The 57,671-nt window shown below is 52.9% G+C and carries 56 protein-coding genes and 9 tRNA genes (2 of these 65 only partly in view); 30 read left to right on the forward strand and 35 right to left on the reverse strand.

Going from position 1 to position 57,671, the window contains the following annotated elements; translation table 11 throughout:
• From QKW35_RS05235 to QKW35_RS05270, 8 genes are all read right to left on the reverse strand, one after another.
• On the reverse strand, positions 1-305 hold the start of the coding sequence (locus QKW35_RS05235; RefSeq protein WP_282351265.1) for a c-type cytochrome. The gene continues 586 nt to the left of window position 1, outside the view; only the first 305 of its 891 coding nucleotides appear in the window; the start codon lies at positions 303-305; its stop codon lies off the left edge, out of view.
• Between the two features lie 14 nt (positions 306-319).
• Positions 320-895, reverse strand: a complete 576-nt coding sequence (locus QKW35_RS05240) for a c-type cytochrome (protein ID WP_282351267.1) — start codon at positions 893-895, stop codon at positions 320-322.
• A gap of 63 nt (positions 896-958) precedes the next feature.
• On the reverse strand, positions 959-1,339 hold the full coding sequence (locus QKW35_RS05245) for a hypothetical protein (RefSeq protein ID WP_282351269.1): 381 nt from the start codon (positions 1,337-1,339) through the stop codon (positions 959-961).
• Positions 1,340-1,481: 142 nt separating this feature from the next.
• A complete protein-coding gene (locus QKW35_RS05250) occupies positions 1,482-3,791 on the reverse strand; it encodes a heavy metal translocating P-type ATPase (RefSeq protein WP_282351271.1) in 2,310 nt (769 codons plus the stop codon).
• A 191-nt stretch (positions 3,792-3,982) separates the two neighbouring features.
• Positions 3,983-4,058: transfer RNA gene (locus tag QKW35_RS05255), tRNA-Lys, on the reverse strand.
• Between the two features lie 22 nt (positions 4,059-4,080).
• A tRNA-Lys gene (locus QKW35_RS05260) sits at positions 4,081-4,156 on the reverse strand.
• Between the two features lie 4 nt (positions 4,157-4,160).
• Positions 4,161-4,236, reverse strand: a tRNA-Asn gene (locus QKW35_RS05265).
• A 24-nt stretch (positions 4,237-4,260) separates the two neighbouring features.
• Positions 4,261-4,348: transfer RNA gene (locus QKW35_RS05270), tRNA-Ser, on the reverse strand.
• Positions 4,349-4,575: 227 nt separating this feature from the next.
• Here QKW35_RS05270 and QKW35_RS05275 point away from each other — a divergent pair.
• From QKW35_RS05275 to QKW35_RS05290, 4 genes are all read left to right on the forward strand, one after another.
• Complete coding sequence (locus tag QKW35_RS05275) at positions 4,576-5,226, forward strand: response regulator (RefSeq protein WP_282351273.1); 651 nt, start codon at positions 4,576-4,578, stop codon at positions 5,224-5,226.
• 1 nt (position 5,227) lies between these two features.
• The gene (locus QKW35_RS05280) at positions 5,228-6,640 is read left to right on the forward strand and encodes an ATP-binding protein (protein ID WP_282351274.1); all 1,413 of its coding nucleotides are present in this window, start codon (positions 5,228-5,230) and stop codon (positions 6,638-6,640) included.
• A 63-nt stretch (positions 6,641-6,703) separates the two neighbouring features.
• Positions 6,704-6,973, forward strand: a complete 270-nt coding sequence (locus QKW35_RS05285; RefSeq protein ID WP_282351275.1) for a PepSY domain-containing protein — start codon at positions 6,704-6,706, stop codon at positions 6,971-6,973.
• A 2-nt stretch (positions 6,974-6,975) separates the two neighbouring features.
• Entirely contained in the window at positions 6,976-7,506 is a 531-nt protein-coding gene (locus tag QKW35_RS05290; protein WP_282351276.1) for a cytochrome b/b6 domain-containing protein, read from the forward strand.
• A 62-nt stretch (positions 7,507-7,568) separates the two neighbouring features.
• On the opposite strand, the gene QKW35_RS05295 is transcribed toward QKW35_RS05290, so the two are convergent.
• Positions 7,569-10,235, reverse strand: a complete 2,667-nt coding sequence (locus tag QKW35_RS05295) for a bifunctional diguanylate cyclase/phosphodiesterase (protein WP_282351277.1) — start codon at positions 10,233-10,235, stop codon at positions 7,569-7,571.
• Between the two features lie 353 nt (positions 10,236-10,588).
• Here QKW35_RS05295 and luxS point away from each other — a divergent pair, with 353 nt between their 5' ends.
• Together luxS and QKW35_RS05305 are read left to right on the forward strand one after the other, a co-directional pair.
• Positions 10,589-11,101, forward strand: a complete 513-nt coding sequence (gene luxS, locus QKW35_RS05300) for an S-ribosylhomocysteine lyase (protein WP_282351279.1) — start codon at positions 10,589-10,591, stop codon at positions 11,099-11,101.
• Between the two features lie 407 nt (positions 11,102-11,508).
• Positions 11,509-11,841 (forward strand): helix-turn-helix domain-containing protein, encoded by a 333-nt coding sequence (locus tag QKW35_RS05305; protein ID WP_282351280.1) that lies wholly within the window; start codon positions 11,509-11,511, stop codon positions 11,839-11,841.
• Positions 11,842-11,845: 4 nt separating this feature from the next.
• On the opposite strand, the gene QKW35_RS05310 is transcribed toward QKW35_RS05305, so the two are convergent.
• Positions 11,846-12,511, reverse strand: coding sequence for a protein-L-isoaspartate(D-aspartate) O-methyltransferase (locus tag QKW35_RS05310; RefSeq protein ID WP_282351281.1), 666 nt, complete (start codon positions 12,509-12,511; stop codon positions 11,846-11,848).
• Between the two features lie 228 nt (positions 12,512-12,739).
• Here QKW35_RS05310 and QKW35_RS05315 point away from each other — a divergent pair, with 228 nt between their 5' ends.
• The gene (locus tag QKW35_RS05315; protein WP_282351282.1) at positions 12,740-13,819 is read left to right on the forward strand and encodes a hypothetical protein; all 1,080 of its coding nucleotides are present in this window, start codon (positions 12,740-12,742) and stop codon (positions 13,817-13,819) included.
• Here QKW35_RS05315 and QKW35_RS05320 read toward each other — a convergent pair whose 3' ends face one another.
• From QKW35_RS05320 to QKW35_RS05395, 16 genes are all read right to left on the reverse strand, one after another.
• Positions 13,820-14,872 (reverse strand): M14 family metallopeptidase, encoded by a 1,053-nt coding sequence (locus tag QKW35_RS05320; protein WP_282351284.1) that lies wholly within the window; start codon positions 14,870-14,872, stop codon positions 13,820-13,822.
• 20 nt (positions 14,873-14,892) lie between these two features.
• The gene (locus tag QKW35_RS05325) at positions 14,893-16,374 is read right to left on the reverse strand and encodes a glutamate-cysteine ligase family protein (RefSeq protein WP_282351285.1); all 1,482 of its coding nucleotides are present in this window, start codon (positions 16,372-16,374) and stop codon (positions 14,893-14,895) included.
• 274 nt (positions 16,375-16,648) lie between these two features.
• Complete coding sequence (locus tag QKW35_RS05330) at positions 16,649-17,731, reverse strand: tetratricopeptide repeat protein (protein ID WP_282351286.1); 1,083 nt, start codon at positions 17,729-17,731, stop codon at positions 16,649-16,651.
• Positions 17,732-17,757: 26 nt separating this feature from the next.
• Complete coding sequence (locus QKW35_RS05335; RefSeq protein ID WP_282351288.1) at positions 17,758-18,726, reverse strand: type II secretion system F family protein; 969 nt, start codon at positions 18,724-18,726, stop codon at positions 17,758-17,760.
• Positions 18,727-18,730: 4 nt separating this feature from the next.
• Complete coding sequence (locus QKW35_RS05340; protein ID WP_282351290.1) at positions 18,731-19,711, reverse strand: type II secretion system F family protein; 981 nt, start codon at positions 19,709-19,711, stop codon at positions 18,731-18,733.
• Positions 19,712-19,725: 14 nt separating this feature from the next.
• Entirely contained in the window at positions 19,726-21,129 is a 1,404-nt protein-coding gene (locus QKW35_RS05345) for a TadA family conjugal transfer-associated ATPase (protein ID WP_282351292.1), read from the reverse strand.
• 3 nt (positions 21,130-21,132) lie between these two features.
• Complete coding sequence (locus tag QKW35_RS05350) at positions 21,133-22,299, reverse strand: CpaE/TadZ family protein (RefSeq protein ID WP_282351293.1); 1,167 nt, start codon at positions 22,297-22,299, stop codon at positions 21,133-21,135.
• An 82-nt stretch (positions 22,300-22,381) separates the two neighbouring features.
• A complete protein-coding gene (locus QKW35_RS05355; RefSeq protein WP_282351295.1) occupies positions 22,382-22,867 on the reverse strand; it encodes a TadE/TadG family type IV pilus assembly protein in 486 nt (161 codons plus the stop codon).
• Positions 22,868-22,871: 4 nt separating this feature from the next.
• Positions 22,872-23,357 (reverse strand): TadE/TadG family type IV pilus assembly protein, encoded by a 486-nt coding sequence (locus tag QKW35_RS05360; protein ID WP_282351296.1) that lies wholly within the window; start codon positions 23,355-23,357, stop codon positions 22,872-22,874.
• Positions 23,354-24,673: a pilus assembly protein TadG-related protein gene (locus QKW35_RS05365; RefSeq protein ID WP_282351297.1), complete on the reverse strand. Its 1,320-nt coding sequence runs from the start codon at positions 24,671-24,673 to the stop codon at positions 23,354-23,356. Before QKW35_RS05365 ends, QKW35_RS05360 begins: the two co-directional genes overlap by 4 nt.
• A 152-nt stretch (positions 24,674-24,825) precedes the next feature.
• Entirely contained in the window at positions 24,826-25,101 is a 276-nt protein-coding gene (locus QKW35_RS05370; protein WP_282351299.1) for a hypothetical protein, read from the reverse strand.
• Between the two features lie 14 nt (positions 25,102-25,115).
• The gene (locus QKW35_RS05375; RefSeq protein WP_282351300.1) at positions 25,116-26,792 is read right to left on the reverse strand and encodes a type II and III secretion system protein family protein; all 1,677 of its coding nucleotides are present in this window, start codon (positions 26,790-26,792) and stop codon (positions 25,116-25,118) included.
• A gap of 88 nt (positions 26,793-26,880) precedes the next feature.
• Positions 26,881-27,663 (reverse strand): Flp pilus assembly protein CpaB, encoded by a 783-nt coding sequence (cpaB, locus tag QKW35_RS05380; RefSeq protein WP_282351301.1) that lies wholly within the window; start codon positions 27,661-27,663, stop codon positions 26,881-26,883.
• A gap of 22 nt (positions 27,664-27,685) precedes the next feature.
• Entirely contained in the window at positions 27,686-29,026 is a 1,341-nt protein-coding gene (locus tag QKW35_RS05385) for a P-loop NTPase family protein (RefSeq protein ID WP_282351303.1), read from the reverse strand.
• A gap of 15 nt (positions 29,027-29,041) precedes the next feature.
• A complete protein-coding gene (locus tag QKW35_RS05390; protein ID WP_282351305.1) occupies positions 29,042-29,623 on the reverse strand; it encodes an A24 family peptidase in 582 nt (193 codons plus the stop codon).
• A 43-nt stretch (positions 29,624-29,666) separates the two neighbouring features.
• Positions 29,667-29,873: a Flp family type IVb pilin gene (locus tag QKW35_RS05395; RefSeq protein ID WP_282351306.1), complete on the reverse strand. Its 207-nt coding sequence runs from the start codon at positions 29,871-29,873 to the stop codon at positions 29,667-29,669.
• A 331-nt stretch (positions 29,874-30,204) separates the two neighbouring features.
• Between QKW35_RS05395 and QKW35_RS05400 the strand changes: the two genes are divergently transcribed.
• Entirely contained in the window at positions 30,205-31,050 is an 846-nt protein-coding gene (locus QKW35_RS05400; protein WP_282351307.1) for a response regulator transcription factor, read from the forward strand.
• Positions 31,051-31,134: 84 nt separating this feature from the next.
• On the opposite strand, the gene QKW35_RS05405 is transcribed toward QKW35_RS05400, so the two are convergent.
• Positions 31,135-32,811, reverse strand: coding sequence for an AMP-binding protein (locus tag QKW35_RS05405; protein WP_282351308.1), 1,677 nt, complete (start codon positions 32,809-32,811; stop codon positions 31,135-31,137).
• 777 nt (positions 32,812-33,588) lie between these two features.
• Here QKW35_RS05405 and QKW35_RS05410 point away from each other — a divergent pair.
• From QKW35_RS05410 to QKW35_RS05440, 7 genes are all read left to right on the forward strand, one after another.
• Entirely contained in the window at positions 33,589-34,023 is a 435-nt protein-coding gene (locus QKW35_RS05410) for a VOC family protein (protein WP_282351309.1), read from the forward strand.
• A 70-nt stretch (positions 34,024-34,093) separates the two neighbouring features.
• A complete protein-coding gene (locus tag QKW35_RS05415) occupies positions 34,094-34,948 on the forward strand; it encodes a 3-hydroxybutyryl-CoA dehydrogenase (RefSeq protein WP_282351311.1) in 855 nt (284 codons plus the stop codon).
• Between the two features lie 107 nt (positions 34,949-35,055).
• Positions 35,056-35,559: a SixA phosphatase family protein gene (locus tag QKW35_RS05420; RefSeq protein ID WP_282351312.1), complete on the forward strand. Its 504-nt coding sequence runs from the start codon at positions 35,056-35,058 to the stop codon at positions 35,557-35,559.
• Positions 35,560-35,687: 128 nt separating this feature from the next.
• Positions 35,688-36,644 carry an AEC family transporter gene (locus QKW35_RS05425; RefSeq protein WP_282351313.1) on the forward strand — a complete coding sequence of 319 codons (957 nt, stop codon included), beginning with the start codon at positions 35,688-35,690 and terminating at the stop codon, positions 36,642-36,644.
• Between the two features lie 75 nt (positions 36,645-36,719).
• Positions 36,720-37,895 (forward strand): SO_0444 family Cu/Zn efflux transporter, encoded by a 1,176-nt coding sequence (locus QKW35_RS05430; RefSeq protein ID WP_282351314.1) that lies wholly within the window; start codon positions 36,720-36,722, stop codon positions 37,893-37,895.
• A gap of 6 nt (positions 37,896-37,901) precedes the next feature.
• On the forward strand, positions 37,902-38,498 hold the full coding sequence (locus tag QKW35_RS05435; RefSeq protein WP_282351315.1) for an ankyrin repeat domain-containing protein: 597 nt from the start codon (positions 37,902-37,904) through the stop codon (positions 38,496-38,498).
• Positions 38,499-38,661: 163 nt separating this feature from the next.
• Positions 38,662-38,847 carry a hypothetical protein gene (locus tag QKW35_RS05440; protein ID WP_282351316.1) on the forward strand — a complete coding sequence of 62 codons (186 nt, stop codon included), beginning with the start codon at positions 38,662-38,664 and terminating at the stop codon, positions 38,845-38,847.
• Positions 38,848-38,955: 108 nt separating this feature from the next.
• On the opposite strand, the gene QKW35_RS05445 is transcribed toward QKW35_RS05440, so the two are convergent.
• The gene (locus QKW35_RS05445) at positions 38,956-39,306 is read right to left on the reverse strand and encodes a RidA family protein (RefSeq protein WP_282351317.1); all 351 of its coding nucleotides are present in this window, start codon (positions 39,304-39,306) and stop codon (positions 38,956-38,958) included.
• Between the two features lie 372 nt (positions 39,307-39,678).
• Between QKW35_RS05445 and QKW35_RS05450 the strand changes: the two genes are divergently transcribed.
• Entirely contained in the window at positions 39,679-39,864 is a 186-nt protein-coding gene (locus tag QKW35_RS05450) for a hypothetical protein (RefSeq protein WP_282351318.1), read from the forward strand.
• A gap of 50 nt (positions 39,865-39,914) precedes the next feature.
• Positions 39,915-40,166, forward strand: coding sequence for a TIGR02647 family protein (locus QKW35_RS05455; protein ID WP_282351320.1), 252 nt, complete (start codon positions 39,915-39,917; stop codon positions 40,164-40,166).
• A 72-nt stretch (positions 40,167-40,238) separates the two neighbouring features.
• Here the strand turns inward: QKW35_RS05455 and QKW35_RS05460 are convergent, their stop codons facing one another.
• The 5 genes from QKW35_RS05460 to hemA form a co-directional block, all read right to left on the reverse strand.
• Positions 40,239-40,670, reverse strand: coding sequence for a CoA-binding protein (locus tag QKW35_RS05460; RefSeq protein WP_345774480.1), 432 nt, complete (start codon positions 40,668-40,670; stop codon positions 40,239-40,241).
• Complete coding sequence (locus tag QKW35_RS05465) at positions 40,663-41,424, reverse strand: molybdopterin-synthase adenylyltransferase MoeB (RefSeq protein WP_282351470.1); 762 nt, start codon at positions 41,422-41,424, stop codon at positions 40,663-40,665. The genes QKW35_RS05460 and QKW35_RS05465 overlap by 8 nt, the downstream gene beginning before the upstream one ends.
• On the reverse strand, positions 41,414-42,262 hold the full coding sequence (prmC, locus tag QKW35_RS05470) for a peptide chain release factor N(5)-glutamine methyltransferase (protein ID WP_282351321.1): 849 nt from the start codon (positions 42,260-42,262) through the stop codon (positions 41,414-41,416). The genes QKW35_RS05465 and prmC overlap by 11 nt, the downstream gene beginning before the upstream one ends.
• 157 nt (positions 42,263-42,419) lie before the next feature.
• Positions 42,420-43,505, reverse strand: coding sequence for a peptide chain release factor 1 (gene prfA / locus QKW35_RS05475; RefSeq protein WP_282351322.1), 1,086 nt, complete (start codon positions 43,503-43,505; stop codon positions 42,420-42,422).
• Positions 43,505-44,779, reverse strand: a complete 1,275-nt coding sequence (gene hemA / locus QKW35_RS05480; RefSeq protein WP_282351323.1) for a glutamyl-tRNA reductase — start codon at positions 44,777-44,779, stop codon at positions 43,505-43,507. The genes prfA and hemA overlap by 1 nt, the downstream gene beginning before the upstream one ends.
• A 273-nt stretch (positions 44,780-45,052) precedes the next feature.
• Here hemA and QKW35_RS05485 point away from each other — a divergent pair, with 273 nt between their 5' ends.
• The 12 genes from QKW35_RS05485 to QKW35_RS05540 all read left to right on the forward strand — a co-directional run bounded on the left by QKW35_RS05485 (position 45,053) and on the right by QKW35_RS05540 (position 53,885).
• Positions 45,053-46,747 carry a tetratricopeptide repeat protein gene (locus QKW35_RS05485; protein WP_282351325.1) on the forward strand — a complete coding sequence of 565 codons (1,695 nt, stop codon included), beginning with the start codon at positions 45,053-45,055 and terminating at the stop codon, positions 46,745-46,747.
• A gap of 2 nt (positions 46,748-46,749) precedes the next feature.
• The gene (gene lolB / locus QKW35_RS05490) at positions 46,750-47,349 is read left to right on the forward strand and encodes a lipoprotein insertase outer membrane protein LolB (protein ID WP_282351327.1); all 600 of its coding nucleotides are present in this window, start codon (positions 46,750-46,752) and stop codon (positions 47,347-47,349) included.
• Between the two features lie 87 nt (positions 47,350-47,436).
• Positions 47,437-47,511: transfer RNA gene (locus tag QKW35_RS05495), tRNA-Gln, on the forward strand.
• A gap of 64 nt (positions 47,512-47,575) precedes the next feature.
• Positions 47,576-48,517, forward strand: coding sequence for a ribose-phosphate pyrophosphokinase (locus QKW35_RS05500; protein ID WP_282351329.1), 942 nt, complete (start codon positions 47,576-47,578; stop codon positions 48,515-48,517).
• Between the two features lie 119 nt (positions 48,518-48,636).
• Entirely contained in the window at positions 48,637-49,236 is a 600-nt protein-coding gene (locus QKW35_RS05505) for a 50S ribosomal protein L25/general stress protein Ctc (RefSeq protein ID WP_282351331.1), read from the forward strand.
• 32 nt (positions 49,237-49,268) lie between these two features.
• Positions 49,269-49,856, forward strand: a complete 588-nt coding sequence (gene pth, locus QKW35_RS05510; protein WP_282351333.1) for an aminoacyl-tRNA hydrolase — start codon at positions 49,269-49,271, stop codon at positions 49,854-49,856.
• 14 nt (positions 49,857-49,870) lie between these two features.
• Positions 49,871-50,962, forward strand: a complete 1,092-nt coding sequence (gene ychF / locus QKW35_RS05515; protein ID WP_282351334.1) for a redox-regulated ATPase YchF — start codon at positions 49,871-49,873, stop codon at positions 50,960-50,962.
• Positions 50,963-51,191: 229 nt separating this feature from the next.
• Positions 51,192-51,268 (forward strand) — tRNA-Met (locus tag QKW35_RS05520).
• A gap of 17 nt (positions 51,269-51,285) precedes the next feature.
• Positions 51,286-51,360, forward strand: a tRNA-Gln gene (locus QKW35_RS05525).
• 8 nt (positions 51,361-51,368) lie between these two features.
• Positions 51,369-51,445 (forward strand) — tRNA-Met (locus QKW35_RS05530).
• A 48-nt stretch (positions 51,446-51,493) separates the two neighbouring features.
• Positions 51,494-51,568: transfer RNA gene (locus QKW35_RS05535), tRNA-Gln, on the forward strand.
• Between the two features lie 250 nt (positions 51,569-51,818).
• Positions 51,819-53,885 (forward strand): EAL domain-containing protein, encoded by a 2,067-nt coding sequence (locus QKW35_RS05540; protein ID WP_282351335.1) that lies wholly within the window; start codon positions 51,819-51,821, stop codon positions 53,883-53,885.
• Positions 53,886-53,992: 107 nt separating this feature from the next.
• Here the strand turns inward: QKW35_RS05540 and serB are convergent, their stop codons facing one another.
• The gene (gene serB, locus QKW35_RS05545) at positions 53,993-55,207 is read right to left on the reverse strand and encodes a phosphoserine phosphatase SerB (protein WP_282351336.1); all 1,215 of its coding nucleotides are present in this window, start codon (positions 55,205-55,207) and stop codon (positions 53,993-53,995) included.
• A 129-nt stretch (positions 55,208-55,336) separates the two neighbouring features.
• On the opposite strand from serB, the gene QKW35_RS05550 reads away from it, so the two are divergent.
• Entirely contained in the window at positions 55,337-56,695 is a 1,359-nt protein-coding gene (locus tag QKW35_RS05550) for a phosphatase PAP2 family protein (protein ID WP_282351339.1), read from the forward strand.
• On the opposite strand, the gene rnr is transcribed toward QKW35_RS05550, so the two are convergent.
• Positions 56,692-57,671 carry the 3' end of a ribonuclease R gene (gene rnr, locus QKW35_RS05555; RefSeq protein WP_282351341.1) on the reverse strand. It continues 1,672 nt past the right edge of the window, so only the last 980 of its 2,652 coding nucleotides appear in the window; its start codon lies off the right edge, out of view — the gene reads right to left on this strand; its stop codon occupies positions 56,692-56,694. The genes QKW35_RS05550 and rnr overlap by 4 nt on opposite strands.

Consider the following 57,671-nt stretch of genomic DNA (forward strand, 5'->3'; position numbering starts at 1 on the left):
ACAGCGAACTGTTCCTGCGTCCAGCCACCGATTCCATGCTCCACGTCGGTGGTCAGGTTAGGCGCATAGAAAGTGCCAAAGGGAGTTTCCAACCCGGACCCGCCCGCCAGCGGCGCACCACCGTCTTCGATACGGGTATGACAGGCTATACAGCCCGATGCCCGCGCTAAGTAGGCGCCCCTGGCCACATCGCCAGTCGTGGCATTTAATTGCTCAGGCCCCACGTTGGCCAACAGGGGCAGGCTGTTCCAGCCCACCACTGCTGCAGCCAATGTTACGCCCAGGGCTATTACCAGACGTTTCATCAGCCAACCTCCGTTTAATCCTCTACCCGATATCGGGTGTGGCAGGAAGAACAGTTGTCGGTCAGCATCTTAAACACCATGTTGGATGGCATCGCCGCATAATGCTCGGCAGAATCCATCTCACCGCCCATCATGTGACCGCCCCCCATCATACTTTTCTGTCCCATCATGCCGGCGCTGCCCATCATATGCCCATTGGCCTGAGCCGCTCCCTGCTGGTTCTCTGCCGCATCGTGCAACCCCTGGCTGATCACCTGCTGACGCTTAGCCAGCTTTTCAAAACGCTCCCACTCCTGCCAGATCAAAGGTTTTGCCTCCGACGGGCCGTGGATGCTATTTTTCGGGAAAAGCCTGGTCATCGCATCGCCGGAATGATTGCGGATCACCAGCGCGGCTTTTCGCACAATTTCAGCGTCGTAGGCTCGTTCCCCCTTATAGATTGCGGACAGGGTCTTTATCGCTCCCTTCATATCGTCCATCAGATCCATCCGTTCCTTGACGACGCCCTTGGCACCCCCGTGCGCCTGCACCATTGGAGCCGCGATCACTGCGGATGAGAGAACCAGTACTGTCAGTGTTTTACGTAACATTTTTTCTTACTCCTGAAGAATTCGAAAGATAACACGTGCAGCGACACGCGTATTGCTGATTATTCAGGCGTAATATTTCGGAGGCGGTAGCTCCAGGGAGGCTTCGTAGAACGGCAGTGCAGGCGCCGGATGTACCTGAACGCCGGAAAGATTCCTTTCCAGATTTGCACGCCACTCGATCAGGGTGCACAAGGTGTGAGCAGGATGGCATTCACCCGCGTGGACAGGCTCTTGACTCAGTTGGGAGATACTGGAGTCCATCGCTTGCGACTCCTCATCCTGCGCTGTGAAATGATGATGCTGGCTGCCATGGGAATGAAACAGCAGGCCCGGCATATGCCCCGCCTGCTCGGTAACGAGTACGATCGCGTGCACCTGGAGAGGTTGAATCTGCACCACCAGTATCAGTAGCACCGCGATCGTTCGAATCAGTACTGGTCTCATTCTGTATTTGTGTTGGCTAGCAGGAGTCTCTGTTTGAACATCTGTTACGGCCAAGATCAATCCCCGTCAGCCCGGTACAACCAAAACCACCAAACGATCCATGCAATCAGCGCCAGTCCGAGCAAATTAATCCAAATCACGATCAAACCTCCTCAACGTGGCTACGCCCCAATTTCAACAGGCGCAAGCGGTTGGCGTTGGTTACCACGGTCACAGACGAACACGCCATTGCAGCACCGGCGATTACCGGACTCAGCAACATGCCGGTCAGCGGATACAAAATGCCGGCGGCAATCGGAATGCCCGCCACATTGTAGATAAAGGCCCCAAACAGGTTCTGCCGGATATTCTTCAGGGTGGCGCGACTCACTGTCACCGCATCAGCCAGACCATGCAGGGACGCACGCATCAGCGTGATATCGGCACTTTCGATTGCCACATCGGTACCACTACCGATCGCAAAGCCAACATCCGCCTGCGCCAGTGCCGGCGCGTCGTTGATGCCGTCACCGGTCATGCCCACGATCTCGCCCCGTTGCTGTAACGCTTTGACCTGGCCCGCCTTGTCCTGCGGTAGTACTTCGGCAAAGAATTCATCCACCCCCACCTGCTGGGCTACCGCTTTTGCGGTGTTGTAGTTGTCGCCGGTCAGCATCACAACACGCATCCCTTTCGCCTGTAAACGGGCAATCGCCTCGCGGGAATCTTCACGCACCGGGTCGGAGATACCTATAATCGCGGCCAGCTGCTTATCCAATGCAACGAATACCGGGGTCTTACCCTCTGCAGCCATACGCGTTACCGTTGCGTCAGCCGAATCGATCTGAATCTGATGATCCAGCATCATCGCACGGTTACCCAACAGTACAGTGCGTCCGATGATTGTGCCTGATACACCCTTACCGGCCTCGGCGTGGAAATCACTCACCGGCTCGAGTTCCAGACTGCGACCACGCGCCGCTTCCAGAATGGCGTTCGCCAGCGGATGTTCGGAGCCAGTCTCCAAGCTTGCCGCAGCAGCCAGCATCTCGGCTTCGCTAAAACCGTTTAAAGGCGCAATCTCGGTGACCTGTGGCTCACCGGCGGTGATCGTGCCGGTTTTATCCAGCACCATGGTGGTTATCTTTGACGCGGTCTGCAGCGCTTCCCCATTACGGATCAGCACACCCGCTTCGGCGGCCTTACCTACCCCAACAATCACCGACATCGGCGTTGCCAGACCCAGCGCACACGGACACGCGATGATCAGCACCGTGGTTGCAGACACCAGCGCCAATGCGATCGCTTGCTCAGGCCCGAAGTTCAGCCAGGTCAGCGCCGTCAGTACCGCAACAATCATGATCGCAGGCACAAAATACGCCGACACCTGATCGGCCAACCGACTGATTGGCAACTTGGCGTTTTGCGCCTGTTTCACCATTCCGATGATCTGTGCCAGCATGGTCTGCTTGCCCACACGGGTGGCTTCCAACAGCACAGAACCGGTTTTGTTCAATGTGCCGGCAACCATCTCATCACCGCTGTTCTTCTCGACCGGGATCGGTTCGCCGGTCAGCATCGATTCGTCAACGGCGGTATAGCCCTCCAGCACAACACCATCCACCGGTACTTTTTCACCCGGACGGATACGTACGCGATCCCCCTTCAGGACATCGTCGATATCCACATCGATCTCCTGACCATCACGCAGGACACGTGCGGTTCGGGTCTGCAGGCCGATCAAGCGCTTGATCGCCTGGGAGGTGCGGCCACGCGCCCGCAACTCCAGGGCCAGCCCCAGATTGATCAGACCGATAATCATCGCGGTTGCTTCGAAGTACACATGGCGTGCCATCACAGGCACCAGGTCGGGTATCAACACGATCACCATGGAGTACAGCCAGGCGGTCCCGGTTCCCAAAGCAATCAGGGTATCCATATTGGCATTATGGTTACGCACCGACTTCCAGGCGCCCACGTAGAAATGACGGCCGGGAAACAACATAACCAGAAAGGTAATAACCCCTACCGCAAGCCAGCCAAGCTGCGATGCCCCCGCAGACACCATCATCTCGCCACCCAACACGCCATACAGCATCAGCGGTACACCGACACCCAGCGCAATCACCATATGGCTGATCAACTGTTTGTAACGGCGCTGCTCCGCCAGCTCTTTTTCAGCCAGCAGCTCCGCCTCCGCTTCACCCGAGGTGAGGCGTGCCTTGTAGCCTGCGTTTTCCACCGCAATAATCAGCGCCTCAGCGGTAACCGGCCCAGTCACACTCACCGTGCGCTGGGCAAAGTTCATCACCGCCGTATCCACACCGGGTACGGCATTGAGGGCTTTTTCTATTTTGCCGACACAACTGGCGCATCCGGCGCCTTCGATCAACAATTCCTGCTTGGATGGATGCTCGGTCTCAGAGACCAGCGCCTGACTGCTCGCAGCGAGATAATCCTGTGCAGATGCCATCTGCTATACCTCCGGAATGCCAATGCAGACACAAAAGACTGCACCGGAAATTTAAAACTCCACTGGAATATAGCCTAGACGTTCCAGCAACTGGAAGGTCAAGCAGCTTCTTGCAGGCGTTAACGCAACAGGAAACCGAGACAGCGCAAATTTGAGGCATAAAAAAACCGCCAGGTGGCGGAATTTTTAAGTGGTGGGTCGTATAGGATTCGAACCTATGACCAATTGGTTAAAAGCCAACTGCTCTACCAACTGAGCTAACGACCCGGTAGAGAAAGCGTGTAGAAAGTGGTGGGTCGTATAGGATTCGAACCTATGACCAATTGGTTAAAAGCCAACTGCTCTACCAACTGAGCTAACGACCCGTTATGGCTCCTCGAGCTGGACTCGAACCAGCGACCAATAGATTAACAGTCTACTGCTCTACCAACTGAGCTATCGAGGAACACACGCTCAAACTCCTTTCAAATGGCGGAGGGACAGGGATTCGAACCCTGGGGCCCTCTCGGACCGCTGGTTTTCAAGACCAGTGCTTTCGACCACTCAGCCATCCCTCCAAAGGAGTGGCGCGTATATTACCTTCCTCATTTTTTCTGTCAACAACCAGCACCGAACTTTTTTGAATTTTTCGAAGAATTTTTAAAAATCACTAAAAATCCTTAAAAAACAAGCAGAAGACAACTCAAAACTGTTTACTAAACAACCTACAGCAAGGCTTTATCTAAGTGCTTAAGTTTTATTTAATTTTCCGATGCAATACTGATTTAATTTTTGAGGCTGCGCTATGCGATTACTGTTGATCGAGGATGACCCGCTACTGGGCCAGGGAATCATGCTTGCACTGGAGTCCCGCTATTATCGGGTTGATTGGCAACAAACCGGCATGGAGGGTTTACATATGTTGCAGCACAGCGCCCCCAACCTGCTGATCCTCGACCTCAACCTGCCGGATTTAGATGGATTGGACGTTCTGCGCCAGGTACGGGCTCAGAATATTGATACCCCGGTGCTGATTCTTACCGCTCGGGATGCGATCGAAGAACGCATTGCCGGCCTTGACGCTGGCGCAGACGATTACCTCGTGAAACCTTTCGATCTAAACGAATTGGAAGCTCGTATTCGCGCGTTGCTACGCCGCGCATCAGGTCGGGATCAGGAGCAGATCATCCACGGCGACCTGGTGATCAACACCGCTGCCCGCGAGGTCAGTCTGCAAGGCAATCCCGTCTCCCTGGGGCGAAGAGAATATGATCTGCTTCTTAGTCTGCTTCACGCCAAAGGCCGGGTTCTGACGCGTCGCCAGATTGAAGAGGAGATCTACGAAGATGACCCTGAGAGCAACGCGCTGGAAGTACACATCCATGCCCTACGCAAAAAATTTGGCAAATCCTTGATACGCACAATCCGCGGCGTTGGTTATATGGTGGAAGGATAATATGCGCTCCATCCAAACCCGAATACTTATAATGCTCGCGGCGCTGTTCAGCGTCGCCGCGATCGCCGTGCTTGGCTGGACCTGGTCCATTACCAACCATGAAGTGGAAGAGATTTACGACGCCTCGCTGGTCCAGTTTGCCCGCCACTTCAGTAACCAGTTGGAAATCAGTCACGACCTCGACACGCTGGACGACCTGATCCGTGCGATGGAACATTCACCGGATATGCCTCTGCATCTGCGTAACAAGCCCTCCGAGGATAATGAAGATGACGAGGACTATCATGGGCGCTCGGTCCACGACCCGGGCCACTCGTACGAACAGCACCTGGGGTTACAGGTATGGAACCAGCAGAAACGCCTTCTGCTTTCCAGTCCACATGACCTGGATCTGCCGATACCCGAGGCCGTTGGCTTCGATAACCTGACATCCAATGGGGTTCAGGTCAGGTCCTACACCCTGTTTCTACCCAAAGAGAAACTGTGGGTGCGGGCGGTACACGCCCTGTCCATCCGTACGGAGATCGCCTCCGAGGTCGCGGAGCACATCCTGCTGCCCCTTGTCGTTGTTTTGGTGGTTTTGATCCTGGCGATTACCATCGCCATCAATCTTAATCTGCGGCCTCTGCATCAGCTCAGCACTGAACTTGATCAACGCCACAGTACCGACCTGTCCCCGATCGATGACACGGACCTGCCCCTGGAGCTGTTGAAACCGATCCAGTCGCTGAACGCGATGTTTCAGCGCGTCGCTGATACCTTGCAGCGGGAGCGGCGCTTTACCAGTGATGCAGCCCATGAACTGCGCACTCCCTTAGCCGCCTTGCGCATCCATGCCGAGTGCCTTTCCCTGCCGCAAGAATCTGCACAACCGCTCCTACAAGGCCTGAACCGGATGGAACGTGTTGTCATACAGCTATTGATGTTGGCACGACTGGAACCCCGGCGTAGCGACCAACTGGATAAACAGCTACACGATGCAGAGCGACTCGTCGCAACCCTGATCGCCGAACTGGTTCCCACTGCATTGCGTTCAGGGGTGCAGATAGAACTGCATACGCAGCCTGAGGCCCTCATCTTCGGTGAAAAGACCCTGCTGGAGATACTGTTACGCAATCTGATCGAAAATGCGGTGCGGTACACCCACTCCGGCGACACCGTTCTGGTTACACTCAGCGCCGATCAGGATCACTGTCTGATCACCGTGACCGACCATGGCCCCGGCCTCAGCGATGATTTGAAAACCAAGGTACTCCAACGCTTTTATCGCGAAAACAAAGGCAGTACAGAAGGAGCCGGACTGGGCTTTTCGATCGTCGATCAGATCATCAGCTTGCACAAAGGCAGCCTCACTCTGTGCGACACGCCGGAGACCGGAGGTTTAACCGTACAGGTAAAACTGCCGATGGCTTAAGACTGACTTAAGCTTGAGTTGTGAAGATAACCTCACATAAACAACTGAACGAGGTTTGTCCCAATGAAGGCACTGCTCACAAGCGCAACCATTCTTATGCTGAGCGCAACGCAGGTACAGGCAGGTCCGCGCTGCACCGACGGCAACCAGGAAAGCTGGATCCCTGCAGACCAGATGCAGCAGCAGATCAAGGATCAGGGGTATACAATCAAGAAGTTTAAAGTTACCCGTGGTGGTTGCTACGAGATCTACGGTTGGGACAAGGCGGAAAACAAGGTCGAGGTGTATTTCCATCCGGTATCCGGTGACGTCGTCAAGAGCAAGGTGGAGTAACCATGAGTGCTCAGCCATCCGACAAGGTTAAAGTCTGGGACCCGCTTATCCGCGTCTTCCACTGGTCCCTCGCTGCAAGTTTTTTGCTGAACTATACCGTTCTGGAAGAGGGTGAAACGCTTCACGAATGGGTGGGATACTATGTCCTGGTGCTGATCGCAGTTCGCTGTGTTTGGGGCTTTGTTGGTCCACAGAACGCTCGCTTCAGCGACTTCTGGCCTACACCTGCCCGGGTCAAAGCCCATCTGCGAGATCACCTACACGGTCACGCGCCATCCCCTGACAGGCATAATCCAGTGGGAGGCCTGATGATTCTGGGTCTGTTGGCAGGCATGCTTATTACCGGTTTCACCGGATGGCTGAGCACCACGGATATGTTCTGGGGAGATGAGGTAATTGAAGAGCTCCATGAAGGCGCTGCCAGTATGGTGATGGGACTTGTTTGTCTGCATGTTGCAGCAATTGTGTGGTTTAGCCGCAAAGGACCGCACAATCTGGCACGTATCATGTGGACAGGGTACCGGACCAAGTAACCACAAACCAGACAACTCAGCCCCAGCCAGCTTGAGAAACCTCTTCTGGCTGGCTTTTCCTCTTAGAGCAACGCTAACCTGTTGTCCTGTTCCGGTGCGATGATCCGCTCTTCAAACAAGATTGGATCGATCGGCTTACTCAGGTAATAGCCCTGCACCGAATAACATCCCGCATCCCGCAGGAAGTGAAGTTGCTGGGCGGTCTCTACCCCCTCTGCCACCACTTTAAGTCCCAGTGCTTTGGCCATCTCAATCGCCGCAACGATAAGCTGCTGATCGCTGGTATCCACGGCCAGGTCACGGATAAAGCTGCGGTCGATCTTAATCACATCGAACGGGAACATCTTCAGATACGCCAGCGAGGAATACCCCGTACCGAAGTCATCCATCGACAGCATCACCCCCAGGGCTTTCAGGTCATTCAGCACCTGAGCGGTACCTGAATCTTTCTTCACAAGAAGGCCTTCGGTCAGCTCCAGCACCAGTGCCTGGGGTGGAAACCCGGTTTCATCCAGCACGGATTTCAACAACAGCGGGAAGTCCTGATGGCGTAGCTGTCGAGGTGAGATATTCACCGCCAGATAGAAATCATCCAGCCCACTGTCCAACCACTTACGCCCCTGTTCACAGGCGGTTTTCAGGATCCAGTGACCGATTTCAACGATCAGACCGGTTTGTTCCGCCAGCGGGATAAAGTTGTCAGGGCCCACAAAACCCAACTCCTGGCTGCGCCAGCGCACCAGTACTTCAGCCCCCAGCAGGCGACGGTCATCGGCGCCAAAGATCGGTTGGTAGTTGAGATAGAGTTCGTGTTTTTGGATAGCCGAGCGCAGACAGCGCTCCATCTGAACCCGCCCGGCCACATCTTCGTTCATGCTGGACTGGTAGAAACCGTAACTGTTGCCGCTGTTCTCCACCTTGCAGCGATGCATGGCAATGTCCGCATGCTGCAGCAGACTGACTTCATCAGTGCCATCGTCAGGGAGGATGGCGATACCGATCGAACCGGAGATGTAGAAGCGGTGTTCCTCAATCTCAAACTCCTGCTCCAACTCCTGCAACACCTGCTGCGCCAGACGGGTCACATCCGTCTCGGATTCAACTTCATCCAGCAGCATGACAAACTCATCAGCACCATAACGTGCCAGCGTGTCGCCGATTCGGGTCACCGACAGCAGGCGCTGTGCCACCGCAATCAGTAGCTGATCTCCGGCACCATGGCCCATACCATCATTGATCTTCTTGAAGTCGTCCAGGTCGATGTAGAGCACCGCGACCTGATTGTCATTTTCCGCCGCATGCTCGATTGCCCGTTTCAGACGCTCGGTCAGCAGTTGTTTGTTCGGCAGGTCGGTCAGGAGGTCAAACTGGGCCTGATAGCGGATGGTCGCTTCCTGCTGCTTGAACTCGGTGATGTCACGCAGACACGCCACACGCACCGGCTCGCCCTCCAGCTCGGCGTTCTTGGCGAACACCTCCATGGGGAATTCACGTCCGTCCTTACGCAACGCCTGGACTTCATATGGCAATTCCAACCCTGTGTGTACGTTGTGGAAACCAACCGCGATACTTTCCGGCGCCAGCAGATCCCAAACCTCCATGTTGGCCAGTTCTTCCCGACTGTAACCAAACATACGTTCGACGACCGCATTGATATCCACAATTTTGCCGCGACTGTGGATCAGAATGCCTTCATTCGAGATATCCCCTAACTGATACAGGCGCGCTTCGGTTTTCACCCGCTTGCGCTCATCGTCCGCTTCCCGTTTCAGCCGGCGGTGTATGCGAACAGATTGCGTCAGGAATAGAATGGTCAGGAGCAGAAACACGGGCCCCATAATCCCACTGTACTGCTTGATCAGCGCATACTGCGCGACGGGTTCACCTTCTCGCAGATAATACACCTGCCAGCCGTTCAGATTATCCAGCGGTGCCTTTTCAAGCACAAAGTGTCGCTCTGCAATCTTTATCCGGCCTTCATCGTCCAGTTTTTCGAAGCCCAGGCTTTCAATGCGGGTATCACCAAACTGTCGGGTCGATAAAATCTGTTTCTGTTGAGATTCAGTCAGGGGCCAGAGGCTTTTGAGAATCCAGTCGCTATTAGTCGCCGCAAAAACCACCCCTCGGGAATCCACCAGCATCAAGTTACGCTGTTCCTTTCTTAGCTCTTCATCGATCCGATCGGCGGACAGCTTGATCACCATCACCCCAAGCGCTTCATCCAGGTCCTCCGCCATCAAGCGGCTGAAATAGATGCCTCTCTTACGGGTGGTTACACCGTATGCGGCGTAGATTTCGCTGTTACGAATGAGAGCATTCTGAAAGTACGGGCGGAAGGCGTAGTTTTTGCCTTTGAGCGGTATCGGGCCGATTTCGGAGTTATGAATAACAACGGTACCCTCAGGGTCCAGGGCATAACAGATTGAGGCCTGCTGGGTGCGACACACCAGATCCAGCAGGTGACGTCCCTCTGTCTCCAGTTCCCGAGAGGGTTCATGCAGGTATTGGTGTAGGCTAGGCAGGCCCGCGACGGTATTTACCAGACGTTGCTGATTTTCAAGAAATACATCCAGCTTACTGGCCACGACCTGTGCGTCCCGCTGACCTTCCTTACGTTCGGCCTGGTCTTCCAACAGCAACGTGGAGTAATGGTAGTGGAGATAGAAACTGATGATGGTAGCGAAGGCACCTACGACCGTTAGCGCAAATAAAATGCCTTTTCTGTTCATATACAACCCAAAACCCGAAATCCATCTCGATGAATACCACTACAGTCAGTCATTTTAAACTGCCTCTTCGCACTAAGCGGTATGTTTATCTCATTTCCCTGATCTTGATTGGGAAAGTCCTCAAGATTTTCCGCCCGTCATACATCACGGCATGCAGACACCAGACTAACAGATATTGCCCCTCTGTCTACGGCGAGTGGTTACGTACTTCCGGGTAATTGGCGTAAAATGGAGTGCAAACGTGGAGCGATGCGGGAAGTGTTAACCCTGTGTCGCTCTTCTAAGATCTGAGTCAGGCAGTTTACTTATGACCCAAGATCCCAGAAAAAACCTATTTAAAAGAGAGTTCTGATATGCCACTGCTAGACAGCTTTACGGTTGATCACACCCGCATGAACGCACCGGCCGTGCGTGTTGCCAAAACCATGACCACCCCTGGCGGTGACACCATTACTGTGTTTGACCTGCGTTTCTGTCGCCCGAACGAAGAGATCCTGACGGAACGTGGCATCCACACTCTGGAGCACCTGTTTGCCGGCTTTATGCGCGACCACCTGAACGGCCCGGACGTTGAAATTATCGACATCTCTCCAATGGGCTGCCGCACCGGCTTCTACATGAGCCTGATCGGTCAGCCAGAAGAGCAGAAAGTAGCTGCAGCCTGGCTGGCAGCGATGGAGGATGTGCTGGGTGTGCAAAACCAGAACGACATTCCTGAACTGAACGAATACCAGTGCGGTACCTACGCGATGCATTCCCTGGAAGAGGCACAGGCGATCGCTACCGATATCAAATCCCGCGGCGTTTCAGTGAACTCCAACGACGAGCTGAAACTGGATCCTAAGTTCCTCGAAGAGCACAGCTGATCGGGCGAACGGAGTTACCCCCAACATCTGTGGATAACTCCGTGCACAAGCTCCGCGTATCTTCCGCTACCCCTGATACCATCAGGGGTGGCGATTTCTGACGAAGTTTTACTCAGTCCCGATGCAGAGCCGAAGACTCGGCGTAAATCACTGCGCTAGAGCATCCTCTCGGATGTCTTGTGTGAAGAAAATTGCAGGTGCAGTCCCTTGCAATTGAACTCCTTGTGCTACTCCTATTCCAGCTCCCAATCCCTCATCCTCAGGAAATACGGGAGCGGGCCAACTATACTGCCGCTACCCATTTATGTAACTGAAGGTCCAAGCAGAACATGCCCCCAATTCCAGCAAGGGATGTTCTCCCTGTACCTTTAATGACAAGCTATCTGACCTGAGCGAGAATCGCCTCCGTGACAACGCGTGCAGAAAGACTGAAGCAAGCACGGACGCGCGTAAATATGACCCAGGTAGAGGCGGCAAAACGTCTTGCCAAGGCAGTATCTACGATTAAAGGCTGGGAAAGTAATCAGGGCGCCGAACCGGCAACCCTGAACGATGTTGCGCGTGTCTGCAAACTCTACAACATCTCAATCGATTACTACGTCAACGGCAGCACCGAGCCAAGCGAAGAACTGACCAAAGAGCAGCGCCGTATGCTCTCCGCTTTCAGCCAACTCTCCACGGCGTCACAAAAAGCCCTGATGCAGGCACTGGAGCAACTGGCTAAAGAGATCACTCCCTAAGCGATCACATCGACAGGTCACTGCCCTGAATCAGCGGTACAAACCGCACATCCAGCACCGGAGAAGATTCGATCATTCCGGTGTCGTCCTTATCAACCTGATAAAGCACCTGACCGCCGTATTCCGGCCCTACAGGGATAATCATCCGTCCTCCCGGCTTTAGCTGCTCCAACAGCGCAGGAGGCACCTCTTCTGCCGCCGCCGTGACTATGATCCTGTCGAACGGTGCAGCCTCGGGATAACCCAGGTAACCGTTACCCAACATCACCTCTACATTGTCATAGTGCAGGCGCCGTAACCGTTCCGAGGCTTCTCGATACAAAGGCGCAATGATCTCAATGCTGTATACCTTAGCGACCAACTGCGACAAGACCGCCGCCTGATATCCCGACCCCGTACCGACCTCCAGGCAAACCTGGTCTGCCTCTGTATCCAGAAGGTCTGTCATCAGAGCAACAATATAGGGTTGAGAGATAGTCTGTTCGTAGCCGATAGGCAGGGGAATGTTCTCGTACGCCTCAATCGCGACGCCTTCAGGCACAAACTGCTCGCGTTTTACAGAACCCACGGCTGCCATGACCTTTGTGGTAAAACGTCCGCGCTCGGTTTCTGCTGCAGTCAGGCGGGCAAGCCGGGCGATATCCTGCAGCATCTGCTGACGGTCGGTCATATGATCCCCCTTGGGAACCCAACGAATACACCCTAGCGAAATGACCCAAGATATATTCCCTGTTTCCCCGTTTGCTATTCATTAAGCCTAGCAGGCTTTAATCTCATACGACGCCCCGCAACACAGTCGCGAAATAACAAACGATCAAAAAACAACCACGGCGGCATTTCAAAATAGGTACTATCCCTGATAAACTGGCCCATTCACTCACTATGGGGAGAGCAACACATGTCGCAGGCCTATCTGGTTGCAGCAGCGAAGATCTCAGACGGCGACGGATCAATGGCGTCGGTTGAAGAACGCATCCAGCAGCTCAACACGCTGGGAATCACTCCCCATACGCTCAATATTGAGCCGCTGAACAGCGACTGGAACGCTCCCGAACAACCCGACTACTTCCGCAGTGGTTGTGGCCCAATCGAAGCACTTGAGCGCGCACGTAAGCTGATCTCAGAAGGGACTCCAGCAGTTGTGATACGTGGCGAAGACCTGATCAAGTCCGGTTATCCACGTGACGAACGCTTACAACTGATGGCCGTATACGGTGAGGATTACCCGCTTACCCAGGCTTACGACGATGTTGCCCAGCAGTTTATCCAGCATCAGCAGATCGATGCCGATACCTTCTGTGCGACCGCCGAAGCGCTTTTCGAAAACTACCAGCGCACCTACCTGAACAACCTAGCCTCCAAAGATGATGCCGTAGATGCAAGTCAGGCAACCCCAGGCACCCGTTGGTTTGAGCGCATCACCCCACTGTTCCGTGGCGTCGATTGTGCCAACCCACTGGTCGACTTCACCGGTGCGGTTCTGGTGTGTGACGACAAAACAACTGCCGCTCTGGAGATTCCACAGCAACAGCGTGTGGCCGTGAAAGGTGTGGGATTGGGTCGCTTACCGCTAGATGGCAAAGAGGCGATCGACAGCATCGCGCGCTACGACCACATGGAAGCCGCATACCGACAAGCTTGCACACTGGCGAACTTGGATTTCCGCGATATCTTTATGCACGGCGAGGCGTTGCTGGACACCTATACCTGCTATCCGGTGGTACCGATGGCATTCTTGCTAAAAACAGGCCTGGTTAAGCGTATCGAACGCATTCCTGCCTTTCTGAAAGAGTACGAAATCACCGTCACCGGCGGTATGAACCTAGCACGCGCACCCTGGAACAACCCGGCGCTCAACGGCCTGATCTGCATGTATCAGAAACTGACTAGCGGTGAGATCCCTCTGGGGGCAGTGCATGGTAACGGAGGCCTGGGCTACCGTCAGGGGGTGGCTATTCTCGCCCGCGAAGCAGATTAATCAGCTTTTCAGGTAGGTATATTCACGCTCGAAAGAGGCATAGAGCAGGCAGTCACTCAGCGCAATGGCGCGGTTACTGGTGATCATAAATAGCTTGAGCGGGCGAGCAGTGTAGAGTTTCTGCCCATCCACGTGGAAAAAAGTAGAGAACATATCCCGCCCAATCGCATTCTGCACGCGCAAAATCCGGGTACCGCAACGCTCCCCTAACCAGCCGATCAGGGTACCCTCCGGAGCGGTACCAAAATTGTGCTGCTCCAGATCTTTCGGCACCGTCAAATCCATATCCGGCACGGGCTCATCAGAAAAATCGATCAGGCTGTCCGGGTGCAACTCCAGACGCACTGGGTGGCGGTAAAGCTCAATCTCCACCCCCTCATTGGGCAATTTGAGCACGTGGCCCTCAAACAGGTAACGCGCCAAACCGTCGACAGCCAACTGATCAGAACGCTCATCATTTGCGCCACCGCATTCCACGGTAACCACCGGCATGTTACTGCTGCTGATCTCCATCAGTGCCCCCAATTTGAGATCGGTCACGATCAGGTGATGGGTAAACAGGGCGATCAACGCCTCGTGGGCCGGATCTTCATGGGTCACCACACCAAACGCCGGACTCATCCCCGAGGTGTTGTGGATATCGATCATACATTCAGGTTGATAACTGTCGACCAGATCCAACATATGCTCTGCAATACGCCCGTTGTAGTCGTCATAAGGCGGCGCAAAACAGCGATTCATATCCCGCTGCCCTGGCAAAATACGGTGTTTGTGCAGTTCTTCGGTCAGGGCCGCCTTTACCGAGATAATAAAACAGATGATGTTGACCGCCGGCGTACCGCCGCTGCGTAACCAGCGATGCACAGCCCGCAGGCCAGAGGGTTCATTACCGTGCAGCAATGTACAGATTGCACGGGTACGACTGGTATCCTTCCCCTCTACAGAGATCATCACCGGACCACCCAGCTGGTTGAGGAATCCCTCTACCGTATGGGCAATCGTCTCCGGGTGCGGATTATGAATACAGAGAATCGGTTCGTCGGAGATGTTCACCAAATTTGATCCATTCAGAATTATGTCCAGTCTGATACGGGCTTATTCTCTCGGGCGTGCTCGATGTAGCGTTTCATCATCAGCGTGAGAGCCCGATGCCGTAGTTCGGTATTCAACAATCGCTTAAAGGTTTTCAGCTGCCAACAGGCACCGGTCTGACGTTTCTCGATACGGCGCCGAATAATGCCCAGATACCGGTTACTTTCCGCATCAGACACCCCAATGCTATGCAGCCCTTCCTGTGCGACCGGCAGCAACGCTTTTGCCAGCTCTAGGGCCGGATAGGTACCCAAAGGATTGTGTACATCGGCCTCTGGCCAGAGCAGCCGAGTATTCATCCCCTTTTCCGCCGCACGGTAAAAGTTATGGGTTACTGCCTGAAACGGCATCGCGGGTATACGTCCTTCAATACTCTCACTCAACCCTTCTGCCAAACCGATCAGCAAGGCCGCGTTAGCCATCATGTCACAAGGCGTAGGGCCAGCAGGTAACGCCCGCATCTCGATACGTAAGTGGCCACCATCGGCATCATCAAACACCGGTCGATTCCAGGGCCAGACCGTTCCCTGATGTAAACGCAGCTCAAACAATGACGGGATTTTTCCTGCGGCCAGCACGGCTTCGGCGTCCTCACCATTGGTGATCGGCAGGATCGGTTCGTGCAAGTGGACCGCCTCGGCAAAAAGTTCATAGGCACCGTGGCGCACCCAGCCGTGACCAAAACTGACACGCGATGGAATGTGCGCCTCACGGACATCGCGGGTACGCCCATCGATGGCGTGCTTAAACAGAGGTATCCGGGTTTCATGCCAAAGCCGCTGTCCAAGCATAAACGGCGAGTTCCCTGCGATTGCCAACACCACCGGTGTGGCTAGCTGCATGGCATTAAACAGGTCTGCGAAGCGATCCGGTGAAACCCGGTAGTGTAACTGCATTGAGGTATTGGCACCCTCTAAGGTCACATCACGGGAACGCAACGAAATCGCTTCAGGCCCATTAATCCGGATACAGAACAGTTCGCCACGCATCTGCGCCAGTGCTTCAGTCAGGGCGTGAAAGCGAGGCAGATCAGTCATGGCATGAGGGCCAAAATGTCGTCGTTTCAGGGTCGGCAGAATACCGATCGGCACCACTTGCCCACCGTAGGGATCCGCTGCCTGTTGCAAGCGACTCAGGGCATCCAGTACTTCGTGTTCAAGCGCAGAGAAAGGCGCACCTAAAGCAGGTACCGGTGAAAGGTTATATTCCAGGTTGTAGCGATTGAGTTCCAACGCCAGCTGATCGTCGTCCACATCCGCGTGCAACGCCTGATTAACAAACAAAGGGCGTGCCTGCTGGTCGACGATATACATCTCCAGCTCAGCGCCGATGGTGGCTTCTCCTTCACCAAACCCCGGCCGATTCAGCAACTGCTGCAGTGCCTGCAAGTTGCCCTGCAACTGATTTCTGAAACTACGGTAGTCCGCTTCCGTAAATTCAGATCGCTCGATATCCAGGCCCATAGTCATCCGCCTGTTGCTTCGCTGAGGTTCAGCATGGCACGGAAAGGGCCGCTTCTCAAATTCACGAACAAAAGAAAATAAATTAGGCGCTCTTAGATTGACGGGATATTGGCATATTCAAAGGCCAATCGAGTCTGTCGCTGCCGTGAGATCGCAAACTGCGCGAGGTATCCAGAAGGAATCCCGTTATCGCAGCGGATGCTACAGCACCGCTACGATATCAGGGAAAAATTCAGATGAAGGCCTTAAAACTGATTATTGTGGGCCAACTTTACTAGTTTGGCGTCTTCGGTTTAGGGGTCACTTGCGTGAGCTGACTATCGCGCAAGCGCTGGGCCAACTTAAGATTTTCATGTGCCTTTTCATAGTAAGTTGGTGACAATGTCATGGCACGTTCAAAGTAGTATTCGGCCCGCTGGTATTTGCCCTCCAGCAGGCAGATATAACCAATATCATTATGGGCGTTGGCGCTGTCCATCACCTGTTCAAACGCGGTCAGAGCCGACACATAATTCTCCTGACGGGCATACAACAACCCCAGATTACGCCAGGCCTGAATGGATTTCGGATCAACCCGGAGCGCAGCCTTATACGCTCTTTCCGCTTTACGCCACTCTTTAGTGAGATAATAGGAATAACCTTTGTTGTTCAGGGTGATTGCCGCATTCGGCCTGATCTGCAAAGACAGATCATAAAGGGATTGTGCTTTGACATGCTCCCCCCTGAGATCCGCCACTACACCCAAGCCGTTATAAGCATTAGCCGGAGATTGGCGGTCAGCCTCAATACTTTTAGAGATCTCGGCAAGCTCTTCTTCGCTTAAATCATCTGATTTCTGAGCTTCTGCAACGCTGGCCTGAATGCGTACCCGATCTGCATCCACTGATCGAGTAAAGAAGCGATTTGCCTCGTCATACCGGTTAGCTTTCAGGTAGATGACACCCAGCGCTTCATTGCCGTAGATATGGGTAGGATCGCGGGAAACAACACCTTCGAACGCCTGAATTGCTTTACCTGTAGAGCCCCGATCCAGGTGAATTTGACCGATCTTATAGAGCGCTTCAGTGTTGGTTTCATCCAGCTGCATCGCCTGGATATACATGTAGAGGGCTTTGTCGAATTCCCCAGCCCTAAGTTGTTGGTCTCCAAGAGCAATCCCCTCCTCAGGGGTTTCGGCAACCGGCAAATTGGAGAACGTTACGGTAGAACGTCCCTCGTAGAGGGAGTTATCGTCAACCTTATCAGGCTTATTTTGGCTAGATGCACATCCAACCAAACCAACCACAAACATCAGCGACACCCAGCGCCACCACCGGCTAGTCCTAGGCTTCATTGCATCGATCTTGAGCCTCTTCATCCTGGAACTCCTTGTCAAGCAATCCCCTACCTACCAAAGACTTCAAGAACCTTCAGAATAGCAGGGCCTACTGCAACCAGAAAAAAGCCTGGCCACAAGCAGAAAGTGAGCGGGAAGATCATCTTAGTACCAATCTTAGCCGCTAATTCCTCCGCTCGCTGCATTCGTTTATCACGAAATTCCTCGGAGTAGACTCGCAGAGTGTCGGCAACACTTCCACCAAAGCGCATAGCTTGGTCTAGTAATGCGACTAAACCTTTTATATCGTCAACGCCCGTGCGATAAGCAAGGTTTTTTAACGCATCCACTCGGTGTACCCCAGCACGTATCTCTACATTCACCAGATTAAGTTCTTCTGACAACTCAGGGTGGCTCACATCCAGTTCCTGCGCGACACGCTGTAACGATGCGGTAAGCCCCAAACCGGACTCCACACAGACAACCAATAGATCCAGCGCATCCGGAAAGCTGGAGTGAATGGTTTTAATCCTATTAGCAGCCAGCTTTTCCAACACAAATGACGGCAATAAATACCCACCTACCGCAGAAGCCACAGCGTAAGAAAAAACCTGTTGTGTAGATATTTCCGAGAAAAAACCACCGCTGGAAAGAACAACTACAAAGAGAACGACAAACAGCAATATCCTAATCGCATAAAAATCCTTCACGGCGCTTTCTGAGCGAAACCCTGCATGCGTCAGTTTTTCACGGACTTTAACACTGTCTTTCTTGCGTTTAGGCAAGAGAGCCTCGGCAAGTGGGTCCAGACTTTCTATCACCCGGTTGCCTGCACCGACATTCCCACCAGTACCTGCTATCGAGCTTTTGGTCAGCCCCCTTTTTCGATTTTCAAACGGTGATACCAGAGAGTTGACGAGCACCATGAGACTGGCAGCAAACGCCAACGCTGCTGCGGCGGCGAGAGCGACAAATACCACACGTGTATAACTTTCGTTCTGAAAATATTGATTTATGAGATCTAATAAATAGTCCATAGCTCTATACCTCTATTTTCAGAAGACGGCGGATCCAAATAATCCCCAGTATCATCATTACACAAGCAACGATGATTAGCTGACGACCAGTTGAGCTTTCCGCCAAGATCGGCAGATAGTCCGGCGTAGTAAAATAGATCATCACAAACAATCCAAAAGGCACCAACGTCAAAATCCAGGCGGACAGCCGACCTTCCGCTGACAACGTCTTCACCTTTCGCTGGAACTTGAAGCGCCCTCTAATTACCCGACTGATCTTATCGAGCACTTCCGCCAGATTCCCCCCAGTTTCCTTCTGCACCAGTACTGAGGTAATAAATGCCATCAAAGTAATGCTGGGCACTCGCTCCAACAGGCCTAACATGGCACGACGCAGGTCGTTACCATAGTTGAGATCGGCAAAGGTGATTGCAAACTCTTTACCTATTGGCGCATCAAGGCTTTCAGAGACAATATGCAATGACTCACTGAAAGGATGCCCCGCCTGCAAAGCCCGCTTGATAATATCTATTGCTTCTGGCAGCTGCTCATCAAATCGCTCCATCCTACGACGGCGGTCCGAATAAATTTTAAGATAGGGTGCGACAAATCCGGCGCTCGCAGCTATGACACCCGCCCACCAATACTTAGTAACAATGAACACCACTACGCCCGCTAACGCGGCCAACAACAACGATGCCAACACTACGCGATAAGCCAGAATTGTATGCCCGGACTGTTCGATAATACGCGCTAACTTCTCCATCCCTGGCAGCTCTTCCAGATACCGTTCCAAACTCCCCAATTGCTTTAAGTATTTTTCACGTAACAGATTACTGATGGGAGGCTTATCGGATTCATTCTGGATTTTCCTCAAGCGTTTTTGCAAACGCTTACGCGTTGCACGCGATTCACCGAATACCGGAACGGTGATGCCAAAAGAGAGCAGAAATACAGCAATTCCCACCATTGAAAAGAACACAACAGGCCCTAACTCAATTTCCATCGTCCTTTCCCCCTTTAGTTCGGCTCGAAAAGCTCCAGCGGCAAATTAATTCCTTTTTGGGCAAGTAGCTGATGGAAACCAGGTACCACCCCTGTCGCTTTGAACTCGCCAAGCACATTACCCTCTTCATCCAGTCCCATACGCTGGAAACGGAACAGCTCAGACATCGTGATGATGTCGCCTTCCATCCCGTTTACCTCCTGAATGCTAAGCAAACGGCGACGACCATCTTCCATGCGTCCAATCTGCAACACCACATTGATGGCGGAAGCGATCTGGGAACGCAAAGCTTTGGTTGGGAAATTAATACCGGTCATCGATACCATGTTTTCTACACGTCCCAGTGCGTCACGAGGGCTGTTAGCGTGAATGGTTGTGAGAGATCCATCATGGCCGGTATTCATAGCTTGCAACATATCGAGCGTTTCACCGCCACGCACCTCTCCCAAGACGATCCGGTCAGGTCGCATACGCAAACTGTTTTTCACCAAGTCTCGCTGATTGACTTCCCCCTTTCCCTCTATGTTCGGAGGCCTTGTCTCAAGCCGCACAACGTGTGGTTGTTGAAGCTGAAGTTCAGCAGAGTCTTCGATGGTTACGATACGTTCATCTTCCGGAATATATCCGGACAGAATATTAAGCATGGTGGTTTTACCAGACCCTGTACCACCGGATATCAGGATATTTAACCGCGCTTTTACAATACCCTTCAGAATGGGGGCTACCTGTGCGGGTACAGATCCCAACTCTATCAGGTTGTCCATATTGAGCAGTTCTACCGCAAACCGTCGAATCGACATTTGCGGTCCATCCAGAGCCAATGGTGGAATAATCACATTGACTCGGGAGCCATCCTGCAATCGCGCATCCACCATCGGTGAAGACTCGTCAATATGGCGGCCAACACTGGAAACAATACGATCAATAATATTGAGCAGATGGCTGTTACTGGTGAATTTCACTGGGCAGGATTCCAGCTTACCAAAGCGCTCGACGTACACAGTATCGTATCCATTCACAAGGATATCGGAGACTGTCGTATCGGACAGCAATGGCTCTATGGGCCCTAATCCCATGATTTCATTTTCTATCTGCTCAACAACCTTCTCTCGGGAAATTGCGCTGAGGGGCTGACTTGATTGGGAAATCAGGTGAGTACAGATCTCCCGGATCTGTCGGCGCGCCTCTTTTTCATCCAGGCTGTCGATTAGAGACAGGTCCATAACCTTGAGAAGTTCTTTATATATGACCTCTTTGCATTCAGCTTCGGCCGGAGTCAACATCGTAATATTGAGCTTAGGACGTGCTTTTTTCTCAACCTTTGGCTCTTCAGAAGCTTTGATTTCAGTCTCTAAACTGGTGACTTCCCGAGCATCCTTGCCCCTCAGTTGATTAAGACGATCGCTTAACAATGACATAGCTTAGGCTCCCTTTAACTTCGCATACAGTCGACCCCAGATCGTATTTTCATCATCGTGCCTATTACCACGCACGACTTCGCACAGGTCGATTATTGCTTTAGTTATTGGCGCTTTACGGGCAATATTGAGTAGTGGAACACCGTCGTTCAAGCTATCAGACACAACTTTATAATCGTTCGGAACGCAGATTAGAGAGCGCTGTTTTAGCGTATTTTCTATCTCTGAGCGGGTGATCGAAGAATTCTTCTGAAAGCGGTTTACCACCACCTCAAGATTTTCGTCAGAAATCTCCAGATCATCACGTAGAACATCCATCAAGCGCGCCGTATCTCGCAGATGCGTGATACTTTGTTGGGTAACAACGATCACTTGGTCGGCCATCTCAAGTACCGTAGAGGTGATCAGGTCAATTTGCCTTGGTACATCGATCACCACATGGTGATGCATACGCGCCAGCAGTGCGATCAGATGCCTCAGCCGTTCACTGGATACCTCATCATTAAGGATCATCCGTCCTTCCTCGACGCCCATAACACGTAATCCACTTTCGTGCTTGACCAAGTAGCCATCCATCGCTATTGCATCGATATCATCTACATTATCCAACGCTTCTTTAATACCGTGTTTCAGGTTGAGGTCGAGGTAGTAAGAGAGTGATCCGAACTGTAGATCAAGATCAACTAATGCCACCTGTTGTTCGTATTCCTGACACAGCGCATGCGCCAAATTTGACGCGATCAGGCTAGCGCCAGATCCCCCTTTGGCATTCATAACCACAGAGATACGCGCATCCTCCTGAGAGGAGTTATCTAAAACCTCCGCGCGCAGATGGTCGAGTGAGCGCAATACCTCTTCCGGCACAAAGGGTTCGACAAAGAAGTCCCGCGCACCAGCTTGCATACTGGAGCGCATAACCTGAGGGTCACTTTCTGAACTGACAATCACCATCGCTGGCCTTTGTGATACAGGCCGCGCACTGATGGCCTCCAGCTCAACTTCCCAATTGGGACCCAAGCGATACACAAGCAAGTCTGGCAAAACGCTCTGTCCCTCGAGGGGATCGATGTGTCCATTGACCATAACCTGACCATGAATTTTGGTTTTCGGTAATGGCTCCAAGATTTTCTGCAGGTTGCCCACCGCTTCATTAGAGCGACTTGCAACCATTATTTGGCAGTCCCGATGTCCTAGGTCCATTCGGGCCTGATGTACGGTATGTGATACTAGGTCATTCATCATGCTCATCTCCCTAAGAACAGCTCGCCGAGCTTCCATCCGGATGTACACCCAGGCTTTCACTTGGAATGGTTGTGTTAAAGTCGGGCATCGGGATCGTGAAATTTAAGGTTGGAATCAGCATCTGGTGTTGAAAGTTGTCAATACCAACCCGGACATAATCGATTAATGGAATAGCACTTTCGGGGTCTGCGGGGTCCGGAATAACCTCTGTGCCATCCTGTTCCCAAAACGTCACATTGATCATCTCGGCTTCTAATCCGGCTACAACGCCACCGTTAAACATCGCCTGGTTCTGCACAAAGGACACTGAAGCAGCATCAACCGGACATACGGCAGCCAGTCGCGCACCCCGGCGTGTAATCTCATCCAGTGTCTCCATCACAAACATCAAGCGGCCAAACTCGATAACCGCGAAAAGCACCATGAAGAATACGACGCCAATAATTGCAAACTCGACGCTGGTAGCCCCCCGTTGTTTATTCTTATTCGTCGGCATAAAACTATCCTCCCAACAGCGCCCGCATCGTGATCGATGAACTCAGGGTAAAGTTCAGGTTTATAGAATCACCGAGACCAAACGTGGGCAGCGAGTCAAAGATCATCGGGGTATATTCATAGCTCACCGTTACGCGAACATCATCATCCGTAGGATCGTCGTATACGACGTCTTCCACCGTAAATCCAGACAAGAGCGGCTCCCCAGCCCCTGAAATATCACCGAATACCACTAAATTCTGGGCTTGAGATACATAGGTAACGTTTGCTATCGTATTTGCGGTCTGCCCGGTCACTGCGCGCGCCGCTAGATAGCGAATCCCGTTTCGCTGCGCCTTGGTTAGCGTGTTGTAGTCATACAGCAGCTTACCTAGCTCAGCAGTGGCCAAGAAAAGTAACAACAGCACCGGTAAGGCTATGGTGAACTCAACTGCAGCCAATCCTTTTTGCCGTTGTATAAACCCTCGAGATCCTCTGACCTGTTTCATCATGAATCTCCGCTATCTGCGTTTCGGTAAAGAACGATCTTTGTAGGTGCATATTCAGACGGATCAGGATCTATCCCACCTGTCGCATCACAGCCGGGAACAGAGTCCCCACCGGGATTCGGAACAAACTGCCCAAATACCGCACGTTGCCCCGTATGATCGATACGCTGAAGCAACATGAAACAGCCGTACGCATGTATCTGAACCGGCGAGCTGGTTCCGTTTATTGATCCATCGCAGTTACCAATTGGTAATACCATCATCCGCCGCCACTTTTCACACCCAACGCCACCAACTGCGCTACAGTCAGCGTCTGTTATACTGGCCATATCCGTGGCGTACTGGGCATAGTCATAAACACCTCCAGAAGGGGGAGGATTACCCGATTCTGTTTCCACCTGAGGATTCCCATCTGCATCTTCTACAATGACCAGTTTGTCGCTCTCTGCTTCAAGCAATTCCTCTTTCAGGTAGTCAGCTGGCACATCAAATCGTGTGCTTCCATCAAAGCGGGAATTCAGCCCCGTAGAAACGGCGTCCACACTTGCCCCCGGCTCTGTATCCACCCAATCACCGCTTTCACCCACATCAACACAAAAATCCGAGTTCCCAGCAAGCGCATTACGAAGGTCGTTAGAACCTACGCTATCCCCTAGACGTAATAGCTGGAAGTTACCAGGCCCAAGTTCGCTGGTAGTTCCCGCTGGCAAACTTAATCCGGTAACCTGATCGACGGTTAACTCACCGGCAGCGGGCAGGGCGGTTGGAAAGGAGTCCTCAAGATAATCATCACCGGAGCAGCCACTTACAGGATCACAACAGCCCCCGACTCCCGGGGTACAACCACACGCCATTATTGGTGCGATATTGCATACCCCTGTAAGGCCTGCTGACGGACCGGCAACCGCACTGGCCACCACCTCCGCTTCATTAACCCCTACTACCCGAACCAACCAGCTGTCCAGTGTGAAGCCTGTTGCATTCACCCTTACATAGGGAGGATCTCCAACCGTTGTTGGTACGAAGGGATCGATGGTGTCAGAGAATTCGACTGTCAGTGTAATTTCGCCGGCCCCGTCAGCCCACGCGTCAGCCAGCAAACCATTCCCCGGAGCGGCCATATTGTCTGAAAAAACCACATTTGCCTGAGTAGTCGCGGCCCCCCTATCGCTACTGGAACCTAATTCCTGGGCGGCTCCCAGTGCGGCCGCATCAACTGCATTCTGCAAGCGGGTTTTGGTCAAATAGATATGCCCACTATCGAGAGCCAGACCACTCATCGCAATCAATGCCAACATCCCGATGGCCAAAATAACCATCACAACGCCACGTTGACGATGTGCACTCCGTGGAAATTTAACCCGAGTTGAATAAGACCCGTTCATTGCCAGTTCCTCCTATTCAACAACCCATGTTTAGGGGAATTCCCCCATCGACTTTTGATATCGACGGGGAAATAGCCAGATTGACGTTATTGACCGATGTTGACCTCAATCGTATTACGCACGGCATCGCGATTTGCCGTATCTGCGCGATACGTCTTGACCACACGTTCAGCGATAGTCCCATCCAGAGGTGGATTCCCTGCTTCAACTACTTTTTCTGGAAATGCGGTTTGCTGTTCAACCATTTCGTTGACAGCATCACCCTGCGTAGGCCAAGGCGCATTACCGTATCCGGCGCAACCACCCACTACAAAACACAGGGCCAGAACAACAACTGATACGAAAGTCTTTTCAAGTTTCATTGCTCCGTCCTCCTCTAGTGGATACTGTGGCCAAACTTACTCTCTGATCCGCCCGCTGCCGATCGAATCACAGTGTCAGTTTCATCAATTCCAAAGCTCTGGGCCACCGAACTCTCCGGATCAGATTCTGCAGAGTCAGACTGGATCTCGTCAGTTTTTTCAGATTCCTCTGCTGCAGTATCCTGAGAAACAACACCATGCGTACGGCCTAGTACGTAGAACTCGAAATCACTGGGTTCGACAAATCCATCTCCGGGAAGCGCAATTTCATCTGCATTGAATGGCTGAGCAAGTGTTGGTGTCACCATGATGACCAGCTCAGTTTCACCCTTTTCAAACTCCTGACTGCGGAAAAGATGCCCGAGTACAGGTATATCCCCTAGGCCAGGGAACTTGCTGACCACATCGCGCATGTTTTCATTAATCAGGCCTGCAATGCCGATAGTCTGCCCATCACCTAATTCAACAGTAGAACGAGCACTTCTTTTGGTTAGTGCAGGCACAAAGAATCCTGAGCTTGAGGAACCGGATCCGAGTGTTATTGCACTGGTACTGGTTAGCTCGGTAACACTGACATTGAGATTCAGATTGATTCGCCCCGAATCCAGCACCACCGGAATAAACTTCAACCCCACACCAAACTCTTTGAATTCAATAGTGATACCATCATCATCAGGCACAGGGATTGGGAACTCCCCACCAGACAAAAACTCTGCCTCCTGACCTGTCAATGCGGTTAGAGTCGGTTCAGCAAGAATTTTGGCTAAGTCATTATCTTTTGCTGCATCGATAGCCAGGGAAAACAAGAAATTATCATCCAGGTAACCCGCAAATAATCCCTTATCCTCGATAGCCAAATTTCCCGGTGCAAACTCATCCACCGCTGGTCCGGCAATACTGCCACTGTTGAAAAGTCCAGTCCTCGCACTAACGACTTCCCCGGTGTCTCCTACCTCACCGAAACTGAGTGAGTCCGGAAATGTAGCGCCGCCACTTACAGCACCGAAATTAGTGTGATCTCCAGTGACAAAAGTGTGAAACTTTATGCCCAGGCGCTTCATCACGGAGCGAGAGACCTCAGCAACTGTGACCTTTAACATCACCTGTTGGGATCCTCCGATGCTCATCAGGTTGATGACACTCCCTTCCTGAGTTGCCCCCTCATCATCTGGTTTTTGGAGATAGCTATTAGCTACCTTCATCGCAGTGTCCATATTCACCGCGTTCGAAACCTCACCGCTAAGAACGATCGCGCCCTGAGACATATTTACGCGGATGGACTCACCGGGAAGCAGCTGGTGTAGTTTGGCTTTCAGGGAGTTAAGATCAGGTGTCACCTCAACATCCAAGGACTGGGTGAGGTTGTTACTCTTATCCCACATAAGGATATTTGTCGTACCAATCCCGTTGCCTACGATGTAAACCTGATTGGCACGCATCACCAAAATATCAGCGACCCCTTTATTACCTACCGATATTTTGTGTACCGGACCGTCCAATTGGATTATCCGTGATTTATAAAGTGGAACGTTGACGGTTTGCGCGACCCTCTCCAGGGCTACAGCCTGAGCTGCCGCATTCGCATTGCTGAAGCTCAGCGAAGCGATCAGCAGCAGCATCAAGAACTGCATCATCCATCTCTCCGACAGGCTGTGTAGGCCTGTATTTTCTACGGTTGCTGAATATGCCATGATCATTCCTCTGCTATCCCTTGTGGCGTGATCACGAGGTCTTTTCAGGCTTCATGAATCTCCACACATCACTGTTGTTGCAACTGCATTACATCGGAACCTTCTTCGACTGCCATTCGGTGCCCTTGATCACGATTACTTTCGGAGGGGCACTATAAGTGCGCTTAATTTTTGGTTTAGGCTTTGCCGTAGCAACTTGTTGCTGTGGCTCATCCTCTGTTGGATTACGCAATGTCAACTGTATTGATCCTTCACCTCTCGCTTTTGCCAAACGTTCAGCCTCACGCGGTGTGACTTCCAGCGTCACCGCACGAACCACAATGGGTTCGTTTTTGTCGGTACGTGCAGTCTGATCAACCGCCAGGACTTTTAGATCACGCAATACAGTTTCCGTAATCACCCGCTTGCTTTTGCCAGACGCGCGGGAGGCGATGACATCCACGCGATTACCCGGCAGCAAAAACCCACCAACCCCGACCACATCGTCTACGCGAACAGTAAATGCACGCATATTTGGCTCAATTAACGCTGCCAGCGTCGCTCCTTCGAGATGATCCGAAACACGCTCGCTACGGATAATTTCATCTGGAAGCATTATGTTTTTAGCCACCTTTCCCTCCAAATCAGACACCGCACGGTAGCTGTTTGAGGGTGCAACCTCCTCAGGCATCATCACCACCTTAAGATGGCGTTTTTCAATTGTATGCCCGTACGGGATATCCAGTGCCGCGACAACCACGGGTGTGCCAACCACCTCCTGCTTGGCAACTGAAGGTTGCTGCGCGCTAATCCAGTTATTCGCAATCCAAGCGGCGCCTACGGCGAAGGCGACTGACAGGAAGAACAACGTCACCGTTCTGCTTTTAATCATGAGACCCCCTCCTCAAGAGGAATTAAAATTCACTCATCTGTTTCTGTTGATCGATGCTCACGAAGTAGCTGTTCCATGCCCAGTCCAGATGTTCTGGCATAAGCTCGCCCTCCCCTCCCTGATATAGGAATCGGTCCCAGGCCATACCCAGAAGATCGCGCGGATGACATGGACGTAGGGCTACCCCCTTCGCGCCATGAAGCTGATACAAAACGTAGTGCAGAAGCTCTGGATTAAACGGAATATCACGCTCTCCACATTCCTGTCTCCAGATCTGCTCATACTGATCCGGCTCTAGAAAACCGAAATACACCTTGTAGCCGATGCGTCGCAAAAAAGCCTCGTCAGCCAAATCTAGTGGATTGATATTGGAGGAGAACACCACGACTTGATCGAACGGCGTCTGTACATGTTTACCCGCCCCAAGCGTGAGATAATCTTTATGCTCTTCAAGCGGAACGATCCAACGGTTAAAAATCTCCATCGGTGTGGCACGCTGCCGCCCCATATCGTCGATAATGAACATCCCGTTATTCGCTTTCAGTTGCAGGGGAGCCTGGTACTCCTTCAATACCGGATTAAAGTTCACCTCAAGCATTTCCATGCCCAGCTCGCCCCCGGTAATAACTACAGGTCTTTCACAACGAACAAAGCGAGCATCGTAGTCATCGTTGAGGCGCAAATTAGGGTTGGTTTTGATCTCCTCAACTGGACGATGAATCAGCGGATCAAAAAGGCTGACCACACTGCCATCGATCTCAAGCGCATAAGGAATCAGACAGCTGTCATCAAACAGGTTAAGCATCTTTTGCGTGATATAGGTTTTACCAGTACCCGCGGGTCCATAGATAAATATCGCACGACCTGAATTGAGCGCTGGACCCAGCTGATCCTTAAGTTCTGCTTTTAGCGTAACTTTGGAAAAGGCTCGGTAAAATTTGTCACGTGTCACATTAAAGTTATGTATTGACTGAGCAGCGACAACTGAACGGTAATGTTCAATAGGAACAGGTACAGGCCCTGTGTAGCCACTTTTGGCAAGGGCTTCGAATGCGTAATCACGCCCCCTCTGGGTTAAACCATAGTGCAACTCGCGGTGTTCAAAACCTCGGGAGTGGACCTCTATCAGCACCTCTTTACGCAGAAAGTTGATCACCTCTTCGATCACCGGCCCGGATAAAGCCAGACGCTGCATCAACTGTTTAAGGGTTAGCAGGCCCGCATCATTAATGTGCTTTACGAATAGCTCCGCTAAGAAATGAGCGGTTAAACCGGTATCCTCTACATTCGTGGGCCTTGGTGCTAACGCCTTAATCCCTTGATCTTCCTGTATGGCCATTGAGGAAATAGTCTCGGTATTCATGGTTTGCCCTCTCATTCATTCGCCCGATCCCAACAACTGCCACTGATAGCTCAACTCACTTGTCAGGTGATAAAAATCCAGATCCCCAACCCGATATAGGGCTGTTGCAACTCCAACTGCGATACATACAGCAAATGGGAAACGCTTTCGGGTGACTGAGCTAGCGTCTGGAGATACATACGATTTCATTTGTATAGATACGGCATAGCGCTGAATAGAAGCCATCCACTCACGCTTTACCGTAACAAGCAAAATTCCATACAGACCGGCTAAACAAACGCCATAGGCAGCAGAAAGCACAGTCGTCTCCCACCCGACAAAGGTCCCAACAGCAGCCATCAGCTTCACATCACCGGCCCCCATCCCCCCTAAAAGGTAGATGGGCAGCAAAACCGCTAAGCCGGTAGCTGCCCCTAATAACGCGTTCGATCCACCAATCCAGCCAAGAAAGATGGTCTGAAGAGCTAAGCCCAAGATCAAAGCTGGAAATGTCAGCCAGTTTGGGATTTTGTGACACCGAAAATCCACCACTGAAGCAACCATAAGTACGACAAGGAGGATGACGGTTGATAAATCATAGGTTTGATAAGCCAACATCGTTCATCCTCCATAATTGCCTGAACAGCTCTTCTCTCAAGTCTTAAGCACAAGCTGCATATACGTAATCATTACCAGTTTCTAAGGTAGTTTTGATGCCTGTGATCACGCCACACACTGCTGCACCAAGATCATCAAATGCAGTGATTACCGCAGCAGCAATCAGACTACCCGCTACTGCGTACTCAACAGTGGTCAGACCTTCTTCTTCTTTCACAAATGCAATCAATTTTTCTTTGAGAGTCATCATTGTCCTGTCCTCGGTTTGTGCATGTTCTGCTTGTTTGAATCAGCGTTGCATGCAGGTATGTCAATCAACTCACACGGGGAACTATAGGAGGGGTGTTTGGACAGGGTTGGGACTATTTTGCGTAAACACTGGGACTATTTTGTGATTTCTACCAATCCACTCAAAAATGAAAATGTTTCAAGCGAAACGAACTATAGATGAAGGGCTTAGCTCAATAGCTGTAAAGTTTTGGACTAAACTGCTTTGTATGGTGTTAAAGGTTGTTAACAAACACTGGGTTACAGCTGTACACTTATAAGCCACCTGTTACACGGACTTGGAAGCGGAATTCATGGAAAAATCAGTGTTATTCTGGATAGACATGAAAGCCTCAAGTAGTGATGAAGGCATCTCAGTCTTGTTTGAAAAGTACTTTTCAGTACGCGTTATGGCACCCGAGACAGTCACCTCTGAGGAAGCAGTATCACTGCATCCCAGGGCCATCTGCTTCGACTACGACTTCCCAGACAAATATGGTTTGGATCTATTGAGAAACACCCGTATGAGTTATCCGGATGTACCGGTTCTGCTTCTGACAGAGCAACATTCAGAAGCTCTAGCGGTTTGGGCACTCCGCATGCGTGTATGGGACTTCTTGGTAAAACCTCTAAATGCGGCTCAAGCAGAACAAGAAATTCAACAGCTAAGAAAGCAGATTGAATCCCACGATCATTGGGAAAATACGCCGTTTAATGGCTCGCAGGCACCTCCGATTCCTGAAGAAGCCCGTTTTATTAATAACGGCACTCAGGAAGAACGCGCACTGGCTCCTGCGATCTCTTATATCCAACAACACTTTACCGAAAAGATTACGGAAGAACAGATGGCTTGCCTGTGTCGCATGCGCCCCTTCCAGTTCAGTCGCAGCTTCCGCAAACAGTGTGGTATCACCTTCCAGGAGTTTGTACAGAGAACCCGAATCGAAGAGGCGATGCGACTCTTGCAGAATCCCAACATGCCTATTCTGGATATTGCACTCTCAGTTGGGTTTAGGGACCAATCTTACTTTACACGCGTCTTTAAAAAGCACATTGGCGTAGCACCTACCGCCTACCGTGAAAGCAGAACCCGTATAGCAGATCAAAGCAGTACATCTCACGAAACCCTCGATATGTTCCAACCATCAGTATCTGCCTAACACCGCAGTAACCCCTCTCAGCCACAGGGGACGTGGCTCCCAACACCCCCAACCAAATACCTTAAACGACTACCCCAAACTACGTTAGCCAGCAGCCCGATTTACATTATCCACAGCGGTGCGATCTCTTAACTCCCTGCGCAATACCTTACCCACGTTTGTTTTTGGTAGCTCGTTCACGAACTCAACATATTGTGGCACTTTGTAACGCGTCAGCTGCTGCTGGCACCATTCACGTATCTGTTCGGTCGTGAGCACATCAGCCTCCGTCACCACGAATGCCTTCACCACCTCACCGCAAATATCATCCGGTACACCAATCGCGGCACATTCAACGACATCCGGATGCGAACACAAAACATCTTCCACCTCGTTGGGGTAGACGTTAAAACCGGAGGTGATAATCATATCTTTCGCCCGATCCACGATGCGCAGATACCCATCTTTCTGCATTACGGCAATATCACCGGTGCGAAAATAACCATCCTTGGTGAAGGCCTGATCGGTTGCCTCAGGACGCTGCCAGTAGCCTTTCATGACCTGGGGGCCACGAACACACAACTCACCGGGAGCATCATCAGCTACTGCATTTCCATCATCCCCAATCACTTTGACCTCGGTTGCGGAGACCGGCAAGCCAATGCTGCCCAGCTGAACAGCATCGTAGGGGTTCACGGCAACCACGGGCGATGTTTCCGTCAGTCCATAACCTTCCATAATTTCGCACCCGGTTATGGATTGCCATTCAGCGGCGGCGGCGTGTGTCAGTGCCATACCGCCAGAGACGGTCATCCTCAGCTGCTCAAAATCCAGTTCAGCGAACTCAGGTTGTTTACACAACGCCACGAAAAGGGTGTTTAAACCCAAAAAAGTCGTCGGCGGCCAGTGCCCCATCTCTTTTATAAGGTTGGGAATATCGCGTGGATTCGGGATAAGAACACTATGACCGCCCGCAAGCATCACAACCTGAGACAAGGTGAAGGCATAGATATGGTAGAGCGGCAGCGGCGCGATCACCGCATCCTGCCAGCCATTCCCAACCGCATTGATGCGCTCGTAGGATTGCAGGATGTTGGACACAAGATTGGCATGAGTGAGCATCGCGCCCTTGGATACACCGGTTGTACCGCCGGTATACTGCAGCACCGCCAGATCTTCGGGATGAACCTCCAATGGCTCTGGAATCCCACCTAGACACAGATCAAGCGCATCGAACAGTGGAACCGCCTCGGGCAACCTAAACGGCGGTTCCATCTTTTTAACGTATTTCACCGCTGCGTTAATCAGCACCCGTTTTATTAAGCTGTGCAAATCCCCCACCTGGGTAACGAATACAGTCTCAATCGACGTATCGTCCAGAATCTCTTCCGCCTTGCACGCCATGCTTTTGTGAATAACCAACGCCTTTGCACCAGAATCCCGGAACTGATATCGCATTTCGGATGCGGTATAGAGGGGGTTGGTGTTCACGACAACCAGGCCTGCACGCAATGCGCCCAGCAATACGATTGGATACTGAACAATGTTGGGTAACTGAATGGCTATCCTGTCTCCGGGCTCAAGGCTGGTATGTTTCTGAAGATATACCGCAAACGCATCGGCCAGTTCATCCAGCTCCTGATAGCTCAGGGTACGCCCTAAACTGGTAAACACCGGTTTCTGTGCAAATTCCCTGCAGGCCCATGCTGCAACGTCCAAAACGTTGTTAAATCCCTGCGGGTTTATCTCACTTGGTACTACGTTGCCTCGCACTTCACTCATGACAGCGCCCCTTCCTGACTCTTACTGGTGTTATCACCTCCCTTAGTATGGCATCACTCAACAAATAAGCCTGCTTTGAGGTTTCGATATCGTAAACCGGTGTAGCCAAGATGCGGCGTATCAGGTAGCTGGACTGTTTTTATCATTCACCGCTATAAAAAAGACATTTTGAATAATAAAGTGTCGCTATTGCCACTCCTGCCTACTTAAAAGAATCAATTGATTTACAAAGAAAATTAAATCGATTATCAAATTAACCCTTTAATTACTAAGGAATAAATGTATAAATTTTTCATTTTTTAAAGTGTATTTTTTTTGATCAGTGCTAGCCTTAAGTGACGCATTGCTCAAAGAAGCCTTGCTCAACATACAATCGAATGGAGCCCGCATCGTTCGGGCCTGCTAACCATTGGTAAGCTTAAAAAAGGACATGACCAACCAAAAGAAATTGAGGGCGGTTAACAATGAGGAGCAACCCACCCCCTCTGAATGAGGGTTTCAAACTCGACCGGGAAATCGAAATGGAATTAACAAACGTACTAACGGATGAGGAGGTAGAAGCCACTTTGCAAGAACGTCTGGAAGCCTTTGAACTCACATGGAAAATTATCGACAACGGCCTCTTAGACGAACACTAACATGCAAATCACTTACTGACGGCCCCCGGCGATAATAGCGGTTAAATTCAGCGAGTAGGTTAAAACTAAAAAACAAACCGGGGGCTCATTTATTTAAAGATATTGATCATCGATTCGGCTTCACGATAAATACCAGCCTATGAAAACACCACGCCTGACCCACATTGCCCTGCACGTCCAAGATATCGATGCCTGTATAAGGTTTTATCATACGTACTGCGGCATGGAGATCATCCACCAGCGCCACCATGAACCTAAACGGATTGTATGGATGGCCGAACCAGACCGCGAGACCGACTTTATTTTTGTGCTGATGAATGGCGGTAATGACCTTGAGCTAGCAGCCGACGACTATCGACACTTTGGATTTGCCCTGGAAAGCAAAGACGCTGTTGACCAACTCGCCGCAAACGCACGCGAGGCCGGCGACCTGGTGTGGGAACCACGTCAGGAGCCTTTCCCGGTGGGCTACTACTGCGGCTTGTGTGATCCCAACGGCAACTACGTGGAGTTCAGCTACGGCCAGCCCCTCGGCCCCGGTGCAAACGATTTCGACAAGCTGACCGACAGCTAACCCTTACCTGAAATAAGCACTTTCCCGTATACTGCGCAGATCTATCCACTGCGAAAGGGAACGGGACACGATGACTGAGATCAACCAGGTTGGCGTAGTTGGCGCCGGACAGATGGGGGCAGGTATTGCCCAGGTAATTGCTGCGGCGGGTTTACCGGTACGCGTGTCGGATCTAAACCTGCAAGCCGCCGAAACCGGTGTGCAAACGATTGCCAAGCGCCTGCAATCCCAGGTAGAACGCGAGAAGATCACCCAGGCAGATGCGGATGCCATCGTTCAGAACATCATGCCTGTCGGCTCCCTTACCGAACTCGCCGACTGCGACCTGGTGATCGAGGCTGCAAGTGAGGATATCACGCTCAAGCTCAACCTGTTCCAGCATCTGGATTCAGTCTGCAAACCCGAGACCCTGCTCGCCTCCAACACCAGCTCCATCAGTATCACCACCATCGGTGCGGCAACCAGTCGCCCAGAAAAAGTAGTGGGTATGCACTTCTTTAACCCGGTGCCGGTCATGGCACTGGTTGAAGTGATCCGTGGTCTGGCTACCAGCGATGACACCTTTGATACCGTCAAGGCTTTCACCGAAAAGCTGGGCAAAAATCCGGTTGCCTGCAACGACAAAGCCGGTTTTGTCGTTAACCGCATCCTGATCCCGATGCTGAACGAAGCCTGCTACGTGCTGGAAGAAGGGATCGCCAATGTGGAAGACATCGATGCCGCCATGCAACTGGGGTGTGCCCATCCGATGGGGCCGCTCACCCTCGCCGACTTTATCGGCCTCGACACCTGCCTGGCGGTCATGGAGGTCTTGCATCGGGATCTGGGCGAAGATAAATACCGACCCGCACCGCTGCTGCGTAAATATGTGGCGGCGGGCTGGCTGGGCAAGAAAAGCGGTCGTGGCTTCTACGACTATCGCTAAGTAGCCTTCCCCATGTTGCCCGGGATTGGCGCGGTACCGGGCAACAATTTACGTTGTGATTTCTCCACTTTGCCACAATACTTGTAACTCAAAGGGGGGAAAATTCCATGCGCCAGCTCACCCTGATCCGCCATGCAAAATCCAGTTGGGACGATCCTACACTTTCCGACTTCGAACGCCCTCTCAACAAACGCGGTACCCGCGACCTCGCAGCCTTGGGCGAACGCGTCGCCGAATTCAACCTTTATCCCGACCGCATCCTGAGCAGTGGAGCCGCGCGCGCGATGACAACCGCCGAAGCGGTGAGTCAGGCACTGGAGATTCCAACAGAAGAGATCCGCGAGATTCCCGAACTGTACGAATCCTGTTACGAGACGCTGCTGAACGTACTGCAGAACCAGTCCGACCGCTACCGCCACATCATGCTGTTTGGTCATAATCCGGGGCTGGAGATGCTGGGATACTTCCTCACCCACGAAGAGCTGGATAAATTCCCTACCGGTGCCCTGATGCATATCCATCTGAGCATCACCAGTTGGTCAGAGCTGGCCGAAAGCTGCGGCACCCTCACGTTGTTTGATTATCCCAAGAAACACCTGACGACGACCTAGTTGCACCTGACCGCCATCTCATAAGCAGCTGACCAAACGTCTAAATTTCACTCACCCTTTGGTCGCAACCTCTGTGTTAGAATCCCGCCTGCATTTTTCCTGCATATCACATTCAGTGGACGATACCCTTGGACCTCTATCTGCAGTCGCTGGCGTTTACCGCCAATACCGTTGCTCCAATTTTCTTCATCGTATTTCTCGGCATTGTGCTGAAACGGATCGGTGTTATTGATGCCGCGTTTGTTGGCACCGCCTCCAAGTTGGTGTTCACCTTAACGCTACCGGCTCTGGTCTTTATGGCGATCTCCAGCACCGACTTTTATTCGGTCTTCAACCCCGACCAATTGATCTACTTTGTCGGGGCTACCCTCGTCTCCTTTATTGCGATCTGGTGGCTGGCGGCTCGCTGGATACAGGATGGACGAGACCTGGGCGCATTTATCCAGGGTGCTTTTCGCGGTAACTACGGTGTTATCGGTCTGGCGGTCTCCTACAACCTGTTTGCCGATTCGGGTCTGGCCCAGGCATCGATCCTGCTGGCGATGGTGATCCCGCTTTACAACACCCTATCAATCATCGCCTTGACCGTTCCGTTGCAGAAAGACGGCGGCCTGAAGTTCAGCGACGCTGTGTTGGAGATTCTCAAGAACCCTCTTATCCTGTCCGTGCTGGCCGCGCTACCCTTCTCCTTTATGGGCTGGACACTGCCCGAAGTGGTAGACAAAACCGGACGTTACTTCGCCAATCTCACATTGCCATTAGCACTGCTGGCCATCGGCGGCTCACTGAGCCTCAAAAGTCTGCGCGACAGGTCAGCCATGGCGTTCTGGGCCACAGCCACCAAACTGGTCATCCTGCCAATTATTCTGAGCATCGGTGCCTGGATCTACGGTTTTCGTGGCCAGGAACTGGCGATGCTGTTCATCCTCTTTGGCTGCCCGACCGCCGCAGCCAGCTTCGTGATGGCAAAAGGCAGTGGCGCCAACGGTGAACTGGCCGCCAACATTATTCTGACCACCACCCTGGGATCGGTATTGAGCCTAAGCGCCGGTATTTATCTGCTGCGCGTGTGGGGCATTATCTGACACGATATCGCCGCCTGTTTCACTTCGCGGTATATTTAAAGCACGCAATCTGTTTTCCGCGAGGAGCCGACCGATTTGATCACCTTTCTGGACAATCTGCTGAACATCTATCTGGAGACCGCTCTGTGGTTACTGCTAGGACTCTCCCTTGCAGCGGTCATCAAGGGCTGGATTCCCGAAGCGCTGGTGAAGCGTTTGCTCAGTGGCAATGGTCCCGGTTCAGTCATTCGTGCCGCCCTGATCGGTGCACCGCTCCCGCTTTGCTCCTGCGGCGTATTGCCCACCGCAGTGGGCCTGCATCGTAGCGGGGCCTCCAAACCGGCCACGACCGCATTCCTGATCGCCACACCAGAAACGGGCGTTGATTCCATCACGGTCACCTATGCCCTGATGGGACCGGTGATGGCTGTGATTCGCCCACTGGCTGCGATTACCAGTGCCATCGTGAGTGGCCTGATGGTGTTGTTCTTTGACCGGCCAACCGCGGAGGAACCTGCCTCCCAGCCGGACGCGGTAAAAAGCTGTTGCAGCAGCAATCAAGCCGACCCCGTGCAGAAACAGGCAGTAACAAGCAGCTGTGCGAGTGCATCAACAACACCGCAACCTGAAGTAACTGACAGTTGTTGCAGCCCTAACACAACGCAGAAACGTGCAACTGATACGAAAACAGCAGGATGCTGCGCCAGTAACGACACAACCTCGCAGACAACGCCGGGAATCTGGTCCGGTATGCGCTTCGCGCTGGTCGATATTCTGGACGACATCAAATACTGGATGGCGTTTGGCTTGGTGTTGGCCGCATTGATCGCATCCGTGATCGAACCGGGCAACCTGGCCGCCTACGGCTCAGGCCTCGGTGCGATGCTCCTGATGCTCGTGGTTGGCCTGCCGCTCTACATCTGCGCCAGCGCATCCACGCCGTTGGCAGCAGCGCTTCTGCTTGCAGGGCTCTCTCCCGGTACCGTATTGGTCTTCTTGCTGGTTGGCCCGGCGACTAATATAGCCTCGCTGGGTATTCTGCTGCGCGAGCTGGGCAAACGCGCGTTGATACTCTACCTGTCCGGTATCAGCGTCAGCGCCATTGTGATTGGTCTGCTGGTCGACGGATTGCTCGGTGAACATGCCATCCAATTAGCAGAAGGCATTACCCATCATCAGAACGGCGACACTTACAGCCTGCTACACTGGGCCGCCGCATTTGTTCTGCTAATGTTGACGATCAAACCGCTGCGCAGCCGTTTTGGATTCTGATTACCTATGTGGAAACTATTTTCCGGGCGCCAACAGAAGTTGGCAGATGCCATCACCTCCGCCGATCTCGACAAACTGGCCAAGCTGTTAGCCAAGTTCGAGATCAATGAGCTGGACGCACCGCTGTATGACAACCAGTCGGCAGTTGAACTGGCGATCCTGAACAGGCAGCCCAAATCACTGGAGCTGCTTTTGAACCGAGGTTGTGACGCCAATGCTACCGCCAGTTGTGACACCCCATTGGTCCTGCTAGCGCTGCAGCAGCCAGAAAACAGCCTTGCATTGCTCACACAGTTATTGCGCGCCGGAGCTGATGCCAACACCACCGGTTTGCTGTCCGCATGTTTTTCCCACTGCGCCGAGACAGCGCTGATGGTACATATCAGTCGTCTGATCGAGCATGGCTGTCATATCAGTGGGGACACGGACCTGATGGTACAAGCGTTGGCCACCGAACGATTGGAGCTGATCCATTTCCTGATTAACTCCGGTGCCAACCTGCCTGCCGACACCACGTCGATCAACTGCAGCGAAGAAACGTTAGCGTACGCCAAACGCTGTGAAGATGATCGAAAAGTGCGTGAGATGATGCAGCAGCTCTAACTGATCAAAAATTGCGCTAAATCACTTTTTGTGCACTTTGGAATCAACAAGTGTACGAATTGCATCCACAAAATATCTCGGTCGAAATTGCCGTCTATACTGACCTTCTGTTCGAAATCTGCTCGAACACCGATAACAACAAGACGCGAAGAGGATTAAGAAGATGGAGCATCAGGCCGTTCAGAATAATTCACCGCAGTTGCAAGGTGCGGATCAGCCGCGCATTCGCAGGGAAGAGATCATACAGGAACTGCGCCGTCAGGCTGCCGTACTGAGGGATGAAGGAGAAACTGCCGCGGATTTCTGGCTGGCAGAGCAGTACGAAACAACAGCAGATTTGCTGAATTAACAGCCGGAGAATCCCGGCTTAAGAGAGAACGATCAGCTGCTCTGGGGAAGGTGCGAATTTTCCCGTAAGCCCCGCAGGGCAGCTGATCTTGCCTTTACCGCCAGAAAATTACTTCTGCGCAGCAATCACAGACACTTCCACCAGCAGCTCTGGACGTGCCATACGTGCTTCAACACACGCACGTGCAGGCGCGAAACCTTCCGGTACCCATGCATCCCATACTTCGTTCATTGCCGCAAAGTCTTTCATATCACGGATGTAAACAGTCGCGGAAAGGATATTTTCGCGGTCGCTGCCCGCCTGCTCCAGCAGCGCGTCCACTTTGTCCAGCATGGTCTGAGTCTGCTCTTTGATGCCTGCAGATGCATCCGCAGCCACCTGACCACACAGGTATACGGTGTTGTTGTGAATAACAATACGGCTCATGCGCTGGCCGGTTTCCATACGAGTGATGCTCATGGGGTGACCTCCGGATCAAAAAATAGGATAAGAATTTTTAGCAATAATAGCCCGCTTAGGCAGAGATAAGTCAGCGTTTTGCTGCGCTTATTCGGTGGAAAGCTTCGTATTTCAGATAACAGCAGAAAGATTTCCTACGCAACTGAAGTTCACCCTATCCACATGAGTTTTAAACATGCTGCAGTAGCACATCAAACCAAAGTTGACTGGTCGCCCGGGAACATCTGTCCGATAGTGGCTAGACACAACAAACAGGCCGGACAATGCATCCGGCCTCGCACATGTTCTTGCTGATGAAGTCTGTACTGTTCCTACACCCTGTGAATGCAACGTACCAACAGGCACTCTCAGAACAATAAAAGGAGTCCAATTATGGATTTCAAAGCCGTCGCTGAAGCTACGAACAATCCACATATTGTCAAACAGCATACTAAAGGTGCTAGAGTAGAGAAGGTCATTCGTATTATTCGCAAGGATAGCGTGCACATCGCCTCCTCCGAGCACACATCTGCTCAACCAAATCCGGAGTCTGTGCACCACGCGTCTGACCTGTTGTGATGTGTCCAAGAGCCGGAACTACTTTCCGGCCTGACAGAAGGAACCAACAGATGCCGTACAACCAGTCTCTACTTGATGAACTGAACCTGCTCAGCCAATTTTCTCTGGAATCGACCCAGAGTGGCATTAAAGTCCACCATACGGCAGCGCAGGAGATGATTGATGCTGCGAAACGCCTGCATGACAAGGGCCTGATCACCCAGGACGACGGTGGTTATCTGACACCACTGGGTCGGGATGCACTGGAGCACAGTGAAGCGTTGATCATGATCCTGACGACCGAAAGCCGCCAACCAATTTAAGGTTGTGCTACTAAGGAAAAAGCCACCGCTTCAGGTGGCTTTTTTGTATTCGGGAAATTGTGAACCCATCGATCAGAGACCCAAGCGCGGAATCTCGATCTTCGGGCAGCGGTCCATAACTACATCCAGACCTGCCTCACGCGCCCGGGCGGCCCCAGCTTCATTGATCACATCCAGTTGCAACCAGACCGCTTTGGCACCTACGATGATCGCTTCATCGATCACCGCACCCGCCGCTTCGGAGTTACGGAACACATCCACCATATCAATCGGCTTGTCGATCTCCGCCAGGGAGCCCACCACTGTCTGCCCGAGGATCTCGTGGCCCTTCTGCACCGGGTTCACCGGAATCACCTCATAGCCACGCTGCAGTAAGTAGTTCATCACACGATAACTGGCGCGTTCCGGTTTCGGGCTGGCCCCCACCAGGGCAATGACTTTGCTCTCGTTCAGCACCTTAACCACGGTTTCATCGATGCTGGACAACAGTTCCGTTTCACTCATCTGCGTTCCCTTCTGAACATATAGGACAGGCTTTGTCCTTACGCAGTTTAAGGGAGCGCCACTCCATGGTGCGACCGTCCAATAGTAGCAACTTGCCCACCAGCGGCTCGCCAATATTCGCAAGCACCTTCAGGGCTTCCATCGCCTGCACAGCACCGACGATACCCACCAACGGCGCCAATACACCGGACTCGGAGCAGGTCAGGTTTTCATCATCGCCCTGCTTGTACAGGCACTGGTAGCAGGGGGAATCCTCTTGCCGTGGATCGTACACAGCCACCTGCCCTTCAATGCGAATGGCCGCACCCGACACCAACGGTTTCTTGTGTTTCACACAGGCTTCATTGACAGCAAAGCGGGTGGTGAAGTTATCGGTGCAATCAACCACCAGATCCACCTCGGCCACCAGCGCATCCATCTCCTCGCCGGACAGGCGCTGATTGACAGTACGGATACACACATCCGGATTCAGTGCATTCAGTGTTGCTTTGGCTGACTCCACTTTCGGCTCGCCGATACGGTCAGTGGTATGCGCTATCTGTCGCTGCAGGTTGGAGAGGTCAACTTCATCATCATCCACCAGCACCAGCTCACCCACCCCGGCAGCAGCCAGGTACATCGCCACAGGACTGCCCAGACCACCTACCCCCAGCACCAGTACGGAGGCGTTCAGCCAGGCTTCCTGCCCATCGATCTCAACTTCGGGCAACATAATCTGGCGGCTGTACCGCAGTAACTGTTCATCACTCAGCATTGTCTTCACTACCTCTCCAACAGCCCAGGGTCACACGGTCACGCGCACCCAGGTCCTGTATGGTTTCTACATTCGTATATCCAAGCCGTTGTAACAGCTCGCGGGACACGGGTCCTTGATCATAGCCATGCTCAAACAGCAGCCAACCGCCGGTGTTCAAAAACGTGCGTGCAGTGTCGGCTATCTGTTCAATATCCGCCATCCCCTGATTATCGGCAATCAGCGCACTGAGCGGCTCAAACCGCACGTCGCCCTGCTGCAGGTGCGGATCTTCGGGATCGATATAGGGCGGATTGCTTACGATCATATCGAACGTGCCCTGCAGTGGCTCAAACCAGCTTCCCTGCACAAACTCTGCGTTGCTGATCTCCAGGCGCTGGCGATTACGCTCTGCCAGTTGTACCGCAGCATCAACACGATCACAGCCTACTACGTGCCAACGTCTGCGCTCTGATGCCAGCGACAGCGCGATCGCGCCTGTTCCGGTACCCAGGTCCGCCACCCGGTACGGTCCCTCCGCCAGCTTATCCAGCGCCACTTCCACCAGAGTTTCGGTCTCAGGCCGGGGAATCAGCGTATCGGGGGTAACCTCCAGATCCAGTGTCCAGAACGCCTGTGAACCGATCAGGTGCGCAACCGGCTCACCCAATAAACGCCGCTGCAGGAGTACCTTATAGGCATCAACCTGCTCAGCGGACAACTCCCGATCAGACCAGGTAAACAGATAACTGCGAGGTTGCTCTATTACATGACAGAGCAGCAGCTCAGCGTCCAGACGGGAGGAATCGCTCACCTCTTGCAAACGCGCATGCTGCGCCACGGCTTGTTCAATGTTCATGTGCTACCCGCAGGATTGTACAACGGCTTTCATACTACTCTGACGCCTCGGGCCGCAGAAGTCGACCAACGAGCGAGTTATTGCCGTTTTTGATTAAGACAAAAAAGCCCCGGTACTCCACAGCATCGGGGCCTTTCAGCAGTTCTTCGTAAACAGGTCAGGTGTCGGACAACGCGCCCAGCTGCTCTGCCTGATATTCGTTCATCAGGGGATCCACCACGTGACCCAGCTCACCCGACATCACTTCCTGCAGCTTGTACAGGGTCAGGTTGATTCGGTGATCCGTCACACGGCCCTGTGGATAGTTATAGGTCCGGATACGTTCGGAACGGTCCCCGCTGCCCACCAGGCTCTTACGGGTGCTCGCCTGCTCGGCTGCATGACGTTCCATCTCCGCCGCCTGCAGACGGGACGCCAGTAACGACATCGCTTTGGCACGGTTCTTATGCTGGGAGCGCTCTTCCTGACACTCTACCACCACGCCGGTTGGAATGTGCGTAATACGGATCGCCGAGTCGGTCTTGTTGACGTGCTGACCACCGGCACCGGAGGCGCGGAAGGTATCCACACGCAGATCCGCCTTGTTGATCTCGATCGCTTCCACCTCGTCCATCTCCGGCATCACCGCCACGGTGCACGCAGAAGTATGGATACGGCCCTGGGACTCGGTTTCCGGTACACGCTGTACACGATGGGCGCCGGACTCGAATTTCAGGCGGGAGAACACATCGGTGCCCACTACGCGGCTGATCAGTTCTTTATAACCACCGTGCTCACCTTCGTTGGCGCTGACCACTTCCACTTTCCAGCCCATACTTTCGGCATAGCGCGAGTACATGCGGAACAGGTCACCGGAGAAGATCGCCGCCTCATCACCGCCGGTTCCGGCACGGATCTCCAGGAAGACGTTACGGGAATCGTTCGGGTCTTTTGGCAACAGCAGGATCTGCAGCTCAACTTCCAGCGACTCAATACGCGCCTTGGCATCGGACAACTCATCCTTTGCCATCTCGCGCATATCGGGATCATCGTCCTTCAGCATCGCCTCAGCCTCTTCCAGATCGGAGAGCGCCTCGTTGTAAGCTGCAAAGCTTTTTACTACCGGCTCCAGCTCCGCGTACTCCTTGGAGTAGTCACGGAACAGATTCTGATCGGAAATAACATCCGCATCAGACATCAGCGCAGCGAGTTCTTCGTAGCGATCGCTGAGCTTTTCTAATTTCGCAAGAATGGATTCTTTCATTATTGGGTATCGTTCTGATCCGATTCGGAGAGCTGATACAGCTCCTGCACCATCGACAGCACTTCAGTGCGGCCTTCGGCACTGGCTTTACGCATCTGAATAGTAGGCTGGTGCAACATTTTATTGGTTAGACCACGGGCCAGCTGAGTTAGCACCTCTTCCGCGTCTTTGCCGTTACGCAACTGACGCATCGCTTTTTCCAGCTCCTGATCACGGGTCTGCTCCGCCTGGCTGCGCAAGGCGGTCAGGGTATCCACCGCCAGCAGAGAGCGCAGCTGGCGCATAAACTCATGGGCACCCGCTTCGATGATCTCTTCCGCCTCACGGGCGGCATGTTCTCGGCTGCGCTGGTTCTCTTCAATCACCTCTTTCAGGTCGTCGACAGTGTACAGATACACATCGTCCAGATCGGCAACCTGTGGTTCGATATCACGGGGTACGGCGATATCTACCATAAAGATCGGTTCGTGCTTACGCTTCTTCAGCGCCGCTTCCACCGCGCCCTTACCCAGAATCGGCAACTGACTGGCCGTGGAGGCGATCACGATATCCGCATCGCTGAGCGCCCCGGGAATATCACCCAGCAGAATCGCCTTGCCGTTGAACTCTTCCGCCAACGACAGCGCACGATTCAGGGTACGGTTGGCCACCGTAATATCCTGCACACCCGCCTGCGCCAGGTGACGCGCCACCAACTCGATGGTTTCACCGGCACCGATTAGCAGCGCACGGCTACTGCTCAAGTCAGAGAAGATGTGTTGCGCTAGGCTCACCGCAGCATAGGCGACAGACACCGGGTTCTCTCCGATCGCGGTATCGGTACGGACCTGTTTGGCCACTGAGAAAGTCTGCTGAAACAGACGTCCCAGTTCCGCGCCTACGTGCCCCTCGTCCTGCGAGAGCGCAAACGAGGACTTCAGCTGCCCCAGGATCTGTGGTTCACCCAGCACCAGGGAATCCAGGCCACTGGCCACGCGCATCATATGGCGGGCGGCGTCTTCCCCCCAATGCGCATAGGAACACTGCTGCAACTGGTCGGGGTCCAGGTCATGGAAACGCCCCAGCCATTCAAGCAGGGCACGGGTACCTTCAAGTTCGGTGGTGCAGTAAAGTTCGGTGCGGTTGCAGGTGGAGAGAATCGCCACCTCTTTCAGAGAGGCAGACACGCGTGCGTCAGACAACGCGTCCGTCAGCTGCTCGGGAGTAAACGCAACACGTTCCCTCACCGATACCGGAGCGGTTTTATGGTTAATACCTAACGCCAATAAAGCCATAACGCCCAAAAACTACCTCTGCAAAAGACGAATACAGTCCAGTGATTTAAATCAAGCGCGCTATGATACAACGCTTTGTGCAAAAGGTTAAAAATCCGCTCCGCTAATTCGCTGATCTGGCACCATACTTTCGTACGTAAAGGCGCAAAAGGCAGCGCAAAAGCGATTCTGAACCAAGCAGCCCGGATGCAGTCCACAGTCTGGTAGACTGACATTCACCTCCAGATTCATCTATAGTGACCTGAAAACACAGGGACGCCGGCTCATCATCACATGAAAATACGCCTCTACGCTTTAATCACTGCCGCCCTACTCTCCGGCTGCAGCATGCAGAACACCCGAGAACAGGATGCCTACGTTGTGCGGCCGCCGACCTACACACCGGGCGAGTTCAACCGCGAGTCGATCTATGAACTGCTGGTTGCCGAACTGGCAGGCCAACAGGGTCAGTTTGACCTTGCCCTGAATAACTACATCAAGCAGGCGCGCCTGAACCGTGATCCGGCGATTGCCGAGCGCGCTACCCGCGTCGCACAATACCTGCGCAACGTGGAAGGCATCACCGAAGCTGCAGGCCTCTGGATCGAGACCGATCCGGAAAATGCCGAGCCCTACCAGATCTCCGCCAGTATTCTGCTTCACCAGAAACGTTATGAAGAGGCGATGCCACTGGTCGAGCGAGCGCTGGAATTCGACCGCCCCCGCATGCTGGCGGTGATCCGCGGACAGATTCCCGAAATGCCCAACGAGGTCATCAACGGTTACATCAACCTGTTCACCCAGCTACTGGACAAAGAAGCGAACCAAACCGACGTGCTGGTCACCCTGGGACTTCTCTATAAACAGCAGGACAACTTCGATGCAGCGCTGGCTACCTACGAAACCGCCTTGGCGCTTGACGCCCGCAGCGCCGATGCGATTGCCCAGAAAGCAGAACTGTTACGGCTGCGCGGTCAGTTTACTCAAGCCCTGAAGACACTGGCTCCAGCACTGAAGGCCCAGCCTGACAATCAGTCGCTGATGATTCTAAACACCCAGTTGCTGTTCCAGTCTGGCCAGGTTGATAAAGGTGTTGCGCAGGCTCAAGAGATCCTGGCGATCAACAACAAGGACTACCAGCTCAAGCTCTACCTCGCGCTGTTGCTGCTGGAAAACAACCGCAGTGACGACGCGCAAATATTGCTGAACGAACTGCTGAAGCAGAACAGCAACGATACCCGCCCCCACTTCTATCTGGGCGCCATTGCACAGCAGAAGGGAGAGATCGAACAGGCGATTGATCATTTCCTCGAAGTGGACGATCCCTCCACCGCTTTTCAGGCAATTGGCCGTGTATCCGCGCTACTTGACTCGCCAGAAGACCGTGAGCGCCTCACCGGCATCATCGGTGACCTGCGTAAAACCCGCCCCGACCTGGCTACCCAGCTTTACACAATGGAAGCGGAATGGCTGAACCTGCACAACTTTACCGATGACGCACTGGTTGTACTGGAAGAGGCGCTGGCACGTTACAACGATGACGTAAACCTTTTATACACCCGCGCCATGATGCTGGAAGGCATAGACTTTGCCCGTGCCGAAGAGGACTTACGCAAGATCCTGGAGATCGAGCCCGACAGTTCACTGGCCATGAATGCCTTGGGTTATACCTTGACGATCCACACGACGCGTTACGAGGAAGCCTATGAGCTGATTGCCCAAGCCATGCAGATCCGCCCGGACGATCCGGCGATCGTTGACTCCATGGGCTGGGTGTTGTTTAAACTGCAGCGCTACGAAGAATCGATTCGGTATCTGCAACGCGCCTACAACGAGATCAAGGATGGCGAGGTGATTGGCCACCTGATTCAGGCATACTGGGCAAATGGCGATAAGCAGAAAGCTCGTGCCTTGCTGGACGAAGCCCTGGCGAAAGACCCGGATAACAGCCACTTGCAGGAAGCCGCGCAGGCGATCGGAGCCCAGTAACAATGTCACTGTTACGTCTCTCTGCATTAAGCCTGTTGATCGCACTCTCCGGCTGTAGCGTCCTGAACGTGCAGCAACCGGTTCAGATCCCGGCAGGCAGCTGGGCAGAATACCAACTGGAAATGGCCGCCATCACCGACTGGGAGCTCAGTGGCAAAATTGGCATCCGCACGCCGGATGACAGCCAGTCTGCCAACCTGTACTGGCAGCAACTGGATCAGCGATACGCCATCGAAATGACCGGGCCGCTTGGTCAGGGCGGTGCGCGCATTGTCGGCCAACCCGGTGATGTAAAAATCAGCATTGCAGGTGAAGGCGATTTCCAGGCCAGCTCGCCTGAGGCGTTAATGCACGACACCCTGGGCTGGGCCGTACCGGTACAACAGATTCAGTGGTGGGTGCGCGGCCTGCCGTCACCGGATTCCGCTTTCCAGTATCAGTTAAACAACAATCGCTTATCCCAGTTGCAACAGGATGGCTGGCAGGTAAACTATCTACGTTACAGTCAGCACGACAGATACACATTGCCGGGTAAAATCCGGCTGAGCAGGGACGCACTCAGTATCACGTTAATTATCAATGAATGGACAGCACTGAGATAGCTGTTTCGGTGTTGACTTTCGTCAGCGCTTCTTAGAGAATGTGCGCCTCTTTAAACGGGAGGCCGAATCCTCCATACAGGAGAATACTGGGGTATCGCCAAGCGGTAAGGCACGGGATTCTGATTCCCGCATGCGGAGGTTCGAATCCTCCTACCCCAGCCAATTGCTCATGACCGGTTCCCTTTCTGACATAAATTCCGATCCAATTACCGAAAAGGTGCACGTTGTGTCCAAGATGATGGTCTTTACCGGGAATGCTAACCCGGAACTGGCTCGCAAAGTTGTTGAGCGTCTGGATATTCCCATGGGTAAAGCAAACGTTGGCCGGTTCAGCGACGGTGAAGTAACCGTCGAGATCCAGGAAAACGTGCGTGGCAAGGATGTATTTGTAATCCAGTCCACCTGTGCGCCTACCAATGACAACCTGATGGAGCTGATTGTACTGGTTGACGCCCTGCGTCGTGCATCTGCTTCCCGCATCACTGCGGTTGTTCCTTACTTCGGATATGCCCGTCAGGACCGTCGCCCACGTTCTGCGCGTGTACCTATCACAGCTAAAGTGGTTGCCGACCTGATGTCCAACATCGGTATCGACCGCGTACTGACTGTTGATCTGCACGCTGACCAGATCCAGGGCTTCTTCTCTGTTCCTGTTGATAACGTATACGGCTCTCCGGTACTGCTGGACGACATCGTTGACCAGGAATACGAAAACGCAATGGTTGTATCTCCTGACGTAGGTGGCGTGGTACGCGCCCGTGCTGTTGCAAAACAGCTGGACTGCGATCTGGCGATCATCGACAAACGTCGTGAACGCGCAAACGAATCCCAGGTAATGAACATCATCGGTGATGTTCAGGACCGTACCTGCATCCTGGTCGACGACATGTGCGACACAGCAGGCACCCTATGCAAAGCTGCACAGGCACTGAAAGACAACGGCGCAGCACGCGTTGTAGCCTACGCTACCCACGCAGTCCTGTCCGGCCCGGCAATCAACAACATCCGCAACTCGGTGTTGGATGAGCTGGTTGTTTCCGACACCATCCCGCTGTCTGACGACGCACAGTCTTGCGACAAGATTCGTCAGCTGACTCTGGCTCCAATGCTGGCTGAAGCGGTACGTCGTGTCTGCAACGAAGAATCCATCAGCGCGATGTTCCGCTAAGCGACATCCGCTGAACGCCCTGCTCGCGAGAGCAGGGTTTAATAGCCCTCCGAGGCATCAATCAACTGCAAAGCTCTGGTCGCGGAGGTTTGCAGTTTTGTTTATTAAAGGTATTAAAAATGTCTGAATTTGTAATCAACGCTGTAGCGCGTGAAGACGAGGGGAAAGGTGCGAGCCGCCGCCTGCGTCGTGAAGGTCTGGTTCCTGGTATCGTTTACGGTGGTGACAAGCGCAAGAAGCCTGTAGCTATCTCCATCCCTAACAACGAACTGATCAAAGACATTCAGGACGAATCTTTCTTCTCTTCCATCCTGACCGTTATGCTGGACGGTAAAGAAGACAAGGTAATCATCAAAGACCTGCAGCGTCACCCAGCACGTCCAGAAGTTCTGCACGCAGACTTCCAGCGCGTGACTAAGACTACCAAGATCAAGATCACCGTTCCTCTGTCTTTCGTAAACTTCGAACAGTCTGCAGCCTCTAAAGGCGCGGCTAAGTTCGCAGTTGAGAAAAACACTGCAGAGATCCTGTGTCTGGCTGAAAACCTGCCAGAAGCTCTGACTGTAGATCTGTCTTCTGCTGAAGTTGGCCAGGTTCTTCACCTGTCTGACATCACTCTGCCAGAAGGTGTTGAGATCGTTGCACTGCGTCGCGGCGCAGACCACGACCAGGGTATCGGTTACGTTTACTCTCCACGTGGTGCTAAAGCAGGTAAGTAATTACTTCCCGCTTTAACGCATAAGGTACCGGCATGAACGACAAGATTCAGCTTATCGTTGGTCTGGGAAATCCCGGAGCACAATACGCAAATACCCGTCACAATGCCGGTGCCGAGTTTGTTGAGCAGCTCGCTGCTCAACAACTCACCTCCTTGCAGCCCGAAAAGAAGTACCACGGGCTCTACGCAAAAGTTCATATCGATGGCCAGCCGGTTCACCTGCTGGTACCCACTACATTTATGAACTTGAGCGGCCAGTCGGTTTCATCCCTGGCAAACTTCTTCAAAATCCCCCCTGAATCCATTTTGGTTGCTCACGACGAGCTGGATATGCCTCCGGGTGTCGCTCGTTTCAAGAAAGGGGGTGGTCACGGTGGCCACAATGGCCTACGCGATATCATCAGCAAAATGGGCAACAACAAGAATTTTTACCGCCTGCGCATAGGTATCGGCCATCCCGGCCACGCCAGCCAGGTGTCCGGCTTTGTCCTGAGCAAAGCACCGGTCAGTGAACGCCAGGCAACTGATGCCGCCATTCACGAATCGATCCGCTATCTGCCTGAAGCCATCAAAGGCGACTGGGCAAAAGCGATGAATCAACTCCACAGTTTCAAAGGTTAACGGTAGGACTCACCATGGGTTTTAAATGCGGTATCGTCGGTCTGCCTAACGTCGGCAAATCCACCCTGTTCAACGCTCTGACTAAAGCAGGCATCGCGGCTGAAAACTACGCGTTCTGTACCATCGAGCCAAATGCCGGTGTTGTACCAATGCCTGATCCTCGCCTGGACAAACTGGCCGAGATCGTGAAGCCAGAGAAAACCATCCCAACCACCATGGAGTTTGTGGATATCGCCGGCCTGGTTGCAGGTGCATCCAAAGGTGAAGGCCTGGGTAACAAGTTCCTGGCAAACATCCGCGAAACCGATGCGATCGCTCACGTAGTACGCTGCTTCGAAGATGAAGATGTACAGCACGTTCACAACCGTATCCACCCGCTGGAAGATATCGACATCATCAACACCGAGCTGGCACTGGCAGACCTTGAGTCTGTTGAGAAGCAGCTGCAGCGCGTTCTGCGTGTTGCCAAAAGCGGCGACAAAGATGCGATCAAACAGAAAGAGATGCTGGAACGCCTGCAGGATCACCTGGGTGCAGGTAAACCGGTTCGCTCTCTGGAACTGAACGAAGACGAAGCCAAGGTTGTGAAGCAGTTCCACCTGCTGACCGTTAAGCCAACCATGTACATCGCCAACGTTGATGAAGATGGCTTCGAAGACAATCCACACCTGGACGCCGTACGCGAACTGGCTGAATCAGAAGGCGCCCAGATCGTTGCTATCTGCAACAAGCTGGAAGCCGAGATCGCCGAGCTGGATGATGAAGAGCGCGACGTTTTCCTGGAAGACTTAGGGATGGAAGAACCTGGTCTGGACCGCGTCATCCGTGCCGGCTACAACCTGCTGGGCCTGCAGACTTACTTCACCGCTGGCGTTAAGGAAGTCCGCGCCTGGACCGTTAAGGTCGGTGCGACCGCACCACAGGCAGCAGGCGTTATTCACACAGACTTCGAAAAGGGCTTTATCCGCGCCGAAGTAGTCTCCTACGATGACTTCGTTGAATACAGCGGCGAACAGGGCGCAAAAGAAGCTGGCCGCTGGCGCCTGGAAGGCAAAGACTACATCGTGAAAGACGGCGACGTGGTTCACTTCCGCTTCAACGTGTAAGCCCCTTTCCAAAGAAAAGCCGATCCCTCGTGATCGGCTTTTTTGTTTCTAGCTTTACCAACAACAGCGCCACAACTGCATACAAATCACCCAACACTGACGAACAAACAACCAGCCAAAATCGCTTTGCCTGAAGCTTCAAAAAAATCGCCGATTTTTTAGATTTTTTCGCAGACAAGCTGTTGACACATAAGCCAAAACAGAGAATAATTCGCGACCTCAACAGCACGGCAATATAGCTCAGTTGGTTAGAGCATCGCATTCATAATGCGAGGGTCGCAGGTTCGAGTCCCGCTATTGCCACCATGTTGAGATGAAAATGCAGGGGTATAGCCAAGCGGTAAGGCAACGGGTTTTGATCCCGTCATGCGTTGGTTCGAATCCAGCTACCCCTGCCACTTTTCGTGGCAATATAGCTCAGTTGGTTAGAGCATCGCATTCATAATGCGAGGGTCGCAGGTTCGAGTCCCGCTATTGCCACCATTTACTCTCATCGAGAGTTTGCATTTAAGCTCACTCGAGCGACATTGTTGGGGTATCGCCAAGCGGTAAGGCACGGGATTCTGATTCCCGCATGCGGAGGTTCGAATCCTCCTACCCCAGCCACTTCCTAAATACACCTCCCCCCACTTTTTTACAGTACTTTCCGTGAATTGATTGGCATCCGTTTCAAACTTTGTTTAATATCAATGCCTGATCATTTTTTGCCCTGACTTTTCCAATGAGTCTCGGTAGAATCCATGCGACTATACCAAGGACAGAACCTAAAGCGCCTGGGGCTCAGCGCATGACTCAATCACCTTCATTTGCAACCAAAGCGGTCTTAGACCAGCTCTCGACACGGCGACGTCAGAGATTGAGAAAGAACGTACAGCTAATGTTTCTGGGCATGTCCGCTGAAGAGACAGACCCAATCATTCGCCTGTTGCGTGCCTCTCGCCTGGCGCCACGAGGCCATTTGGTTTCTAACGAACAGGAGTTTCTGAGCGCCCTGAGTGAACGTTCTTGGGATGCGATTCTGTTTACAACCGATCAGTCCGGTTTCAGCGGCAAGAATGCAATGCATCACCTACGCCGCCTCGACAAAGACATCCCCCTTATCCAGCTGGTACCAAATTCCGACAGCCAGTACTTGCTACAGGGCCTGAAAAACAATATCCAGGCCGTTGTACCACTGGAAGAGAAAGAACTCCTGATTCTGGCCATCCGCCGCGAACTTGAAAACCTCGAGACCCGCCGTAAGTTGCGTCAGACAGAATCAGCGCTTTCCGATGCAGAGGAACAGTATGAGTCCCTGCTGGAAAGCTCCACGCACGCCATTGCCTGTTGTGACGGTGACACGGTCCTGTTTGCCAACCAGAGCCTGGCCTCCCTACTTGGCTTCGAATCCCCTACCTCTCTGATCGGCACCTCCCTGAGCCTCTGCTTCAGCCAGAACCACAAAGAGGAGCTTCAGGAACAGCTACAGCGCATGCAGACCGAGAATCTGCGTAGCGTCAGCCTGCAGCTGACAGCGCTACGGGCAGACGAAACCGAATTTAATACCAACCTCGCCCTCCGACCGGCACGCTACAACAACAGCGCCTGCATCCAAGTCAGCCTGAGCGCTGAACGCAAGGAAGAGGAAGAGGTACTGCAGGACAAACTGGACTTGGTATCCGGCCTCTACAACCTTGCACATTTCAACAGCGAACTGGATGAAACCCTGCAGCGGGCGCTGGAAGGTGGCGCTGACTGCAATATGCTGTATATCAGCTTGGATAACTACCTGGAGATCCGTTCTGATATCGGTATCGAGGGTTGCGACCAGATTGTGCGTGACATCTCCACGCTGCTCAAGAAACACGTGAACAAAGCGCATCTGCTGGCACGTCCGGAGGAAGACAGCTTTGCGGTGGTGTACCACGACCCTAATCCGGACAAAGCCTACAATCTGGCGAAAAAGCTGTGTAAAGCGATCTCCGGTAATATTTCCGAGTCCGGCAGCACCACTATCCAGACCACCTGCTCTATCGGTGTTGCCACCATCAGTGACAACACCCCAACCCGCAAGGTTATACTGGAGCGTGCCCGCTCTGCGGCCGACGGCATTCGTGCAGAGAACCAACGCGGCAACGGCGTAAAGCTCTACGAGCCTTCAGAGAGCAACACCGACGATGCCACTACCGATAAGGTCTTCATACTGGAAGACGCGATTCAGCATAACAACCTGAAACTATTGTTCCAGCCGATTGTTGCCCTGAACAGCCAGGACATCACCGACCACCATTACGAGACGTTCCTGCGCCTGCTGGGTGAAGACGCTGAAGAGATCTCGCCAAATGATTTCCTCGAAACACTGGACCAGGCTGATATCAGCATCAAAGTGGATCGCTGGGTAATCAAGGAAACCATGCTGAACCTGCAACGTGAGTTCCGCCGCAAGAAGCGTAACCGGGTTTTTATCAACCTCTCCAGCCGCACCCTAAGGGACCGCAAGACACTGCTATGGTTGGCTGAACTGCTGCGCAAGGCAGGATTGCCAGCAAACTATCTGGTATTCCAGATCAGTGAAAACGACGCATCGTCTTACCTGAAGCACGCCAAGTTGTTTGCTGACAGTCTGCGCAAGCTACACTGCCAGATTTGCATCAAGCACTTCGGCAGCTCCATTAACTCCGAACTGGTTCTGCAGCAGATCAACCCGGACTATGTAAAACTGGATGGCAGCTATATCCAGGAACTGAACGAAGCCGGTGCCGACAACAAGGACGTACTGAAATTGTTGCATATGCTGAAGGCTCAGCAGAAAGTAACGATCGCTCCGTTGGTCGAAGGCACACGCGTCATGGGTACGCTTTGGAAGGCAGGTGTAGACTTCGTTCAAGGTAATTACCTACAGTCGCCAAAAGATGCGATGGATTACGACTTCTTCGATAGCTAATATCCGCAAACACACAAAAAAACCCTTTTGACCGCCCTTGGCATGCAAGGAAATCAAAAGGGTTTTCTCACCACCGCCGTTCAGCGGCTGCGTCTTTACCTGTGTACTTATTTCAGCGCATCGCGATCACGGAAACCGATCAGGTACAGGATACCGTCCAGCCCCAGAGTAGAAATCGCCTGCTTCGCGCTTTGTCGTACCAGTGGTTTCGCACGGAACGCGATACCCAAGCCCGCAATAGAGAGCATCGGCAAATCGTTAGCCCCATCACCGACAGCGATAGTCTGCTCCAGACGCACACCTTCCTTCTCAGCGATCTCGCGCAGCAACTCCGCTTTACGCTCACCGTTTACAATGGTGCCTTTCACTTCACCCGTCACTTTGCCGTCAACAATGTCCAGTTCATTGGCGTGCACGTAATCAAAGCCCAGCTTCTCCTGCAGGTGGTGGCCAAAGTAGGTGAAACCACCGGACAGAATCGCAGTTTTGAAACCCAACGCTTTCAGGTTGGACACCAGCTCTTCCACACCTTCAGTCATCGGCAGGCGCTCTGCGATATCCTGCAGTACAGAGGCATCCAGGCCTCTCAACAGACCCACACGCCGACGGAAGCTCTCGTTAAAGTCGATCTCACCACGCATCGCAGCTTCGGTAATTTCGATCACCTGATCGCCGACACCGGCTTCCTTCGCCAGCTCGTCGATCACTTCGGCTTCGATCAGGGTGGAGTCCATATCAAACACCACCAGGCGACGGTTACGACGATAGATATTGTCTTCCTGGAAGGCGATATCCACATCCAGATCGCTGGCAGCTTTCAGGAACTCGGCACGCAGCGCTGCGTCATCATGCGGCGCGCCACGGACAGAGAACTCAACACAAGCTTTGGTCTGTTCAGCGGCATCGTTCAGTGAAATACGGCCGGAGAGACGGCTGATGTTATCGATATTCAGACCGTGCTCAGCAGCGATACACGTTACACGCCCGATGTGTTCTGCAGTAATCTTACGCGCCAGCAAGGTGATGATATGGCGGGACTTACCCTGGCCATCAACCCAACCCTCGTATTCATCCGCGTCCACCGGCTGGAAACGGATGTTCATGTTCAGCTCGTGCGCCTTAAACAGCAGGTCACGCAGCATCGGTGAGCTTTCAGCTTCTTTGGGTACTTCGATCAGAATCCCCAAGGACAGCGTGTTGTGGATAACAGCCTGGCCGATATCGAGGATATTGATCTGGTTTTCCGCCAGAATAGTGGTGATTGCGGACGTAACACCCGGTTTGTCATCACCGGAAATCGTGAGCAGGATTATCTCGTTCATCAAAAGTGGTTCCGTAGCCGGTCGGTTTGGGCGCAAATTATAACAGAGGTAATCTAATTCCTATCTATGATTACTGTAATACGCGATGGTAACTCTTCTTTATTGCTTTACTGCTGAGGGATGATCGCCTTGGACGACCTGATCACCTGGATCAACAGCAACAGCAGCCTCGGCATTCTGTTGGCAATCGGTGCGCTCTCTATGCTGGAGTCGCTCGCCTTTGTCGGTATTCTCGTACCCGGCATCGCGCTTCTAGCGACGTTAAGCTGGTTTGCCGGCCAACAGGCACTGCCTCTCCCCTTCATGCTTCTGAGCGGATTTATCGGCGCCGTAATCGGCGATTGGCTCAGCTACCTCCTGGGCCGCTACGCCAGCCACTGGATCTCTACCTTGGCGATTATCAAGCGTCACCCCAACTGGCTGACGGAAGGCCAGACATTTTTTTCCCGCTACGGCGGCCGTAGCATCTTTCTGGGGCGTTTTATTGGCCCTATCCGTGCCGTGACACCCTTTGTGGCCGGGAGCTGTGCAATGCCACCACGGCGCTTCCTGGCCTTTAACCTGCTCTCTGCCGCATGCTGGGCACCGGTCTCCCTGCTACCCGCTTATTGGCTCGGGCAGCAAGCGGAAGAGCTGCAGATGTCATGGAACATCTGGTTACAGCTGGTCGCGCTACTGATGTTTGTAGCGGTCTTGTTTCAGGCGGCCCACCATCAGCTGGAACCCGGCAACTGGCTATACCGCTATCTGCACCCTCTCGCTGAACACCCTCACAGGCAGTTGCGAACCCAATTGTTTGCCACCTGCATGCTCACCGTCTTGCTCGCCTGTATCGGTGTGCGCAGCTTTTCAGCACTACCCGCCTGGGAGCAGGACACCTTTCAAAGGATGCAAAACCTGCCTGAACACTTTTTCCCTGCTATCACACTGAGTACCCTGCCGGGTGACGGCCTTTTCCTGGCGCTGGGCAGTTTATCAACAGTCCTGCTGCTTTGGCTTTGTCGTCAGCGCTCAACCGCGCTCGGCTTTGTGTCCACCGTCGCGGCGACGATGGCAATCAATACGCTACTGAAGCTGTTATTTGACTGGCCACGGCCAGCTCTGGGACAACACCTGTACGAAAGCGCCAGCTTTCCAAGTGGACATGCGGCTGGGGCAGCGGCACTTCTGGCAGGCTGGGCAGTCTTGATGGCACATCGATATGAGGCCCGGACAAAACGCCGGATCTACCTGGGGGCGTTTGCACTGATCGCACCGGTGGCGCTCTCAAGAGTGTTGCTGGGGGTTCACTGGCCGCTGGATGTGATAGCAGGCAGTGCGGTAGGGTTGTTCTTTGCCACGCTACTGCGCTGGCAGATGGATCGGGAAGTAGTGGACTCCCCCATACCAACAGCATTCCGCTATTGGCTGGGGGCTGAGATCGTGGTGCTGTTCCTGGGCTACGCCTGGTGGCGCCTTCCTGCAGCGATCATCTTTTATACCAGTTAGCGCTCAGGCTTCTTTGCCGCTCTTTTTGGCGCTTTCTTGGTGCCCTTTTTAGTTGCGGCTGTTGCCGCTACCGTCTTCTTCACGGATGCCTTCTTACCCGCCTTGCCCTTGCGCTTCAGGGACTTCTTGCTCTTGCCTTTGGATTTCGGTGCCAGCTCTGCCAACTCCCGTTCAGCCGGAGAGAGCTGTTCCAAGCGCACTTTTTCCTTAGCCTCCCCCTCTTTCTTGCGGCGTGGATTGTGTGGCTCTTTTGCTTTGGCTTGGCTTGAGACCGGACGCTTGCGCGGCTTGCGGCTGCTCTCCCACTCATGTTTGCTGCCGTAATCGGCCTTACGACCGACTTCGGATGGCGCACTGATCTTGCCTTCTGCCAGCAACTGGCGCTTTTTCACCTTTTCACGGGTTTCGATGGCTTTCACCAGTTCAAAGTCGATCTTGCGCTCGTCCAGATCCACACGCACCACCTGCACACGCAGGCGATCACCCAAACGGAAGTTCTTGCGGGTACGCTCGCCCACCAGACGTTGCTTGGCTGCATCAAAGTTGTAGTAGTCCCCTGGCAGTGCGGTGACATGGATCAGGCCTTCAACGAACACGTCTTCCAGTTCAACAAACACACCGAAGCCGGTCACGGCGGAGATCACACCATCAAACTCTTCGCCCACCTGGTCCTGCATGTATTCACACTTCAGCCATGCCACCACGTCACGGGTTGCGTCATCCGCCCGACGCTCGGTCATGGAACAGTGCTCACCCAGCTGCAGCATCTGCTCCAGAGTGTAGCCATACTGGAAGTCTAGGTTAGGACTGAACTCTTCCGGACGCCCGATGGAGCGATCCTCTTTAGCCGAGTGAATCATGGCGCGGATTGCACGGTGCACCATCAGATCCGGGTAGCGGCGAATCGGGGAGGTGAAGTGTGTATAAGCAGGGTATGCCAGACCAAAGTGGCCTTTGTTGTCCGGGCTATAAACCG

The sequence above is a fragment of the Pontibacterium granulatum genome (genome assembly GCF_029961155.1).
In the GTDB taxonomy this organism is placed as follows: Bacteria; Pseudomonadota; Gammaproteobacteria; order Pseudomonadales; family Balneatricaceae; genus Pontibacterium; species Pontibacterium granulatum.

Coding starts and splice junctions, on each gene's coding strand:
- pth (WP_282351333.1), top strand. CDS start 49,269: ATGAACGACAAGATTCAGCTTATCGTTGGTCTGGGAAATCCCGGAGCA.
- QKW35_RS05455 (WP_282351320.1), top strand. CDS start 39,915: ATGCCGTACAACCAGTCTCTACTTGATGAACTGAACCTGCTCAGCCAA.
- QKW35_RS05445 (WP_282351317.1), bottom strand. CDS start 39,306: ATGAGCATCACTCGTATGGAAACCGGCCAGCGCATGAGCCGTATTGTT.
- QKW35_RS05440 (WP_282351316.1), top strand. CDS start 38,662: ATGGAGCATCAGGCCGTTCAGAATAATTCACCGCAGTTGCAAGGTGCG.
- QKW35_RS05325 (WP_282351285.1), bottom strand. CDS start 16,374: ATGGGCCTGGATATCGAGCGATCTGAATTTACGGAAGCGGACTACCGT.
- prmC (WP_282351321.1), bottom strand. CDS start 42,262: ATGAACATTGAACAAGCCGTGGCGCAGCATGCGCGTTTGCAAGAGGTG.
- QKW35_RS05415 (WP_282351311.1), top strand. CDS start 34,094: ATGACTGAGATCAACCAGGTTGGCGTAGTTGGCGCCGGACAGATGGGG.
- lolB (WP_282351327.1), top strand. CDS start 46,750: ATGTCACTGTTACGTCTCTCTGCATTAAGCCTGTTGATCGCACTCTCC.
- QKW35_RS05370 (WP_282351299.1), bottom strand. CDS start 25,101: ATGAAACTTGAAAAGACTTTCGTATCAGTTGTTGTTCTGGCCCTGTGT.
- QKW35_RS05275 (WP_282351273.1), top strand. CDS start 4,576: ATGCGATTACTGTTGATCGAGGATGACCCGCTACTGGGCCAGGGAATC.
- QKW35_RS05450 (WP_282351318.1), top strand. CDS start 39,679: ATGGATTTCAAAGCCGTCGCTGAAGCTACGAACAATCCACATATTGTC.
- QKW35_RS05290 (WP_282351276.1), top strand. CDS start 6,976: ATGAGTGCTCAGCCATCCGACAAGGTTAAAGTCTGGGACCCGCTTATC.
- QKW35_RS05330 (WP_282351286.1), bottom strand. CDS start 17,731: ATGAAGAGGCTCAAGATCGATGCAATGAAGCCTAGGACTAGCCGGTGG.
- QKW35_RS05395 (WP_282351306.1), bottom strand. CDS start 29,873: ATGATGACTCTCAAAGAAAAATTGATTGCATTTGTGAAAGAAGAAGAA.
- QKW35_RS05295 (WP_282351277.1), bottom strand. CDS start 10,235: ATGAACAGAAAAGGCATTTTATTTGCGCTAACGGTCGTAGGTGCCTTC.
- QKW35_RS05375 (WP_282351300.1), bottom strand. CDS start 26,792: ATGGCATATTCAGCAACCGTAGAAAATACAGGCCTACACAGCCTGTCG.
- QKW35_RS05345 (WP_282351292.1), bottom strand. CDS start 21,129: ATGTCATTGTTAAGCGATCGTCTTAATCAACTGAGGGGCAAGGATGCT.
- QKW35_RS05505 (WP_282351331.1), top strand. CDS start 48,637: ATGTCTGAATTTGTAATCAACGCTGTAGCGCGTGAAGACGAGGGGAAA.
- QKW35_RS05420 (WP_282351312.1), top strand. CDS start 35,056: ATGCGCCAGCTCACCCTGATCCGCCATGCAAAATCCAGTTGGGACGAT.
- luxS (WP_282351279.1), top strand. CDS start 10,589: ATGCCACTGCTAGACAGCTTTACGGTTGATCACACCCGCATGAACGCA.
- QKW35_RS05365 (WP_282351297.1), bottom strand. CDS start 24,673: ATGGTTATTTTGGCCATCGGGATGTTGGCATTGATTGCGATGAGTGGT.
- QKW35_RS05350 (WP_282351293.1), bottom strand. CDS start 22,299: ATGGTTGCAAGTCGCTCTAATGAAGCGGTGGGCAACCTGCAGAAAATC.
- QKW35_RS05240 (WP_282351267.1), bottom strand. CDS start 895: ATGTTACGTAAAACACTGACAGTACTGGTTCTCTCATCCGCAGTGATC.
- QKW35_RS05400 (WP_282351307.1), top strand. CDS start 30,205: ATGGAAAAATCAGTGTTATTCTGGATAGACATGAAAGCCTCAAGTAGT.
- QKW35_RS05405 (WP_282351308.1), bottom strand. CDS start 32,811: ATGAGTGAAGTGCGAGGCAACGTAGTACCAAGTGAGATAAACCCGCAG.
- QKW35_RS05310 (WP_282351281.1), bottom strand. CDS start 12,511: ATGACCGACCGTCAGCAGATGCTGCAGGATATCGCCCGGCTTGCCCGC.
- QKW35_RS05340 (WP_282351290.1), bottom strand. CDS start 19,711: ATGGAAATTGAGTTAGGGCCTGTTGTGTTCTTTTCAATGGTGGGAATT.
- serB (WP_282351336.1), bottom strand. CDS start 55,207: ATGAACGAGATAATCCTGCTCACGATTTCCGGTGATGACAAACCGGGT.
- QKW35_RS05390 (WP_282351305.1), bottom strand. CDS start 29,623: ATGTTGGCTTATCAAACCTATGATTTATCAACCGTCATCCTCCTTGTC.
- cpaB (WP_282351301.1), bottom strand. CDS start 27,663: ATGATTAAAAGCAGAACGGTGACGTTGTTCTTCCTGTCAGTCGCCTTC.
- QKW35_RS05410 (WP_282351309.1), top strand. CDS start 33,589: ATGAAAACACCACGCCTGACCCACATTGCCCTGCACGTCCAAGATATC.
- QKW35_RS05335 (WP_282351288.1), bottom strand. CDS start 18,726: ATGGACTATTTATTAGATCTCATAAATCAATATTTTCAGAACGAAAGT.
- QKW35_RS05465 (WP_282351470.1), bottom strand. CDS start 41,424: ATGCTGAGTGATGAACAGTTACTGCGGTACAGCCGCCAGATTATGTTG.
- QKW35_RS05435 (WP_282351315.1), top strand. CDS start 37,902: ATGTGGAAACTATTTTCCGGGCGCCAACAGAAGTTGGCAGATGCCATC.
- QKW35_RS05385 (WP_282351303.1), bottom strand. CDS start 29,026: ATGAATACCGAGACTATTTCCTCAATGGCCATACAGGAAGATCAAGGG.
- QKW35_RS05355 (WP_282351295.1), bottom strand. CDS start 22,867: ATGCCGACGAATAAGAATAAACAACGGGGGGCTACCAGCGTCGAGTTT.
- QKW35_RS05250 (WP_282351271.1), bottom strand. CDS start 3,791: ATGGCATCTGCACAGGATTATCTCGCTGCGAGCAGTCAGGCGCTGGTC.
- QKW35_RS05460 (WP_345774480.1), bottom strand. CDS start 40,670: ATGAGTGAAACGGAACTGTTGTCCAGCATCGATGAAACCGTGGTTAAG.
- QKW35_RS05485 (WP_282351325.1), top strand. CDS start 45,053: ATGAAAATACGCCTCTACGCTTTAATCACTGCCGCCCTACTCTCCGGC.
- QKW35_RS05245 (WP_282351269.1), bottom strand. CDS start 1,339: ATGAGACCAGTACTGATTCGAACGATCGCGGTGCTACTGATACTGGTG.
- hemA (WP_282351323.1), bottom strand. CDS start 44,779: ATGGCTTTATTGGCGTTAGGTATTAACCATAAAACCGCTCCGGTATCG.
- QKW35_RS05285 (WP_282351275.1), top strand. CDS start 6,704: ATGAAGGCACTGCTCACAAGCGCAACCATTCTTATGCTGAGCGCAACG.
- ychF (WP_282351334.1), top strand. CDS start 49,871: ATGGGTTTTAAATGCGGTATCGTCGGTCTGCCTAACGTCGGCAAATCC.
- QKW35_RS05280 (WP_282351274.1), top strand. CDS start 5,228: ATGCGCTCCATCCAAACCCGAATACTTATAATGCTCGCGGCGCTGTTC.
- QKW35_RS05360 (WP_282351296.1), bottom strand. CDS start 23,357: ATGATGAAACAGGTCAGAGGATCTCGAGGGTTTATACAACGGCAAAAA.
- QKW35_RS05315 (WP_282351282.1), top strand. CDS start 12,740: ATGTCGCAGGCCTATCTGGTTGCAGCAGCGAAGATCTCAGACGGCGAC.
- prfA (WP_282351322.1), bottom strand. CDS start 43,505: ATGAAAGAATCCATTCTTGCGAAATTAGAAAAGCTCAGCGATCGCTAC.